At 58.1% G+C, this 55,319-nt stretch carries 56 protein-coding genes, 5 tRNA genes and 1 pseudogene (2 of these 62 only partly in view); 38 read left to right on the forward strand and 24 right to left on the reverse strand.

Going from position 1 to position 55,319, the window contains the following annotated elements; all coding sequences use genetic code 11:
• The 8 genes from WJM78_RS18060 to atcC form a co-directional block, all read left to right on the forward strand.
• Positions 1-106: the end of a protein-disulfide reductase DsbD family protein gene (locus WJM78_RS18060; RefSeq protein WP_339010863.1), read on the forward strand. The gene continues 1,937 nt to the left of window position 1, outside the view; only the last 106 of its 2,043 coding nucleotides appear in the window; its start codon lies off the left edge, out of view; the stop codon is at positions 104-106.
• Positions 103-846: a DsbA family protein gene (locus WJM78_RS18065; RefSeq protein WP_275931229.1), complete on the forward strand. Its 744-nt coding sequence runs from the start codon at positions 103-105 to the stop codon at positions 844-846. Before WJM78_RS18060 ends, WJM78_RS18065 begins: the two co-directional genes overlap by 4 nt.
• A 3-nt stretch (positions 847-849) precedes the next feature.
• Entirely contained in the window at positions 850-1,374 is a 525-nt protein-coding gene (locus tag WJM78_RS18070) for a protein disulfide oxidoreductase (protein ID WP_339010864.1), read from the forward strand.
• A gap of 157 nt (positions 1,375-1,531) precedes the next feature.
• A complete protein-coding gene (locus WJM78_RS18075) occupies positions 1,532-2,008 on the forward strand; it encodes a DoxX family protein (protein ID WP_339010865.1) in 477 nt (158 codons plus the stop codon).
• Positions 2,009-2,286: 278 nt separating this feature from the next.
• A complete protein-coding gene (locus WJM78_RS18080; RefSeq protein ID WP_033135738.1) occupies positions 2,287-2,571 on the forward strand; it encodes a J domain-containing protein in 285 nt (94 codons plus the stop codon).
• Positions 2,572-2,597: 26 nt separating this feature from the next.
• Positions 2,598-3,137 carry a cold adaptation protein AtcA gene (atcA, locus tag WJM78_RS18085; RefSeq protein ID WP_275931227.1) on the forward strand — a complete coding sequence of 180 codons (540 nt, stop codon included), beginning with the start codon at positions 2,598-2,600 and terminating at the stop codon, positions 3,135-3,137.
• Between the two features lie 13 nt (positions 3,138-3,150).
• A complete protein-coding gene (gene atcB / locus WJM78_RS18090) occupies positions 3,151-3,912 on the forward strand; it encodes a cold adaptation protein AtcB (protein ID WP_339010866.1) in 762 nt (253 codons plus the stop codon).
• Positions 3,913-3,923: 11 nt separating this feature from the next.
• A complete protein-coding gene (gene atcC / locus WJM78_RS18095; protein ID WP_108536814.1) occupies positions 3,924-4,829 on the forward strand; it encodes a cold adaptation protein AtcC in 906 nt (301 codons plus the stop codon).
• Between the two features lie 95 nt (positions 4,830-4,924).
• On the opposite strand, the gene WJM78_RS18100 is transcribed toward atcC, so the two are convergent.
• Positions 4,925-6,181, reverse strand: a complete 1,257-nt coding sequence (locus WJM78_RS18100; RefSeq protein ID WP_422388422.1) for an MFS transporter — start codon at positions 6,179-6,181, stop codon at positions 4,925-4,927.
• A gap of 87 nt (positions 6,182-6,268) precedes the next feature.
• Here WJM78_RS18100 and WJM78_RS18105 point away from each other — a divergent pair, with 87 nt between their 5' ends.
• Entirely contained in the window at positions 6,269-7,177 is a 909-nt protein-coding gene (locus tag WJM78_RS18105) for a LysR family transcriptional regulator (RefSeq protein WP_339010868.1), read from the forward strand.
• Positions 7,178-7,543: 366 nt separating this feature from the next.
• On the opposite strand, the gene WJM78_RS18110 is transcribed toward WJM78_RS18105, so the two are convergent.
• On the reverse strand, positions 7,544-8,494 hold the full coding sequence (locus tag WJM78_RS18110; RefSeq protein ID WP_339010869.1) for a transposase: 951 nt from the start codon (positions 8,492-8,494) through the stop codon (positions 7,544-7,546).
• A gap of 331 nt (positions 8,495-8,825) precedes the next feature.
• Here WJM78_RS18110 and WJM78_RS18115 point away from each other — a divergent pair, with 331 nt between their 5' ends.
• Both WJM78_RS18115 and WJM78_RS18120 read left to right on the forward strand, forming a co-directional pair.
• On the forward strand, positions 8,826-10,154 hold the full coding sequence (locus WJM78_RS18115) for an AAA family ATPase (RefSeq protein ID WP_339010870.1): 1,329 nt from the start codon (positions 8,826-8,828) through the stop codon (positions 10,152-10,154).
• On the forward strand, positions 10,151-11,071 hold the full coding sequence (locus tag WJM78_RS18120) for a DUF4435 domain-containing protein (protein WP_339010871.1): 921 nt from the start codon (positions 10,151-10,153) through the stop codon (positions 11,069-11,071). Before WJM78_RS18115 ends, WJM78_RS18120 begins: the two co-directional genes overlap by 4 nt.
• A gap of 75 nt (positions 11,072-11,146) precedes the next feature.
• On the opposite strand, the gene parC is transcribed toward WJM78_RS18120, so the two are convergent.
• The 7 genes from parC to nudF form a co-directional block, all read right to left on the reverse strand.
• Complete coding sequence (parC, locus tag WJM78_RS18125; protein ID WP_339010872.1) at positions 11,147-13,441, reverse strand: DNA topoisomerase IV subunit A; 2,295 nt, start codon at positions 13,439-13,441, stop codon at positions 11,147-11,149.
• Between the two features lie 83 nt (positions 13,442-13,524).
• Entirely contained in the window at positions 13,525-15,420 is a 1,896-nt protein-coding gene (gene parE / locus WJM78_RS18130; RefSeq protein WP_339010873.1) for a DNA topoisomerase IV subunit B, read from the reverse strand.
• Between the two features lie 136 nt (positions 15,421-15,556).
• Positions 15,557-15,955, reverse strand: a complete 399-nt coding sequence (locus WJM78_RS18135; RefSeq protein WP_339010874.1) for a GFA family protein — start codon at positions 15,953-15,955, stop codon at positions 15,557-15,559.
• A gap of 34 nt (positions 15,956-15,989) precedes the next feature.
• The gene (locus WJM78_RS18140) at positions 15,990-16,577 is read right to left on the reverse strand and encodes a YqiA/YcfP family alpha/beta fold hydrolase (RefSeq protein WP_339010875.1); all 588 of its coding nucleotides are present in this window, start codon (positions 16,575-16,577) and stop codon (positions 15,990-15,992) included.
• A 13-nt stretch (positions 16,578-16,590) separates the two neighbouring features.
• The gene (gene cpdA, locus WJM78_RS18145) at positions 16,591-17,409 is read right to left on the reverse strand and encodes a 3',5'-cyclic-AMP phosphodiesterase (protein WP_339010876.1); all 819 of its coding nucleotides are present in this window, start codon (positions 17,407-17,409) and stop codon (positions 16,591-16,593) included.
• Positions 17,410-17,432: 23 nt separating this feature from the next.
• Entirely contained in the window at positions 17,433-17,879 is a 447-nt protein-coding gene (locus tag WJM78_RS18150) for a DUF1249 domain-containing protein (RefSeq protein WP_339010877.1), read from the reverse strand.
• Between the two features lie 216 nt (positions 17,880-18,095).
• Positions 18,096-18,737: an ADP-ribose diphosphatase gene (gene nudF, locus WJM78_RS18155; RefSeq protein WP_339010878.1), complete on the reverse strand. Its 642-nt coding sequence runs from the start codon at positions 18,735-18,737 to the stop codon at positions 18,096-18,098.
• A 306-nt stretch (positions 18,738-19,043) separates the two neighbouring features.
• Between nudF and tolC the strand changes: the two genes are divergently transcribed.
• Positions 19,044-20,372, forward strand: coding sequence for an outer membrane channel protein TolC (gene tolC, locus WJM78_RS18160; protein WP_212514837.1), 1,329 nt, complete (start codon positions 19,044-19,046; stop codon positions 20,370-20,372).
• 118 nt (positions 20,373-20,490) lie between these two features.
• On the opposite strand, the gene hldE is transcribed toward tolC, so the two are convergent.
• A complete protein-coding gene (gene hldE / locus WJM78_RS18165; protein WP_339010879.1) occupies positions 20,491-21,918 on the reverse strand; it encodes a bifunctional D-glycero-beta-D-manno-heptose-7-phosphate kinase/D-glycero-beta-D-manno-heptose 1-phosphate adenylyltransferase HldE in 1,428 nt (475 codons plus the stop codon).
• A 236-nt stretch (positions 21,919-22,154) separates the two neighbouring features.
• Between hldE and lpxL the strand changes: the two genes are divergently transcribed.
• Both lpxL and WJM78_RS18175 read left to right on the forward strand, forming a co-directional pair.
• Positions 22,155-23,078 carry an LpxL/LpxP family Kdo(2)-lipid IV(A) lauroyl/palmitoleoyl acyltransferase gene (gene lpxL, locus WJM78_RS18170; protein ID WP_339010880.1) on the forward strand — a complete coding sequence of 308 codons (924 nt, stop codon included), beginning with the start codon at positions 22,155-22,157 and terminating at the stop codon, positions 23,076-23,078.
• 155 nt (positions 23,079-23,233) lie between these two features.
• Positions 23,234-23,701, forward strand: coding sequence for an energy transducer TonB (locus tag WJM78_RS18175; protein WP_339010881.1), 468 nt, complete (start codon positions 23,234-23,236; stop codon positions 23,699-23,701).
• Between the two features lie 106 nt (positions 23,702-23,807).
• Here WJM78_RS18175 and WJM78_RS18180 read toward each other — a convergent pair whose 3' ends face one another.
• Positions 23,808-24,773, reverse strand: coding sequence for a CYTH domain-containing protein (locus WJM78_RS18180; RefSeq protein WP_339010882.1), 966 nt, complete (start codon positions 24,771-24,773; stop codon positions 23,808-23,810).
• A gap of 169 nt (positions 24,774-24,942) precedes the next feature.
• On the opposite strand from WJM78_RS18180, the gene WJM78_RS18185 reads away from it, so the two are divergent.
• From WJM78_RS18185 to ybaK, 3 genes are all read left to right on the forward strand, one after another.
• Complete coding sequence (locus WJM78_RS18185) at positions 24,943-25,623, forward strand: TIGR00153 family protein (RefSeq protein WP_042035354.1); 681 nt, start codon at positions 24,943-24,945, stop codon at positions 25,621-25,623.
• A 25-nt stretch (positions 25,624-25,648) separates the two neighbouring features.
• Entirely contained in the window at positions 25,649-26,914 is a 1,266-nt protein-coding gene (locus WJM78_RS18190; protein ID WP_287146149.1) for an inorganic phosphate transporter, read from the forward strand.
• 146 nt (positions 26,915-27,060) lie between these two features.
• Complete coding sequence (gene ybaK, locus WJM78_RS18195; protein WP_042035351.1) at positions 27,061-27,531, forward strand: Cys-tRNA(Pro) deacylase; 471 nt, start codon at positions 27,061-27,063, stop codon at positions 27,529-27,531.
• Positions 27,532-27,586: 55 nt separating this feature from the next.
• Here the strand turns inward: ybaK and WJM78_RS18200 are convergent, their stop codons facing one another.
• Complete coding sequence (locus tag WJM78_RS18200) at positions 27,587-28,315, reverse strand: GNAT family protein (protein WP_339010883.1); 729 nt, start codon at positions 28,313-28,315, stop codon at positions 27,587-27,589.
• A complete protein-coding gene (locus tag WJM78_RS18205; RefSeq protein ID WP_339010884.1) occupies positions 28,305-28,463 on the reverse strand; it encodes a hypothetical protein in 159 nt (52 codons plus the stop codon). Before WJM78_RS18205 ends, WJM78_RS18200 begins: the two co-directional genes overlap by 11 nt.
• 165 nt (positions 28,464-28,628) lie before the next feature.
• On the opposite strand from WJM78_RS18205, the gene WJM78_RS18215 reads away from it, so the two are divergent.
• A complete protein-coding gene (locus WJM78_RS18215) occupies positions 28,629-29,507 on the forward strand; it encodes a hypothetical protein (RefSeq protein WP_339010885.1) in 879 nt (292 codons plus the stop codon).
• A gap of 6 nt (positions 29,508-29,513) precedes the next feature.
• Here the strand turns inward: WJM78_RS18215 and WJM78_RS18220 are convergent, their stop codons facing one another.
• Entirely contained in the window at positions 29,514-30,389 is an 876-nt protein-coding gene (locus WJM78_RS18220; protein ID WP_108537368.1) for a LysR family transcriptional regulator, read from the reverse strand.
• Positions 30,390-30,515: 126 nt separating this feature from the next.
• On the opposite strand from WJM78_RS18220, the gene WJM78_RS18225 reads away from it, so the two are divergent.
• Complete coding sequence (locus WJM78_RS18225; RefSeq protein WP_108537367.1) at positions 30,516-30,917, forward strand: CidA/LrgA family protein; 402 nt, start codon at positions 30,516-30,518, stop codon at positions 30,915-30,917.
• Entirely contained in the window at positions 30,910-31,599 is a 690-nt protein-coding gene (locus WJM78_RS18230) for an LrgB family protein (RefSeq protein ID WP_339010886.1), read from the forward strand. The genes WJM78_RS18225 and WJM78_RS18230 overlap by 8 nt, the downstream gene beginning before the upstream one ends.
• A 136-nt stretch (positions 31,600-31,735) precedes the next feature.
• Here the strand turns inward: WJM78_RS18230 and WJM78_RS18235 are convergent, their stop codons facing one another.
• Positions 31,736-32,974, reverse strand: coding sequence for a multifunctional CCA addition/repair protein (locus tag WJM78_RS18235; RefSeq protein WP_042035338.1), 1,239 nt, complete (start codon positions 32,972-32,974; stop codon positions 31,736-31,738).
• A 268-nt stretch (positions 32,975-33,242) separates the two neighbouring features.
• Between WJM78_RS18235 and WJM78_RS18240 the strand changes: the two genes are divergently transcribed.
• The 5 genes from WJM78_RS18240 (at position 33,243) to mltC (ending at position 38,280) form a co-directional block, all read left to right on the forward strand.
• A complete protein-coding gene (locus WJM78_RS18240; RefSeq protein WP_042035336.1) occupies positions 33,243-34,886 on the forward strand; it encodes an ExeA family protein in 1,644 nt (547 codons plus the stop codon).
• A complete protein-coding gene (gene exeB, locus WJM78_RS18245; protein ID WP_339010887.1) occupies positions 34,886-35,566 on the forward strand; it encodes a GspB family T2SS assembly factor variant ExeB in 681 nt (226 codons plus the stop codon). Before WJM78_RS18240 ends, exeB begins: the two co-directional genes overlap by 1 nt.
• Positions 35,567-35,667: 101 nt before the next feature.
• A complete protein-coding gene (gene mutY, locus WJM78_RS18250; RefSeq protein WP_339010888.1) occupies positions 35,668-36,729 on the forward strand; it encodes an A/G-specific adenine glycosylase in 1,062 nt (353 codons plus the stop codon).
• 8 nt (positions 36,730-36,737) lie between these two features.
• Entirely contained in the window at positions 36,738-37,010 is a 273-nt protein-coding gene (locus tag WJM78_RS18255; RefSeq protein ID WP_005313967.1) for an oxidative damage protection protein, read from the forward strand.
• A 169-nt stretch (positions 37,011-37,179) separates the two neighbouring features.
• The gene (mltC, locus tag WJM78_RS18260) at positions 37,180-38,280 is read left to right on the forward strand and encodes a membrane-bound lytic murein transglycosylase MltC (protein ID WP_042035601.1); all 1,101 of its coding nucleotides are present in this window, start codon (positions 37,180-37,182) and stop codon (positions 38,278-38,280) included.
• Positions 38,281-38,349: 69 nt separating this feature from the next.
• Here the strand turns inward: mltC and WJM78_RS18265 are convergent, their stop codons facing one another.
• A complete protein-coding gene (locus tag WJM78_RS18265; RefSeq protein ID WP_339010889.1) occupies positions 38,350-38,730 on the reverse strand; it encodes a NirD/YgiW/YdeI family stress tolerance protein in 381 nt (126 codons plus the stop codon).
• Positions 38,731-38,968: 238 nt separating this feature from the next.
• On the opposite strand from WJM78_RS18265, the gene WJM78_RS18270 reads away from it, so the two are divergent.
• Complete coding sequence (locus tag WJM78_RS18270; protein WP_108535489.1) at positions 38,969-39,976, forward strand: SGNH/GDSL hydrolase family protein; 1,008 nt, start codon at positions 38,969-38,971, stop codon at positions 39,974-39,976.
• A 114-nt stretch (positions 39,977-40,090) separates the two neighbouring features.
• Here WJM78_RS18270 and WJM78_RS18275 read toward each other — a convergent pair whose 3' ends face one another.
• Genes WJM78_RS18275 through WJM78_RS18285 form a run of 3 tightly spaced genes read right to left on the reverse strand, consistent with a single transcriptional unit; the run spans position 40,091 to position 43,570 of the window.
• On the reverse strand, positions 40,091-40,660 hold the full coding sequence (locus tag WJM78_RS18275; protein ID WP_287146153.1) for a PqiC family protein: 570 nt from the start codon (positions 40,658-40,660) through the stop codon (positions 40,091-40,093).
• Positions 40,660-42,306, reverse strand: a complete 1,647-nt coding sequence (pqiB, locus tag WJM78_RS18280; RefSeq protein ID WP_042035590.1) for an intermembrane transport protein PqiB — start codon at positions 42,304-42,306, stop codon at positions 40,660-40,662. The genes WJM78_RS18275 and pqiB overlap by 1 nt, the downstream gene beginning before the upstream one ends.
• The gene (locus WJM78_RS18285; protein WP_287146138.1) at positions 42,299-43,570 is read right to left on the reverse strand and encodes a paraquat-inducible protein A; all 1,272 of its coding nucleotides are present in this window, start codon (positions 43,568-43,570) and stop codon (positions 42,299-42,301) included. The genes pqiB and WJM78_RS18285 overlap by 8 nt, the downstream gene beginning before the upstream one ends.
• Before the next feature lie 178 nt (positions 43,571-43,748).
• Between WJM78_RS18285 and hfq the strand changes: the two genes are divergently transcribed.
• Entirely contained in the window at positions 43,749-44,111 is a 363-nt protein-coding gene (gene hfq / locus WJM78_RS18290) for an RNA chaperone Hfq (RefSeq protein ID WP_011707507.1), read from the forward strand.
• Positions 44,112-44,250: 139 nt separating this feature from the next.
• Here hfq and WJM78_RS18295 read toward each other — a convergent pair whose 3' ends face one another.
• From WJM78_RS18295 to dapA, 4 genes are all read right to left on the reverse strand, one after another.
• Positions 44,251-44,841 carry a beta-phosphoglucomutase family hydrolase gene (locus WJM78_RS18295; RefSeq protein WP_339015918.1) on the reverse strand — a complete coding sequence of 197 codons (591 nt, stop codon included), beginning with the start codon at positions 44,839-44,841 and terminating at the stop codon, positions 44,251-44,253.
• Positions 44,842-44,876: 35 nt separating this feature from the next.
• On the reverse strand, positions 44,877-45,083 hold the full coding sequence (locus tag WJM78_RS18300) for a hypothetical protein (protein WP_339010890.1): 207 nt from the start codon (positions 45,081-45,083) through the stop codon (positions 44,877-44,879).
• Between the two features lie 237 nt (positions 45,084-45,320).
• Entirely contained in the window at positions 45,321-46,961 is a 1,641-nt protein-coding gene (locus WJM78_RS18305; RefSeq protein WP_339010891.1) for a GGDEF domain-containing protein, read from the reverse strand.
• 93 nt (positions 46,962-47,054) lie between these two features.
• Entirely contained in the window at positions 47,055-47,927 is an 873-nt protein-coding gene (gene dapA, locus WJM78_RS18310; RefSeq protein ID WP_339010892.1) for a 4-hydroxy-tetrahydrodipicolinate synthase, read from the reverse strand.
• Positions 47,928-48,207: 280 nt separating this feature from the next.
• On the opposite strand from dapA, the gene rsmC reads away from it, so the two are divergent.
• The 9 genes from rsmC to WJM78_RS18355 all read left to right on the forward strand — a co-directional run bounded on the left by rsmC (position 48,208) and on the right by WJM78_RS18355 (position 53,208).
• Positions 48,208-49,236, forward strand: a complete 1,029-nt coding sequence (gene rsmC / locus WJM78_RS18315) for a 16S rRNA (guanine(1207)-N(2))-methyltransferase RsmC (RefSeq protein WP_339010893.1) — start codon at positions 48,208-48,210, stop codon at positions 49,234-49,236.
• Between the two features lie 152 nt (positions 49,237-49,388).
• Positions 49,389-50,606, forward strand: coding sequence for a glucose-1-phosphate adenylyltransferase (gene glgC, locus WJM78_RS18320; RefSeq protein ID WP_339010894.1), 1,218 nt, complete (start codon positions 49,389-49,391; stop codon positions 50,604-50,606).
• Positions 50,596-52,056, forward strand: coding sequence for a glycogen synthase GlgA (glgA, locus tag WJM78_RS18325; RefSeq protein WP_339010895.1), 1,461 nt, complete (start codon positions 50,596-50,598; stop codon positions 52,054-52,056). The genes glgC and glgA overlap by 11 nt, the downstream gene beginning before the upstream one ends.
• A gap of 128 nt (positions 52,057-52,184) precedes the next feature.
• A tRNA-Leu gene (locus WJM78_RS18330) sits at positions 52,185-52,270 on the forward strand.
• Between the two features lie 53 nt (positions 52,271-52,323).
• Positions 52,324-52,409: transfer RNA gene (locus tag WJM78_RS18335), tRNA-Leu, on the forward strand.
• A gap of 44 nt (positions 52,410-52,453) precedes the next feature.
• Positions 52,454-52,539: transfer RNA gene (locus WJM78_RS18340), tRNA-Leu, on the forward strand.
• Between the two features lie 44 nt (positions 52,540-52,583).
• Positions 52,584-52,669 (forward strand) — tRNA-Leu (locus WJM78_RS18345).
• 71 nt (positions 52,670-52,740) lie between these two features.
• Positions 52,741-52,826 (forward strand) — tRNA-Leu (locus WJM78_RS18350).
• Positions 52,827-52,935: 109 nt separating this feature from the next.
• On the forward strand, positions 52,936-53,208 hold the full coding sequence (locus tag WJM78_RS18355) for a late competence development ComFB family protein (protein ID WP_181364681.1): 273 nt from the start codon (positions 52,936-52,938) through the stop codon (positions 53,206-53,208).
• On the opposite strand, the gene WJM78_RS18360 is transcribed toward WJM78_RS18355, so the two are convergent.
• Entirely contained in the window at positions 53,203-53,412 is a 210-nt protein-coding gene (locus tag WJM78_RS18360; RefSeq protein WP_108536209.1) for a hypothetical protein, read from the reverse strand. The two genes, WJM78_RS18355 and WJM78_RS18360, sit on opposite strands and share 6 nt — an antisense overlap.
• A 298-nt stretch (positions 53,413-53,710) precedes the next feature.
• Here WJM78_RS18360 and nhaC point away from each other — a divergent pair, with 298 nt between their 5' ends.
• Both nhaC and WJM78_RS18370 read left to right on the forward strand, forming a co-directional pair.
• Positions 53,711-55,120: a Na+/H+ antiporter NhaC gene (gene nhaC / locus WJM78_RS18365; RefSeq protein WP_042038947.1), complete on the forward strand. Its 1,410-nt coding sequence runs from the start codon at positions 53,711-53,713 to the stop codon at positions 55,118-55,120.
• A 169-nt stretch (positions 55,121-55,289) separates the two neighbouring features.
• Positions 55,290-55,319, forward strand: a pseudogene (locus WJM78_RS18370) (aldehyde dehydrogenase family protein); its annotated part runs 296 nt beyond the window's last position; the annotation flags it as partial.

Raw genomic sequence — 55,319 nt, forward strand, 5'->3', positions numbered from 1 at the left:
CGGCCTGCAGGGTGGCGAGATCCTCTCGCCCCTGCTGGACCGACCGACTCTGCTTGCCACCCTGGCGCAAGCAGGCATTGCCACTTCTCAAGGAGACACGAAATGAAACCGACCCTGTATACCCTGACCCTGCTGGCCTCCCTCTCTGCCGCCCTGCTGGCTCCGGCCCTGCACGCGGCCCCCTTCACCCCGGAACAGGAGGCGCGTATCAAGGAGCTCATTCGCGAGACTCTGGTGGCCAACCCCAAGATCCTCGACGAGGCAGCCGAATCCTGGGAGAAGCAGAATGCAGCGGCCCAACAGGCGCAGCTCGGCAACTTCATCAAGGGCAATCAGGATGTGCTGTTCAACAGCGCGACCAGCCCGCGCCTCGGTGCCAAGAACCCCAAGCTGACGCTGGTGCTGTTCACCGACTACAACTGCCCCTACTGCAAACAGTTCGATCCTCATCTGACCCAGCTGCTCAAGGCCCATCCGGACGATCTGGGGCTGGTGATCAAGCTGCTGCCGTTCAAGGGGCAGACCTCTGCCAAGGCGGCCCAGTACAGCCTGACGCTGTGGCAGCAAGATCCTGCCCGCTTCCTCACCCTGCACGACAAGCTGATGAGCAAGCAGGGAATGCTGACCGAGGCGGATATCAACAAGGCGCTGGCGGCCACCGGCAATACCGCGCTCAAGCCCGACGCCAAGGCCACCGAGGAGCTGCGCAACAGCCTTCGCATCGGCACGCTTCTGGGGGTGCAGGGCACACCGGCGACCCTTGTCGGCAACCAGCTGGTGTCGGGCGCCATCCCCTATGAGGAGCTGGAGCAAATCGTGCAAGCCGAACTGGCCAAACAGGGGTAAACCATGACAGAGACAATCGCCCCCCAACCCCGCTGGCGACGCTGGGGTAAAGAGGCACTCTGGCTGCTGCTGATGGCGCTGGTCATCTCGACGGCACTGGACTTCTGGCGCAGCCCGGCACTACCAGAAGACGGCCCGCTGCCCACCCTCATCCTGCAAGATGGCACCACCGCCGACCTGCAGGCCATGAGCCGGGACAAGCCGCTGCTGGTCTACTACTGGGCCAGCTGGTGCGGCGTCTGCCGCTTCACCACCCCGACTGTGGAGCAGCTCTGGCAAGAGGGTGAAAACGTGCTGACGGTCGCGCTGCGCTCTGGCAACTCTATCCAGTTGCAGCAAGGGATGACCAGGAAGGGGCTGACCTTTCCGACCTATAACGATGAACAGGGCAACCTCGCCGCCCGCTGGCGGGTGAGCGTCACTCCCAGCTTCCTCATCGTCAAGGACGGCAAGGTGGTCAGCACGACGACAGGCTGGAGTTCGGGACTGGGGCTCAAAATGCGCCTGGCATGGGCCCGCTTTAGCTGAATCGACCCGACTGGCGACAACGCTGGCGCCCTGTCCCTTGGGAAAAGGGCGCCAAACATTATCGAGATAGCCGTGACTTTTGCCCAAGCGAGCGGGACAACGCCCGCCGCCGCATCAGCGCTCAAGTTCACATGCTTATAAAAGAACAGGAGTGGTAATGAAATCCCTCATCACATGTTTGCTGTCGACCCGAAGCGGTCGCTATTTCTGGCCGCTGGCACTGATCCGGATCTCCTTTGGTCTGTTTTTCTTTGCATCTGGCCTGAATAAATTGATTCAACCCGCTAACCAAGAGGCCATGTTGCATACCATGATCGCAGCAGGTCTCCCCTACCCGGCCTTGATGGCAATCTTGGTTGCGACCTGTGAAACCCTGTTTGGCGTGCTGCTGACTCTCGGTCTGTTAACCCGGTTGTCTGCGCTGGCACTGCTGGTCATCAACACGGTTGCCCTGGTGACCATAGGTCTGCACCAGATCCCCGCCAACGTGACCGGGCTCGAATGGTATAGCTGGCTGCTCTATCTGCCCGAGTCTGTCTATATATTGCTGTGCATCTTGCTGGTGGTGCAGGGTTGTGGCCCCTGGGGGATCGACCGCCCGCTGGGCCGCAAGCTGGCAGCGCCGGGGCATTGACCGCGACTGACGGAGTCACCCGGTTCACATGACCCAACGCCCGGCCTGCCGGGCGTTTTTTAACCTTCATCACACATCTCACTCCCTCTTCTTGCCAAAATGGCAGCGATCGGAACTTAACTCGCATTAGCAACTTGCTTGCCATATCGCCTCCTATTCATGGCGGAGTTGGCCTGTTTCCGTTAAAATGACGGGTTTTTGCCGTGCCTGGTTTCTTACGCTCCACCATCAGGCACCCGCAGTGTGAATCCGATGATGCCAGTGATGCAGGATCTGCCATGAACAACTACTTTCGGGTGCTGGGCGTCAAGTCCAATGCCAACGAAAATGACATCAAAAAAGCCTATCGCCGGCTGTCGAACCAGTACCACCCAGACAAGCTGTTGGGAGCGAGCGAAGAAGAGCGAGAGCTGGCAGCCATCAAGCTGCACCAGGTAAAGCAGGCCTATGAAGTGCTGTCAGACCCGAAACAGCGGGCCGCCTTTATCAAAGATTTCAACAACGTTATCGTGACCGATCCCGCTGCTGCCATGCAGGAGATGTGGGATCAGTTCTACCCCTGATGCCAACGCAAGAAAGAAGAGCCACTATGCAAAAAAAATGGGATCAGGCGCGCATCAAAGCGCTGATGAGTGATGCCAGCGAAAACATCGAATCCTACCGGGATCAGGATCAGCCCAAGGCACTGGAGCAGTTCACCAGCCAGATGAAGACCCTGCTGCTGGCCGACATGAGCATGCTGGAGTTCATGCCGGAATACTTGCCGCTGGCCCTCTATGGCCGGGTGCAGTTTCCGGCCAAGGCCAAGCCCGAGTGGAACAAATGGCTCACCAGCGGCGTACAACCCTCATGGGACGAGTTCAAGGTGTCGGTGGCGTTCAATAATGCCGACCTGCCGCTGGTGAAAGCGGTGCGGGCCCAGAGCGAAGATCAGCTGATCGAAGCCTGCGCCGTGCTGTTCCAGCTCTGCCATCCAAAAGAGAGCCCGCAGCCGCGCGGTGGCCGCCGTGCCGATGACGACTACGAGCTTAGCGACGACGATGACGACGGGGAAAACGCTGACGCCGACTATAACGGTGATGGTGACGACGACGGCGATCAAGACATGTACGACGAAGTACGTTTCTAACTTGAGGCACAGCATGCACAGTCTGATAGAAATTACCGCCATCGAGATCAAAGAGCTGGCCGTGATCGAGCCGAAGCAGGCCAGCGAAAAATTTGAGCTGATCGCCAAGACCATGTCCGACGATCAATTGGCCGAAGTCATTGAACAGATTGATATTGTCACCCTGACCCAGATCAACGGCCAGCACGACATGTCATTCCCGTCGATCATCTCCGAGCTGATGACCCCGGAGCGGATCCGCGACATCGTCTGCCAGCAGCCCCTCTACTGGGAAGAGGCGATCAAGAACAACGCCGAAGAGCTGCAGCAGCACACCTTCGACTTCCTCAACTACCTGATCCGCACCCAGGAGAGCGACGCCAAGCAGGCGGAGATCCTGGAGTGCATCGCCGAGGATCCGGCCGGTCTCTTCTACCTCGCCATCCCCTTTATCGAGTTCTATCGCGGTGAGCGCTTCGACGATGAAGAGGGCTATCAGGATCCGCTGCACGCCGAAGAGGAAGATCTGGAAGAGGCGCTCTCCTACAGCGACCGCCAGCAGAGCGAAAATGCCCACGACTACCCGCTGGATGACCCGCGCAGCCTGTTGATGCTGATCCGCGAGCTGACCCCCGAGGTGGAAAAATCGATCAAGGCACTGCTGCGCAATGAGCACTCCAGCTGGGAAGGGATCATCAGCAAGTTCGCCAGCGAGCTGGTGATGCAGGCCAAAGAGAAGAACGAGGCCTCCGACGAGTACGCCGAAGTCGACGACATGTTCAGCTTCCTGGATTGAGGAACCCCGTCATGCAACTAGTCATACGCGATGTCAATCAGGGCCCCTTTCTCTCTCAGGTGCTGCGCTTTGGCCGCGAGAGCGAACACTTGAGCGATCAGCAGCTGGGCCAGATCAAGGGCAAGGCGATGCTGATGAGCCTCAAATTCGCCGACAAGTACTACAACAAGTACAAGATGCATCTGCTGGAACAGGCCGCCCACGACGTCATCGGTGTGGTGAGCCTGGGCCTGCTGGAGCTGTCGCAGCGGGACCTTGCCCGGGCACTGGCCCTGCTGCAGGCGCCGGAGGGGCCCATCAAGCCGTTCCAGAAGGGTTGGTCCATGCTGATCTCGGTCAGCGCCAAGCAGCCCGGTAGCAACAGCCTCTATGGCGACGTGGACGCGCGGCTCTTGGACAAGATCTCCAGCCCGCCGGATGTGGAAGAGTGGCAAGGCTGGCAGGAGTACGAGAAGGCGCTGGCCGAACATAACAAGGCCCGCCTGATGAGCCTGATCGATCAGCACTTCTTCGCCTGCGAGAACGACCACCCCACCATGGAGGACAAGCTGGCCGAGGCCCTGCTCTACCGCATCCTCTGCGGCAATGGCAGCGGCGCCGCCAAATTGAAGGTGAAGCAGGATCTCAAGCGCAAACTGGCGCGGGAGATTGAGCTCAATGAAGAGTGGTACGACACCGACTATCTGGCCGCCCAGCTGGAGCGGCTGCTGGCAGAGCTGCCGGGCGAGCTGATCGCCGGTCTGCGTCAGGAGCTCAGCAAGGGGTTTATCCCCAACCTGCTGCATACCCTCGGCTTTGTGCGCCAGTACCAGCAGCTGCAACAAGAGAACGCCTCGCCGGAGAAGCTCGACAACATCGAAATGCGCGCCGGTCTCAAGCACCCGCTGCTCGGCTGGCCGCTCTACCACGACTTCTAGGGGCTTTCGCCGCCCATTCAGTCGCACCACAACGCCCGGCTTGCCGGGCGTTGTTATATCCGGCGATGAGCCCCCCCCACTACACACGCCGTTACTTAAATATTCGGTGATTTGGTCACCAACCATAAACGTGTGAGTAACTGATATAGAAAGAGTGGTTGAATAATCGTCAGCGCTATGGTCAACCAAGCCAATATAGTCATGTTACCAAGGTGACCATCAACATTAGTTAACATCATCGAAGAAACTACGGCAGCCAAGCCACTGAATATATGTTGGAAAACATTCTGCAATGACATGAATCCCGCTCTTTCCCAAGGCGCGGCCACTTGACTGTTCACAGCAGCAACGGTGATCGTCCGTGTCGACGTAACCACCATGAATAACGTGAAAATCACTATGGTCGGCAACCGGGGTTCACGCAAGAAGCCGTCCCAAACAACGGCAATCGTCAATACCCCCATCAAAACCGTCACTCTCATTGCGCCAAAACGGTCAATAAAATATCCACCAAACTGCATCGCAAGCAAGCTAAAAATACCGCCCATGAGATAGTAATGACTCATATCACCACGCGGTACATCAAGGTTGAATTGAAAATAAGCTGCAATATTTGGCACAATAAGAAAGGTACTGAAAATTGCCAATCCAATTGCCATAAACGCATTCCACACCACAGGTCGTTTCAACATTTGAATGGATGAAAAAACCTTCTGGCTCCGTCCCAAGTGGGCAGTCATCCCGGGCAGCCTTATATATACCGCCACGCAAACACACAACCCCAAACCACCAACGACATAGAAAGGTGCACTCCATCCTTTTAACATGGCCAGCTCCAATCCCAAGGGGACACCGGCAATCGCTGACAACGAGAAAGCCCCCATCACTATAGCCATCGCTCGACCACGTTGCTGTAGTGGCGTGGCATCCACAACGATCGCCAGAGCGATGGATGTTGCCGGACCTGCAAACACACCGGCCAGCAAGCGGGTAAAGAACAAACTTTCCATATTCCATGCTAACGCGCACGCCCAGGTGGATAGCGCGATGCCCAACAATGAGATCAGTGCAACATGTTTTCTATCAAATCGATCGAGATATCTGGCACACAGTAATGATGATAATGCGGCTGCCAATGCATACCCACTCCCTAAATACCCTATATAGGTTGAACTTATATTTAGCGCACGAGATAAATCCGGCCCAAGAGGCATAATCATCATGAAATCAAGAGCACTGACAAATTGAATCAATGCGGCTAGCCAGACGGCGTTAATATCCATAGGCGAACTATTAACGTGAGTTGTATCATCCACATTATTTTTATCTAACATCATAGTGTTTACTCTCAATCTTTAGAGGTAAACAGTATATCCACTATCACAATTTAATTTTATCCGTTAAAATGGCACAGATTGTTATCATATTAGGGATAATCAATGCGTACAGGCATGGAATTGAATGCGCTGAGAATTTTCATTGCAGTGGTTGAAAATAGCAGTTTTGTCGGGGCATCTAAAACCCTTCAAATACCCACGTCAAATGTGAGCCGCAGTATCTCTCAATTGGAAGAAGCCTTGGACCTTCAACTGATTGAACGCACTACCCGCCATATGAAGCTCACACAGGCAGGGCAACTGCTCTATACCCGAGTAAAGCCATTACTGGAGTCACTGGAGCAAACCGAGGCTGAACTGACATCACAGCAGATTCAGCTGAAAGGGCCATTACGCATCTGCATCCCCAATGAAGCCGGGCCAAAACTGCTCGGTACAGCCATCGCTGACTTTGCCTGTCAACATCCCGAGATAAAAATCAGCTGTATTACCAACCTGTCCGGACTTGAATCATTAAGAGAGGATTTGGACATGGCAATCATCATTCACAGAGGCAAGATGGATGATTGCGATTACATAGCCAACCATCTGACCACCATTCCCTGCACTGTTGTTGGCTCCCCCTCATTGATCCAGAAGTGGGGTCTTCCCAACCACACGTCACAACTAAAAGATCTCCCCTGTATCACTACGGTGAGCGCCCTGAAAGGGATGCCTTGGCAATTTACTCGCACAAACAGTGAATTTTCCACCATACAGGTGAATGAACACTACCGGGTCAACAGTGGCGAACTGGCGTTAAAAGCAGCAATAGCCGGTGTAGGATTTGCCATTCTTGCCAAAGTCGCTTGCCAAGAGTTTATTGATGATGGCAGCTTGATTGAAATTGAACTTGAGTTACCCGCCGCCCCATTGCAGTTGTTTGCTGTTTATGCAAACCGTCAATATCTACCGGCAAAAACGCGCGTATTTATTGAGTTCGTACGGCAAAATATTATGAATTATCAGTAGCTAAAACCAGTAAAGTCTCAACAGAACAGGCTGACCTTTCAAGATATCAAAAGGTACGCCCCAGTTTTTATCGTTCGAGAACGTCTGATTACGCTCCGCTAGTCGGATCTACGGCCCCCTCACCCTAGCCCTCTCCCAAAGGGAGAGGGAACAAATCAATGCCAACCTCAGGCCGTGGTCGGGCGACAACTAGGACACCCACCTTTTGGACAGGCCATCACGAGGTCAATTACTCGACACTTCATAGACGTGGCTGCAGCAACAATATCTCTACTCTGCCTCCTGTTTAGGAAGTACGAGTAAAAAACAGGCTCAGCGGCGCTATGACAAGCGGGGACGTGGTGAAGGTGAGGAACAGCAGGCTGTCTAGTCGCTAGGCTGGTAACAACGCAGCTGACCACAATGCAGGGCAAACTGTTTGCGATGCTGATGATCACCTACCGCTCTGATGCCCTGCCGCCGGAACAAAGTCACCTGTCGAAGCCAGACGGTTTTATCAAGTCCTAGTCGTTCCATAATGGGAGTAAGATGAACCGGGATGTAGCCGCGCTTGTCTGCCCTGATTGCTCGCCCTGTCCAATCGACCAGCATCAGATAATCGGTGAAGGCATAGGGCAAGCAGCCGGACTTCTCCTTATCGGTAAACGGTAGCAATAGCGGGGGTAAGGCTTCAGATAGGGGCGCGTTATCAAGGCGTTGTTTGATACTTGTGTAGTCACTCTGCTCTGGTCGATCGGCAAGGGCCGCCCGCACCGGATTGAGATCTACATAAGTCATGCAAGCCAGCAAAGCTGATTCGGTGAGCAGCGCCTGACTTTTAAAGCGCCCTTCCCAGAAATGGCCCTTGCAGCCATCTTCCAGATTGGCCTGGCGAGCCAGAGTTTCATTGAGCAGCCGCACAAACCAGCTGATGGAGTAAAGCCGCTCGCGCCACTGCCCTATCAGTTGTTTAACCACTGCAATCTCAGGTTCAATCAGGGATTCCCCCTGATACCAGCGCCGCACCAACAGTGGCCATTGGAACAATGCAGCCCAACGCTCGGCCACCTCCCGTTCACTCCAGTTGGCGGCAGTATCGGGCTCAACCTTGAGCACCAGGTGGTAATGGTTGCTCATCACTGCATAGGCGCAGATACCGATGGCAAACAGCCTCGACAGCTGGCCCAGCTTGTCGACCACCCACTGGCGCCGATGTTCGTAGCTCTGACCAGAATGGATGTCTTCACCACACAAGAAAGCCCGCCGCACACAGCGACTGACCACGTGGTAGTAAGGCGTATCCTGCAAACTGATTTGACGTGAACGGGCAATGGTCATGGCGCATCCCTCGACAGTAACTCCTCAAGCCAAGTACAGGATTACGCCGCTGTCAAAAAGGTGGGTGTCCTAGTTCTGGCTGTCCTAGTTCTGGCTGGTGTCCTAGTTCTGGCTACTGCTTATGATGGTCAACACCGTATACGACTAAGAGATGGCTAGACATTATAAATTTAGTCCTCCAATTTTCTCTCAGTCAGTTGGACATAACTGATTTACACTTCGCAACATCAGGGCTTCATACCGGCCACATCTTAATGTACACTGTTCATTAAATTTGTAATAATTTCTGACGGCCATTCTTTTTTATTCTTCGATATGCTACGAGGTAACAATGATAAAATTAAAAAAAGTTAAGATTGATGGTTTTAAAACAATAGCAAGAAGCGTTGAAGTTATTTTTTCAGATCATCAAAGTTCTATTATTTATGGTAACAATGGTTCAGGGAAGACTACTTTCCTAAAAATATTAAATGCAATATTCACAAGAAATGAAGCTGTATTGTTATCTGAGGAAGTTAACTCAGTTGCCATAGAGTATAATATCGATGGCATCATTAAAAAAATATTAATCCAAAAGGTTGAACATATATTTGAAGAGACCCGGAGAGTAATGTCACATGGGATTGAGTCAATTAAAAAAGAATTGTTGCAAGAGCAAAACTATAGCTGGAATGAGTATATAAACTCTGAATTATATAAAAGTAAATCTCTTTTTCTTGGTGTTGACAGGGGTAGCCAATCCCAACGGCTAAATGTAAGCCCCAAAGTATTAATGATGCTCATTTCAAAAAATATTAAAATCAGGGAAGCTTTCAGAAGTAACTTTGAAATGCATGAGTTTTGTGCTGAACTGGCTTATTCCTTGCGCAATAGAACTAACTCTTCATATTCGACAACCAAGTCAATTGAGTTCGATGAAGATCATATCTTTTTGAAAGAAATAAACATGAACAATGTCGAGGAAACTTTATTAAGCAGATACAGGAATGCACGAAGGAATGCGGCAAGACAGGTGCAAACAGCATTGTTTGACACCTTGGCATTAGCAATAACTGAACAGGATATAAAAAATAGCAACGATGAAGAATACAACATATATTCTGCGCTTATTTTTAAGAATAGAGAACTTATAATAGAAGCTCTTGATGATAATTTAGAAAACAGTTTTAAAGACACTATTGTTGATAAACTAAAAAAAATAAAGTCAGAAGATGATATAAAGAACCTAAAGAGCAATCCATTGCTAGTAAAATTGCTAGTTAAAATGTCCAGTCAATTAAAAGATAGTGAGCAGGAGTTATCTGCAGTTAATACTGTTATTGAACGTTTTAACTACTTCACCGGTGATGATAAACAATTAGATTTCACGAAAAATCAGATTATGGTAAAAGTTAAGGGGGGAGAGCACTCTATTAATGAGCTATCAAGTGGTGAACGACATATATTAACACTTTTTACCCTCCTACTCGATCAGGGGCGACAAAGAGATTTTATAATAATTGATGAGCCTGAAATATCATTGAATAGTAAATGGCAAGAGGCCCTATTACCGACATTGGAAGAGCTACTCCCCAATAGTCAAATAATTGTTGCATCTCACAGCCCCATAATTGTTAAATCCATTGATAATTTGGCAGAATTAGAGGTAACGGTTAGATGAGCACTGAGAATATGAAGATTTCATTATCCTCAGCAATCACTAATGCCGTCATGAATAAAAAGCCGTTAGTAATTGTTGAAGGTAAAGATGACCTAGGGATTTATTGTGAGTTAATTAACGGCATCGATGAGCATTTTAATATAAAGCCCATAGAATATTTTAAAGATTGTTCTCCAGGTTGCAAGGAAATAGAAAGGCAAATAACTGAAATAAACTCAATCTATCCGACAGGACATAAGGCATATTCATTTTTTAAAGGTATTGTAGATAGAGACACCAAATATTTTAGAGGCGAACTACTTGCTCGAGATGGAATATTATACCTAGATTCCTACTCATTTGAGAGTGAATTTGTAAGTGAAAGCTCTATTATTGACACGGTTAAACTATTAACTGCTGCCTCACATGAACAACTAAATATAAAGCTGTCACAAAAATTACTGGATTTGATAAATGAACAGTTCACAGATTTCTATTACATAGCTTTAGAAGCATTGAAGAATTCTGTCATAGATGGATATCAGGGGCTAGTAGGTTTTTCAGATGGTTATGAACAAATGTTAAACGACCCTAATATGAAGGAAGCCCTGAAGAACAAAAGGACTGACTTAGATATATTTGCATCCTCTATGAATATAGCTCCTAATGGCATTATAAGCATGAAGAGTTACTGTAAAGGAAAGTGGCACCTAAGATATTTTCTATCCTCAGTCCAGAATTTAATTTCAGGTATACATGCTTATTGCGGGAGTGACTTATCATCATGCCCCTACTGTGAGGTAGGTGAACATCAAAAATGTCTTTATAAGCCAGCAATAAAAATTAATATTGAACACGTAATTAAAACCGTTAAAAGCAACTTAAATAACGCCAACCTTGATTATATAAAATTTGAAATTGGTAAAATGAAATCATAGATCAATGGCGTATTATACTTAGTAATTACTTGAACACGATAAAAAAGGGAACGATTAACCGTTCCCTTTTATTAATTACCCTTCCTGATTTTCCTCCGCGACCGGCTCGGCACCGGCGGCGGGTTCTATCTCGATACGATCTACTCGCTGTAAACCGCGGGGCAACTTGGCGCCGCGGCGGCCGCGCTCGCCGCGGTAGTAGTCGAGATCGGCAGGTTTGAGAGTCAGCTTGCGCTTGCCAGCAAACAGGGTGACATATTGCCCCTGCGGGATAATGGCGGCCATCACCATAAACTCTTCCCGCGCCTTGACCCGTGCCGACGGAATGCTGATCAGCTTGTTGCCCTTGCCCTTGCCAAGTACCGGCAGGGTGTTGAGCGGGAACAACAGCATGCGCCCCTCGTTGGAGATGGCCATGCAGAGATCGGTCTCTGGCGAGCCAATCTTCTGGGGTGCCATCACCTGACCCCCTTCCGGCACTGTGAGCAGCGCCTTGCCGTTCTTGTTCTTGCCGATGAGGTCGTCATAGGTGCAGACAAAGCCGTAACCGGCATCGCTCGCGATCAGATACGGCTCGCCTTCATTGCCCATCACCAGATGGCGCACCTCTTCCCCCGCCCCCAACGCAAAGCGGCCGGTGAGCGGCTCGCCCTGACTGCGGGCAGATGGCAGTGTGTGGGCTTCCAGTGCATAGGTGCGCCCCAGGGTGGAGAGGAACACAGCCTGCTGGTTACTGCGGCCACAGGCATGGGCCAGATAGTTATCCCCCGCCTTGTAGGAGAGCCCCGCCACATCGACGTCGTGGCCCTTGGCGGCCCGCACCCAACCTTTATCGGAGAGGATGACGGTGACCGGCTCGCTCGGGGTCAGCTCTTTTTCAGTCAGGGCTACCGCGCTGGCGCGCTCCACCAGCGGGGTGCGGCGATCGTCGCCGTACTTCTCGGCATCCGCCAGCAGCTCTTTCTTGAGCAGGGTATTGAGGCGGCGCTCCGAGCCCAGGATCAGTTGCAGCTTGTCCCGTTCTATCGCCAGTTCATCCTGCTCGGCGCGCAGCTTGAACTCTTCGAGCTTGGCCAGATGGCGCAGTTTGATCTCGAGGATAGCCTCGGCTTGGGTTTCGCTGATATTGAAGCGCTCCACCATCACCTTGCCCGGCTCATCCTCGGTACGGATGATCTCAATCACCTCGTCGATATTGAGGTAGGCCACCAGCAAGCCTTCGAGGATGTGCAGGCGAGCCAGCACCTTGTCGAGGCGATACTGCAAGCGACGACGCACCGTCTCGCGGCGGAAGATGATCCACTCGGAGAGGATCATCTTGAGGGTCTTCACCTGCGGCCGGTTGTCGAGGCCGAGGATGTTGAGGTTGACCCGGTAGTTCTTCTCCAGATCCGTGGTGGCGAACAGGTGGGCCATCAGCCCCTCCACATCCACCCGGTTGGAGCGGGGCACGATCACCAGACGGGTCGGGTTCTCGTGGTCCGATTCATCGCGCAGGTCGGTGACCATGGGCAGCTTCTTGGCCACCATCTGGGCGGCGATCTGCTCCATGATCTTGGCGCCGGAAGCCTGATGGGGCAGCGCCGTGATGACGATGTCACCATCCTCCTCGTTCCACACTGCTCGCTGCTTGATGGAGCCCTTGCCGGTCTCGTAGATTTTGCGGATGTCATCGCGCGGGGTGATGATCTCGGCGCTGGTCGGGTAGTCCGGCCCCTGAATGTGCGCCATCAGCGCATCCAGCCCGGCATCGGGGTTATCGAGCAGCTCGGCACAGGCGTAGGCCACTTCCCGCGCGTTGTGGGGCGGAATGTCGGTCGCCATGCCCACGGCGATGCCGGTAATGCCGTTGAGCAGTATGTGCGGCAGGCGGGCGGGCAGCACCACGGGTTCTTTCATGGTGCCGTCGAAGTTCGGCGTCCACTCCACAGTTCCTTGGCCCAATTCGGAGAGCAGCAGCTCGGAGAAGCGCGACAACCGCGCCTCGGTATAACGCATGGCGGCGAAGGATTTGGGATCGTCCGGCGCCCCCCAGTTGCCCTGACCGTCCACCAGCGGGTAACGGTAAGAGAAGGGCTGGGCCATCAGCACCATGGCTTCATAACAGGCGCTGTCGCCGTGGGGGTGGTATTTACCCAGCACGTCACCCACGGTACGGGCGGATTTCTTGTGCTTGGAGAGGGCAGAGAGCCCCAGCTCGCTCATGGCGTAGATGATGCGCCGCTGCACCGGTTTGAGACCATCGCCGATATGCGGCAAGGCCCGATCCATGATGACGTACATGGAGTAGTTCAAGTAAGCCTGTTCGGTAAAGGTGCGCATTGGCTGGCGCTCTACCCCGTCCAGACTGAGCTCGATAGCATCACTCATGTGATTTTCTCTTTCGGTTCGGGAGCCGCCACAGGGCGACTCCGGCTAAATGCTTGCTGGCCCGCACAGGGCCAGCCGACGGCTTAGATGATGGCGAGATTACCCTTCTCTTCCAGCCACTCACGACGATCGCCGGAGCGTTTCTTGGCCAGCAGCATGTCCATCAGTTGCAGGGTCTCGTCCCCCTCCTCCATCTCGCCCATGGTGAGCTGCACCAGACGGCGGGTGTTGGGATCCATGGTGGTTTCCCGCAGCTGTTTCGGGTTCATCTCACCCAGCCCCTTGAATCGGGTCACCATCACCTTGCCTTTCTTCTTCTCGGCCTCGACCCGCTGCAGCACGCCGTTCTTCTCGTCCTCGTCGAGGGCGTAGAACACCTCCTTGCCGATGTCGATCCGGTAGAGCGGCGGCATAGCCACATAGACGTGGCCCTTGTTGACCAGGGTGCGGAAGTGCCTCACGAACAGGGCGCAGAGCAGGGTGGCGATATGCAGACCGTCCGAGTCCGCATCCGCGAGGATGCACACCTTGCCGTAGCGCAGGCCGCTGAGATCCTCGGAGTCGGGATCCAGGCCGATGGCCACCGAGATATCGTGCACCTCTTGGGAGGCGAGCACCTGACCGGCCTCCACTTCCCAGGTGTTCAGGATCTTGCCGCGCAGCGGCATGATGGCCTGAAATTCGCGATCCCGCGCCTGCTTGGCGCTGCCGCCCGCGGAGTCACCCTCCACCAGGAACAATTCTCCCTGCATGGGGTCAGCGCAGTTGCAGTCGGTGAGCTTGCCGGGCAGCGCCGGGCCCTGGGTTATCTTCTTGCGCACCACCGTCTTGGCGGCGCGCAGCCGGCGCTGGGCGCTACTGATACAGATCTCGGCGATCTGCTCCGCCAGCTCGGTGTTGCTGTTGAGGAACAGGCTGAAGGCATCCTTCACCACCCCCGACACGAAGGCCGAGCTCTGGCGCGATGACAGCCGCTCCTTGGTCTGACCGGCGAACTGGGGATCCTGCATCTTGATGGAGAGGATGTAGGCGCAGCGATCCCAGATATCTTCCGGGGTCAGCTTGACCCCGCGCGGCAACAGGTTGCGGAACTCGCAGAACTCGCGCATGGCGTCGAGCAGCCCCTGACGCAGGCCATTGACGTGAGTACCGCCCTGGGGCGTCGGGATCAGGTTCACATAGGATTCGGCGAGGCACTCGCCCCCTTCCGGCAACCAGCAGAGTGCCCAGTCCACGGCGGACTGTTCGGTGCTGAAGGCGCCGACGAAGGGCTGCTCCGGCAGGCAGGTGAACTGCTTGACCGCATCGACCAGATAATCCTTGAGGCCATCTTCGTAGCACCACTCCAGCTTGATGCCGGTGTTCTTGTCGAGGAACTTGATGGTGAGGCCGGGGCAGAGCACGGCCTTGGCCTTGAGCAGGTGCTCCAGCTTGGTAACCGAGAAGCGGGGCGAGTCGAAATAGCTCGCCTGCGGCCAGAAGCGCACCCGGGTGCCGGTGTTGCGGCGGCCACAGGTACCGGTAATGGTCAGCTCCTGCACCTTGTCGCCGCGCTCGAAGGCGATGTCATAGACCTGGCCGTCGCGACGCACCGTCACCTCGACCCGATCGGAGAGGGCGTTCACCACCGAAATACCCACCCCGTGCAGACCGCCGGAGAACTGGTAGTTCTTGTTGGAGAACTTGCCCCCCGCGTGCAGCTTGCAGAGGATCAGCTCCACGCCGGATACCCCCTCCTCCGGGTGAATGTCGACCGGCATGCCGCGGCCGTCATCGATCACCTCGAGGGACTGGTCTTCATACAGGGTCACCTCCAGGGTACGGGCGTGGCCCGCTAGCGCTTCGTCGACGCTGTTGTCGATGACCTCCTGGCCGAGGTGATTGGGCCGGGTGGTGTCGGTATACATGCCGGGGCGACGACGCACCGGTTCAAGGCCATTGAGGACCTCAATGGCATCCGCATTGTATTGAGTGGACATGGAGGGCCTTGCGAATTGACGTTTGGGGAGAATCTTAACTGCTACGCGGGGGCAGAACAAACTCCCCGCGCCGAAAGCTTGATCTGAAGGGCCAAGCTTGACTCAACGGCCGACTCTCGGGTCGGCCCATATCTTCTTATTCACGATCCGCGGGATGGTTGATCCCGTCGCGCAGCGGCGCCTCATCCAGCTCAAACGGGTTGACCCCCTCAAGGCAGGCGAGGTTGTAGCCATACTCGGCCGGGTTGGATCGACGTTGATGATGGGTATAGATGCCGCAGATGCTGCAGAAGTAGTGTTTCGCGGTACGGGTGTTGAACTGGTAGCAGCGCAGCGCCGCCTCCCCCTGCAAGATCTGGATCCCTGAGAGCGGCACCGAGGCCACGATGGCACCGCGTCGTCGGCAGAGAGAGCAGTCGCAGCGGCGCGGATCCACCACGCCATCCGGCAGGGTAAGCGCCAGCACCACGGCCCCGCAGTGACAGCTGGCCTTGTGCTTTTCCTCAATCACTGTGTTGCCGATGAGCTTGATCATGTCACCTTCTTGCCTTGTGTATAAGGTGCCTTTGCTACAACCCCAGAAAGCGAACGATCTGGGCGGGGTAGCGTTCAAACGCGACAAAAGCGTGGTTGCCACCGCACTCCAGCGACAGGCGGGCAAAGCGGTATTCATCCAGCGCCTTGCGATAGTCGAGCACCTCATCCTCCTGCTGTTGCAGGATCCAGAGCCGCTCGGGGGCCGTCACCGGCACTGCCAACGCCCGCAGCTCGCCCATATGTGCCGGCAGCAGCTCGTACTGCTCATCGGTATAGGGATTGGTCTGAGGGCCCAGGTAGTCGCACAACAACTCGTGAGGGCGCACCGCCGGGTTGATCAGGGCCGCGCGACAGCCATACAACTCGCTCACCCGGGTGGCCATAAAGCCGCCGAGGGAGCTGCCCACGGCACCAAGCTTGAGGCGGTCACCGTGGCGGGCGATGGCCTCTTCAACGGTCTGCGCTATGGCGGCCCAAGCCGCCGCCGGCGTATTGGGCTGGGCCGGAATAATGAGCTCGATGTCGGGTCTGTATTGCGCCACCCAGGCAGCCATCTGCTGCGCCTTGGCAGAGCCGGGGGAAGAGTTGAAACCGTGCAGATAAAGCAAAACGGAGGTCATGGACGCGGCTTCCTCAATAACCGGTGGCATCGGGGTCGGGCACAAACTGCCCCACCGGCAGACGCCACACCTGGCTCGCTACCCGGCCATCCGGATGCAGGGTGAGATAGCGCCAGCCCGGACCTGATTCGTCCAGCGCAAAGCCATCGCTGAGCGGCTTGAACTGAATGCAGGTGGAGGGGCTGGCAATCAGCCGCACTCCGCGATGCATCTCGTCAAATTCCTGATGGACATGGCCAAACAAGATGGTTTTCTGCTGGGGATGACGAGCCAGCACGGCGAACAGATCGTCGGCGTTCTTGAGATTGTGCTGATCCAGCCAGGCGCAACCCACAGGCACGGCCTGATGGTGCAAGGCTATCAGGACATGACGCTCGGGGTGCTGGCGCAGGGCCTGGTCGAGCGCCGCCAGCTGATGATCGCCGAGTACGCCGTGAGGTTTGCCGCGTACCTGGGTATCCAGCAGTATCACCTGCCAGTAATCCCCCACCAGCTGCTTGGCCTCGCTGATCCCGGCCGCATGCAGGTATTCGGTCATCAGGGGGCCGTCGTCATGGTTGCCGGGCAGCCAGTAGATGGGGCGCGCCAGCTTTGCCATCATGCTGGCAAAGCGCTGGTAGGATTCCGGACTGTGATCCTGCGACAGATCACCGGTCGCCAGGATCAGATCAAACGGATGATCATTGGCCTGCACCCGCTCCAGCACGGCAGCCAGGCTCTCTGCGGTGCGTATAGCCAATAGCCGCCCCTCGGCACTCGCGAAGAGGTGGGTGTCGGTAATTTGTAACAGGCGCACACTGCCGTCCTGCGCCTGGGGTAGCTCTGTTTCCAAAATCACGCTTCTTATAAGTTCAACTAGAGGATATTTATCTGGCTGGCACCATGTCTGAGACAAAATCTTAGCCAATCGGCCAGGAACAGATTTACCTGCTCCTTTTCATCCCGCTGGTGCATTTTTTTATTGGGATAATCATAACGTGGTTGCAACCTCGAAATCTGTTGCGCCGCACACACTTCCGCCATCCGCACGTCATGATACAAACGAATCTCGATGCGAGCCTGCAAGTAGCTCGGCAACTCCGGGTTGTGCTGGGCCAGGATCACCTGACTGGTGAAGCGGCTCTCCTCGCTGACGGTGAGCTGGAACTGCAGGCCATTGCCCACCTGATAGCGGCGTTCGGCCCCGACTGTGCCACCGGGTGGCAACAGTTTCATCAAGGCCATGTAGTTCACCTCGCAGGTACGCTGCAGGGACATTAAGTCAGGTACATAGCGTTTCATCGGGCTCTGGACTAACGGCATCTCACAGCTCCATCAATCAACACCCGTGAGTAGTTCACCTCACAGGTACGCTGCAGGGACATCAAATCAGGCACATAGCGTTTCATCGGGCTCTGGACTAAGGGCATCTCACAGCTCCATCAATCAACACCCGTGAGTAGTTCACCTCGCAGGTACGCTGCAGGGACATCAAATCGGGCACATAGCGCCTGGCCTGGGTGTGAACGAGCGCCACCTTTAGCGCCCCGCCAGCCAGCGCGCCCGCAGCTCGCCGTGATTGAGGGCCAGCCACTGCAAGGCAATGACGGAGGCCGCGTTGTCGATGCGCCCCTCTTTGAGCCAGGCATAGGCCTGCTCGCGGCTCACCACGTGCACCCGGATATCCTCACCCTCTTCCGCCAGACCGTGGATCCCCTCGGCCTTGCTGGCATCCACCTCGCCCACATAGACCTCGATGCGCTCTGTGCTGCCACCCGGGCTCACCAGATAGCTGATGGCATGCTCGCAGCGACCCACTTCGATCCCAGCCTCTTCCACCGCCTCGCGACGCACCACGGCTTCGGCGGTTTCTCCTTCATCTATGATGCCGGCCACCAGCTCCAGCAGCCAGGGCGTGGGGCTGGTCTCGATGGCGCCGATGCGGAACTGCTCCACCAGCACTATCTGGTCGCGCACAGGATCATAGGGCAGCAGGGCGCTGGCATGGCCGCGCTCGAACAGCTCGCGCACTATGGGTTCATTCCAGCCCCCCGCAAATAACCTGTGCTGCAGGCGATAGACGTTTACTTTGAAGAAGCCGTTATATCCCGATGATTTATCGATAATTTTTACATCATCGGCAGAATAGTGACGGGTTTGGGGCAAGGCTTGCTGCGACATACGAGACTCCCGCCAGCTTGACTTGGCTCGGTTTGACCATAAAATCCGAGAACATGAATGAACATTCATTCACTCGTTCCCGACGGAGATGAGGCATGGATTTTAGCAGCCACAGGGTATTTGGCTAGGCACGAGGGGGAGAAAACTCCCCCTCGTGCCTGACGTTCTTGTCGCTGGAAAAGAGCCAGTTATCATAAAATTTTGCTTATAGTGGAGCGATTAAGCTGAAATCAAGCTTGGTCAGTGACAATAACCCTCCTTCATCCAGCGACAGCTTTGGGTTAATACATAAGGTTAAAACGATCAATGAAAAGAACACTCTTGTCAGCCATGGTGTTGCTGGGCGTCAGCGCCGGCGTCCATGCCGAAAACCTGCTCGATATTTACCAACAGGCCCAGATCAAGGACACCCAGCTGCAGGAATCCAAGGCCAGGCGTGACCAAGCCTTCGAGAAAATCAACGAATCCCGTGCCACTCTGCTTCCACAGGTCGATCTGGAAGCAGGTCTGAGCCACCTGCAAAACAAAGGTGATACCCTGACCGGTTCGACTGCCAACGGAAAAGTTGCGCTAACGCAATCTCTCTATCGTCGCAGCAACTGGATCAACCTGGATATCACCGAGAAGAGCGCCACCCAGTCCGACGTGGCCTACAACCTCGAAGCCCAGAACCTGATGCTGCGCACCTCCCAAGCCTATTTCGACGTGCTCAAGGCGATGGACATCCTGGAGTTCGTTCGCGCCAACAAGGCTGCTGTGGAACGCCAGCTGGAACAGACCCAGCAGCGCTTCGAAGTGGGCCTGACCGCCATCACGGACGTGCATGAGGCCGAGGCCGAGCGCGACAAGGCACTGGCCGACGAGATCAATGCCGAAAATACCCTGGACAACAGCTACGAGAGCCTGCGTGAACTGACCGGCATCGATCACCGCAACCTGGCTGTGCTCAACACCGAGCGATTCAGCCCGCAGAAGACCGCTTTTGGCTCCGAAAAGTGGCTGGAGCTGGCACTGGACAAGAATCTGCAACTGCACAACGCGCGTATCGCCAAGGACATTGCCAAGGAGCAGATCGACCTGAAGAAGACCGGTCATGAGCCGACCCTGGATCTGGATGCCGGTCTGAAGACCAGCTATACCGATTACAAAGACGAGATCCGCAACCCCGATAGCAATGCCAATCAGTCCAACATTGGCCTGACCTTCAAGCTGCCTATCTACAGCGGTGGCGCCACCAGCTCCAAAGTGAAGCAGGCCCAGTACGACTACGTGGCTGCCAGCGAGCAGCTGGAGAAGAACTTCCGCTCGGTACAGAGCACTGTGCGCTCCTCTTACAACAACGTGAACGCCAGCATCGGCTCGGTACGCGCCTACAGCCAGTCCGTGGTTTCTGCCGACAGCGCCCTGAAAGCGACTGAAGCCGGTTACGAAGTGGGTACCCGCACCATAGTCGACGTGCTGGACTCCACCCGTAAGCTGTACGATGCCAAGCAGAAGCTCTCTGCCGCTCGTTACAGCTACATCCTCAACATCCTGAGCCTGAAACAGGCTGCCGGCGTGCTGGAAGAGAAAGATCTGGTGGAAGTGAACCAGGGCTTGATGCCTGCCACGGCAAAAACCAAAACCAACGCCTGATAGCCGCTATCGGGAATGAAGAAGGCGACCACAGGGTCGCCTTTTTGTTATCCGGATTGCTGCCGAGCTGAACGTGCAGAAGTGTCGGCCCCGCCATGTTACGGGGCCAATGGAGCAGTTAGCCGCGCTCGCGGATAGTCTTGATGATATCGGAGGTAGAGCAGCCATCCTCGAAGTTGAGCACGCGCACCTCGCCACCATTGGCGGTCACCTCGTCGTAACCGGCAATATCCTCCGGCTTGTAGTCACCCCCCTTGACCAACAGGTCGGGCAACACTTCAGCGATCAGCCGCTGGGGCGTATCTTCGGCGAAAGGCACCACCCAGTCCACGGCGCCCAACGCTGCCAGCACGGCCATGCGGCGATCGGTCGCATTGACCGGGCGACCCGGCCCTTTCAGGCGACGGACGGAGTCATCGGTATTGACCGCCACTATCAGGCGATCCCCCAGCTTGCCGGCATTGGCGAGGTAAGATACGTGACCGGCGTGCAGTATGTCGAAACAGCCGTTGGTCATCACCACCTTCTCCCCACGCAAGCGGGCAGCCTGCACGGCAACCTTGAGCTGAGCCTCGGACATGACACCAAAGCCAGTCTCCTGCTCGGTGTAAAGCGCATTGGCAAGCTCGACCGGGCTGACGGTGGAGGTCCCCAGCTTGCCGACCACTATGCCGGCGGCGGTGTTGGCCAGGGCACACGCCTCTTCCAGGCTCATGCCGGCGGCCAGCGAGGTGGCCAGAGTGGAGATGACAGTATCACCTGCACCGGTCACGTCGTAGACCTCCTGGGCCAAGGCCGGCAGGTGCAGCTCTGGCTGACCTTCGCGGATCAGGGTCATGCCGTTTTCAGAACGGGTGACCAGCAGGGCCTCCAGCTCGAAACGCTTGACCAGCGCCAGTCCCTTGGCAACCAGATCCTCTTCACCTTTCACCTTGCCCACCACAGCCTCGAACTCGGACATGTTGGGAGTCAGCAGGGTGGCGCCGCGATACTTCTCAAACTCGGTCCCCTTGGGGTCGACCAGGACGGGAATACCAGCGGCACGGGCACGCTGGATCATGCCGGGTACATCGTTGAGGGCACCCTTACCGTAGTCGGAGAGGATCATCACGTCGCAGTTAGGTAGCGCCTGCTCCACCTTGTGCATCAGCAGAGTGGAATCGACATCATGGAACGCCTCCTCGAAGTCGAGGCGCAGCAGTTGCTGGTTGCGGGAAAGCACCCGCAGCTTGGTAATGGTCGGATAGTCGGCCAGACGAACGAAATCACAGGCGACCTTGACGCCAGCCATCTGGCCAGCCAGAGCATCGGCGGCCTCATCCTGACCGGTCAAGCCCAGCAGCACGGCGTGAGCGCCCAGTGCGGCAGAGTTGAGGGCCACGTTGGCAGCGCCACCCGGGCGCTCCTCAATGTGTTCAACCTTGACCACGGGCACCGGGGCCTCGGGCGAGATCCGGCCGGTGGGGCCATGCCAATAGCGGTCCAACATGACATCGCCAACGACCAGAACGCGGGCTTTTTCAAACTCGGGCAGGGTGATCTTCATCTGTATCGACTCTCAAAACCTGAAAAATTCAGTCCCGGATTTTATCACACTCTTTTATACGGTGTAGCAAAAGCAAACCTGTGATATCCATTTGAAGCACAAAGGGAACCCATAGTTACAGTTCACGCCACGCGGATCTGACGCAGGCTACCCCTCTGACCAGCACACAGCCATTCGCCCCCGCCCCCCCTTTTCGGCTAGAATCCCCGATTGTGTTTGCGAACAAGAGATTATCCATGGCCCATGACAACGCTCCTCGCCTCGAGCCCCGCCTGTTTCACCCCCGTTACTGGGCAAGCTGGTTCGGCCTTTCCCTGCTCTGGCTGCTGGCCTTGCTGCCGTGGCACAGCCAGATGTGGCTGGGCCGCCAGCTCGGCCGCCTCGCCGCCAAGATACTGAAGTCACGGGTGAAGATTGCCCGTCGTAATCTGGAACTGGCGATGCCGGAACTGACCCGAGATGAACGGGAAAAACTGCTCACAGCAAACTTCGAGAGCGTCGGCTGCGCCATCTTCGAGGTGGGCATCGCCTGGTTCTGGCCAGACTGGCGGATGCGCAACCTGATGAAGGTGGAAGGGGAAGAGCACGTCATCGCCGCCATGGAAAAGGGTCAGGGCATGCTGCTGCTCTCCTGCCATTTTTTGACGCTGGAGCTCAACGCCCGCTGTTTCGGTCTGGTACGCCCCGGCGTGGGGGTCTATCGCCCCAACACCAATCCGGTGCTGGAATATGCCCAGTACCACGGCCGCTGCGCCTCCAACAAATATCTGGTGGACCGGATGGACGTGAAGGGGATGATCAAGGCGCTGCGCAACGGCGACGCCCTCTGGTACGCGCCGGATCACGACTACGGCTCCCACGCCAGCGTGTTCGTGCCCTACTTCGCGGTAGAGCAGGCGGCGACCATCACAGGTACCGCTACGTTGGCGCGGGTGAAAAACACCGTCACCCTGCCCTGCTACAACATCCGCACCAGCGAGGGTTACACCCTGCATATCGGGGCGCCGCTCGCCGACTACCCATGCGGTGACGAGATGGCAGATGCCGCCCGCGCCAACCGCGAGATTGAAGCCGCCGTGCGCAAGGCGCCGGAGCAGTACATGTGGCTCCATCGCCGTTTCAAGACCCGGCCCAATCCGGATGACGCTGGCTACTACTGAGTCAGAAAGGGATGAAAAAACCGCCGCGAGGCGATTTGTGATGGCCTGCAGTCCGGAAAGCGTTTTCATTCGTGGCTGCATATTTAATGAGTGACAGTGCCAAGCCGCGGGTCAGGCCCCGCCAGGAACAATAAAACGAACGAAGGGAAGCGAACATGAAAGCCACTCTTTTAGTGAGCGCCCTGTGCGCATTGACAGGTTGCAGTCACCAGACCCAGAGCGTGCACCTCACCCCTCTCCCCCTGAGCGACATCACGGATGTGAACGCCCACTGGAGCCCTCTCGGCAGGAACGAATCCCGCTACCCCAAGGAGGCCATACTGGCCGAAAAAATGGGGTGTACCTCGCTCGAGTACGTGATCAATGCAGCAGGCCGGGCCGAGCAGATCCGCGTGCTGACACCCAGTGAGGACGCATTCAGCGAGGCCGCCATGGAGGCGCTGCAACAGTGGCAATGGCAGGCAACCGCCGCCAATTCGGGCCATCTCCCCGTCAAGTCCCAAACCCGGTTCGAATTCTGTATCGAGCATAACGGCCAGCCCTGTGACACCCGCGGACTGGCGCAGCGCTGCCCGGGTGAGGACATGGTTCGCAGCACGGGGCACGTCTACACCCAGGTCTGAGCACAACTCCCATGGCGGTACATCCCACATGAAAAAGGTGAGCTAACGCTCACCTTTTTCGTTGTCGCCATTGTTCGTCACCACCGCGTCCTGCAAGGCACAGATGTCATGCCACCGCGTGCAGCCAGGCAGCGATGGCCAATTGCAGCCGCACATAGTCGACGCGATGGAACAGCGTCGACAGGGCAGCTTGCCACCCTGTGTCGGCCGGTTCCTGGGCCCATAAGGCCAGATGAGTCGACAAGTCGGTCAGCGCCGCCAGCCACACTGGCGCCTGCGTAGCGGCAGCATCGACCATGAGCGCAACCCCTTGCCGGATCGCAAGCAGCGCCAGTTGTCTCTGCTCGGGGTCTGCCTGCTCCAGCCAGTACTGCTCGTGATGTTGCCAATGTTGCAGGCCCGAGGTGATGCGCATCACGGCATCGCTCCCATTGGCTACAGGCAAGGATTGCAGCGTCAGCGGCTTGCCGAATCCCGCCAGCCGATAGCCTCGCTGCGCCTTGGATTGCGCCCCCAACCTGACCCCGCCAAGACCGGCCAGCTGCTCTGCCAACCCGAACAGGGCCCGTGCATCGCCAGACTTGAGTTCCAGCTCCAGCTCATCGATGCAGGTCTTGCCCAGCGAACCGACGATCTCGCCCTGATCCCAAGCCAGCTCTATCTCGGCACCCTCGAAGGCTATCAGCCAGTAGCGGCGCAGGAAATCAGTCCTGAACTGGGCAACCAGCCCGGTCTGGATTTCGTCGCGCACCACCAAGCTCGGCCAAAGCTCGGCTGGAAAAGCCGCAAGCAGGGGCACATCACCCTGCACAGGGGCATTATATTCAGGCCTGGCATGCAATCCCCCCACCACCTGACCCCGACATTTAATCGTCTGCTCGGCAAAATCATCGCTGCGACGAATACGCAATCCCATTTCCAGCCGACGTAAATCCAGGGTCGGCGTATCAAAATAGACATTGCCGAGCTCGACTTGGGATCTTGATTTAATTTCTAGTGAATTCAAAAGCTTGGATAGTGAGCGTTGAATATCTTGTGAGACAAAAAACTTTATCTCGATCTCAGTTTGCATAGTCATTCCGGGCTGGCAGGCAACTTGGGGGGGCACAATGTGAAACGCGAGGATATAATGCCTGTGATACATCAGGGTTAATTCACGGTTTTATTGATGACGCAGTTCGGTTACCATGCGCCCCTCATAAAATCGTATCGAGTGTTTTTTCACCGACACAGGTTTGTCCATGCCAGTAAATACTATTTTGGGGCTTTTTGCCAAGTCCCCCATCAAGCCGCTGCAGAAGCATATCATCAAGGTTCACGTGTGCTGCGAGCAGCTCATTCCCTTCTTTGATGCCGTTGCCGAAGACCGTTGGGAAGATGCCGAGAAGATCCGGCAGCAGATAGCCCAGCTGGAAAAAGAGGCGGACATCCTCAAACGTGAAATTCGTCTGAAACTGCCTCGCGGCCTGTTCCTGCCGGTCGCCCGTACCGACCTGCTGGAACTGCTGACCCAGCAAGACAAGATTGCCAACCGTGCCAAGGATATCTCCGGCCGCATGCTTGGCCGTCGAATGGAATTCCCTGCCGAGATGCGTGCCGATTTCATGGCCTATCTCAAACGTTGTATCGATGCGACCGCCCAAGCCGAAAAAGCCATCGGAGAACTCGATGAGCTGCTCGAAACCGGCTTCAAAGGACGTGAAGTTGAAATGGTTGCCGAGATGATCCATCAGCTGGATCTTATCGAGGACGATACTGACACCATGCAGATCGGACTGCGCCAACAGCTGCAAGCTGTTGAGCAGAAATACAATCCGATCGACATTATGTTCCTCTACAAGATCCTCGAATGGGTAGGTGACCTGGCAGATCAGGCCGAGCGCGTTGGCGCCCGTCTGGAACTGATGCTGGCTCGTTCGTAATCGACTGACTGGGTAAACACTATTAATGGACATTATCGCGAATTACGGCACGACTCTGGTGCTCGTGGCGGCCTTGTTCGGCTTTTTGATGGCCTGGGGTATAGGCGCGAATGACGTGGCCAACGCTATGGGCACATCGGTCGGCACCAAATCCCTGACCATACGTCAGGCGATCATCATCGCCATGATCTTCGAATTTGCCGGTGCCTATCTGGCCGGTGGCGAAGTGACAGCGACCATACGTAACGGCATCATAGATACCAACGCCTTTGTCGACACGCCAGATCTGCTGGTGCTCGGCATGATAGCCTCCCTGCTGGCGGCCGGTGCCTGGTTGATCCTGGCCTCCTACTTCGGATGGCCCGTCTCTACCACCCACTCCATTATCGGCGCCATCGTCGGCTTCGCCGTGGTGAGCATAGGTCCGGAAGCGGTTCAGTGGGGCAAGTTCGGCGGTATAGTCGGCTCCTGGATCATCACCCCGGCCATCTCCGGCATCATCGCCTACTTCATGTTCATCAGCGTGCAGAAGCTCATCTTCAACACAGATGATCCCCTGGCCAACGCCAAGCGTTACGTGCCTTTCTACATGTTCCTGACCGCGCTGGTGATCTGCCTGGTGACCATCAAGAAGGGGCTGACCCACGTTGGTCTACACCTGAGCAATGGCGAAGGGATCCTGCTCTCCACCATCATCTCCATCGCGGTGGCATGTGCTGGCTGGCTCTACATTCGCGGCCAGCAATACAACCCGCAGGATGACAGCAAGATGCACTTCGCCAACGTGGAGAAGGTATTCGGCATCCTGATGGTGATCACCGCCTGTGCCATGGCCTTTGCCCACGGCTCCAACGACGTGGCCAACGCCATAGGTCCGCTCTCCGCCGTGGTCTCCATCGTCGAAAGCTCCGGTCAGATCGCCGGTAAGTCCACCATAGCCTGGTGGATCCTGCCGCTCGGCGGCATAGGTATCGTCATCGGCCTCGCCACCATGGGCGAGAAGGTGATGGCCACCGTCGGTACCGGCATCACTCATCTGACCCCGAGCCGTGGCTTCGCCGCCCAGCTGGCCACAGCCGCGACCGTGGTGATCGCCTCCGGCACGGGTCTGCCCATCTCCACCACCCAGACGCTGGTGGGTGCCGTGATGGGTGTCGGTCTGGCCCGTGGCATAGCCGCCCTGAATCTGGGGGTACTGCGCAACATAGTGGTCTCCTGGATCATCACCCTGCCCGCCGGTGCCATCCTGGCCATCGCCATCTTCTACGTGCTGCAAGCCTGTTTCTCCTGATACGCGCAGCCGCAAAAAGCCCGGGTCATTGACCCGGGCTTTTTTATCTCAGCACGCTCATCCACACCTTGGGGGCGCGAGCAACTTGCATCCCCTGCCTTGCAGGCGCAGACTGTTTGGCCTTGTTTTGACTCAAGGCGCTTATCATGACTCCTGCCATCAACCTTCTGAAAAAGCTCAAGATACCGCACAAGCTCTACCCCTATGAGTGCGCAGCTCACGACGATTTCGGTAAACATGCCGCGACCCAGCTCGGCCTGCCGGAAGCCCAGGTGTTCAAGACCCTGGTCGCCCATCACGACAAGCAAGCAGTGGTCGCCATAGTGCCCTCGTCGGGCATGTGCAGTCTCAAGCAGCTGGCCAAGGCCACTGGCCTGAAGAAGGTGGAGATGATGAAACCGGCCGAGGCCGAGAAGCTGACCGGTTACAAAGTGGGGGGCATCAGCCCGCTGGCCCAGAAAAAACGGCTGCTCACCGTACTCGACGACTCTGCCATGGCATTTGACGAGATACTGGTGAGCGGCGGCAAGCGCGGCCTCTCGGTCGGGGTGGCGCCACAGGACATGCTGACCCTGCTGCAGTGGATCGCCGCCCCCATAGGTGAGCACCATGAGTAAGCCCTGATACCGACAAACGAGGCCCCGCTGGCGGGGCCTCTGTCATCTTGCCAGGTCAGTCGTTATTGGTACGACAGGCGGCTGTCAGCTCGGATAATCGCAACCTCTGGCGTCCCTGTTGGTCGAAGTTGGCATCGGCCAGCCAGCGCTCGAAACAGGTTTGCAAGGCGGGCCACTCACCATCGATCACCGAGAACCAGGCGGTATCCCGTGCCCGCCCCTTGTCCACCCGGCTCTGGCGAAAGGTCCCCTCGTAACTGAAACCGAGCCGCAGCGCCGCCCGCCAGGAGGGCTGGTTGAGCGCATTGCACTTCCACTCGTAGCGCCGGTAGCCGAGGGCAAAGGCGTTGGCCATCATCAGCGCCATGGCCGCCGTCGCCAGCCGCGATTGTTGCAGGGCTGGCGAGAAGTGCAGCCAGCCCACTTCCATGCTGCCAGCCTGGGGATCGATGTGCAGGTAGCTGGCGAGCCCCTGCGCCTGACCGCTCTTGGCATCCATGATGGTGTAGAACTGGGGATCCGCCTTGGCGGCGCACTGCTGTAACCAGCTCCCCATGGCCGCCTCATCGGCAAAAGGCCCGCTGGTGAGGTAGGTCCACATAGCCCCGCTGTCGCTGCAGAACGCCTGCCAGAGGCCTGGGCCGTGACGCTCGGGATCCAGCGGCGCCAACTGGCAGCCCCAGCCACTCAGGAGGTGATGGGGAGGAAATGCTGCCCCCCGCCAGTCGGGCAGTGGGGCACCAACCGGCTGGCCGAACTCGTTCAGATAGATGTCAGCTGCCACAGGCAATCCCTCCCGTTTGCAGCGATCCCGTCTCGTTGCCGGTGGCGACGGCAAAGCCGTCCTGGCGCCACCGATAGACCAGCTGAGCCTCGTAGAAGACGCTGACCTCTGCCGCGCTGACCAGCCCGCCGCTCAATACCTGACTCATGATACCCCTCCTTGTGACTAGACCCGGATCCGAGTGGTGACGATGGTTTTGACGGAGTTGGCGATAAAGCACTCCTCATGGGCTTGACAGTGCAGTTGTTCCAGATCGGCCAAAGTGGGCTGCCGGACGATAATGGATGAACCCAAGTCGTAAAGCCTGGCCGAGATGTATAGACTCCTGTTCCTGATCTTCTGCCTTTCTCTCTCCTCCACCCCGATGGCGGCCACCCGCTTCACCTACATCAGTCCGGAGAGCGAACGGGATCCGCGCATGACCTATGACAGGGAGCTGCTGCGTCTCGCCCTCGACAAGACCCGTGACACCTTCGGCGACTATGAGCTGGTGCCCGCCCCGACCATGACCAAGGCCCGGGTGCGGCTCAGCCTGCAGCTCAACAGTTTCACCAACCTGTTTGCCATGGACAGCTACAGCAGCGCACGCGACGGCAAAGGGCTGGCGTATGTCCGCTTCCCCATTCATCTCGGCATCGTCAGCTATCGCGTCTGCTTCGTCAGTCCTCAACAGCAGGCGGCCCTGGCGGAGGTAGATGATCTGGCAGGGTTGCGCCATTTCACGTTTGGTCAGGGCAAGGGCTGGCTGGATGTGGAGATACTGCGCCATGCCGGTCTCAAGGTGGTAGAGGTGGATGGCTACGAGATACTGTTCAAAATGGTGGCGCGCGGCCGGTTCGATCTCTTGTGCCGCGGGGCGAGCGAACTGCGCAGCGAGCTGCTGACCCACAAAGATATAGGGGATCTGAAGATGGATCCCTACCTGCTGCTCTACTACCCGCTGCCCAGAGTCTTCTATACCAATATGGCAAACGGTGAGGCCCTGAAACGGGTAGAGACAGGGCTGCGCCAAGCCTGGCAAGATGGTTCGCTGCAGGCCTTGTGGCGCCAAAGCTTCGGCCCCGCCATCGCCTTTGCCGGGCTCAAGCAGCGGCGTATGCTGCGACTGGAAAACCCCTTCCTCGAGGGGATCAGCTTCGACTACCGCCCCTACTTCTACAACCCCATGACGGATCGCTTCGGCGATCCATGATGGGCCTCAACCCTGTTCGCGGCAGAGCGCCAGCCAGGCCTCGGCGGTGCGGGAGAGATAGCGTTCGCTCGGCCATATCACCCCGAGTCGCCAGCTGAGCTCGGGCAGGAGCGGCCGCAGCACCAGACCGTCCGGGGTCAGCCGACGGCAGATGGGTTCGGGCAAAAAGGCGACTCCCATGCCGCTGCGCACCATGGCGGTGAGAAAGTCCCACTGGCTGCTGCGGGCCGCCACCTGGGGCACGAAGCCCGCCTGCTGGCATGCCTGCTCCAGCCGCTCGCTCAGGGTGAAGGCCTGGGTGTAGAGCAGGAAGGGTTCATCGCGCAAATCCTCCAGCCGGATCTCGCGGCACGCGCGCCAGCGCGGCAAGTCCGGCAGCACCACCTGGATGGGATACTGATCCAGCTCCAGCGCACTCAGGGCGCCCCCCTCCCGGGTCGGCAGCATGGTGATGGCCAGATCCAGCTCCCCCGCCAACACCGCCTGCTCGATGCGCCGACCGCCATATTCGACGATGGAGAGCTCCACCTTGGGATAACGGCTGCGATAGGTGCGGATGAGATCCGCATAGACGTGACCCACCATGGGCGGGATGCCGAGGGCTAACCGGCCAAATTGCAGGCTCTGCAGATCCGCAAGCTCGGCCTCCAGCTGCTGCATCTCGGCCAGTATGGTCTGGGCCCGGTTGAACAGCACCTGACCGCTGTCGGTCAGGGTGAAGCGGCGCCCTTCACGGTTGAGCAGCGGCTGACCCAGCTCCTCCTCGATGTTGCGGATCATCTTGCTGATGGTGGGCTGGGTGACGAACAGCTTCTCGGAGGCGCGGGTGAAGCTCTGCTCGCGTACCAGTTCGACAAAGTAACGCAGGGCTCGGATATCCATAGTGCTCTCTCACAGGCGGTAAGCCTTAATCATGCATCTTTGGCATGAATTTGATAATTTAAATTCATTTTTTGCAGGTTTAGCCTGTCCCTATACTGTGAGCCAGTTCACAGAAAGACGCCCATCATGAAAGCCCTCTGCATTCGCTGGTTACAGACGCCCTTCCAAATCGCCCTGCTGGCCGCCATCTGGCTGCTGGCCGATGCGGCGGTACGCACCTTCCATCTGCCGCTGCCCGCCAACCTCACCGGCATGCTGGCGCTGCTGGTCCTGATCCTGCTCGGCGTGGTCAAGACCCAGTGGTTCAGCGCCGGCGCCCGCTGGCTGCTGGCCGAGATGCTGCTGTTCTTCGTGCCGGCCGTGGTGGCCGTGGTCAACTATCAGGATCTGCTGTTGCAGGAGGGGTGGCGCATCATGCTGGTCTTGCTGATCAGCACCGCCCTGGTGCTGGGCACCACGGCGTTGGTGGTGGACAGGGTCTATCGCCTCGAGCTGAAGCTGGCCCGCCGGAGTCGCCGTCATGTCTGATACCCTGCTTGGCCTGCTCTGCTTCGCCCTGACCCTGCTGTTCTACTACGCCAGCAAGTGGCTCTATGGCCGCAAGCGCATACTGCCGCTGATGCCGCTGCTGCTGGCACCCACCCTGCTGGTGGCCGTGGTGCTGGGGTTCCACATCCCCTATCAGGACTACATGGCCCAGTCCCACTGGCTGCTCTGGCTGCTGGGCCCGGCCACCGTCGCCTTTGCCGTGCCCGTCTATGAGAACCGCCAGCTGATCCACCGTCACTGGCTCTCCCTCTCGGTCGGGGTCGTCGCCTCCGTCATCATGGCGGTGGGCAGTACAGTGCTGCTGGCGCGCTGGCTGCACCTCTCCGACATGTTGCAGCGCAGCCTGGCGATGCGCTCCATCACCACACCGTTCGCGGTGGAGGCGACCCGCGCCATCGGCGGCCAGAGCGATCTCACCGCCCTGTTTGTAGTGCTGACCGGCGTCATCGGCATGGCAGTGGGCGAGAGTGTGCTCACCCTGCTTGCCATCCGCAGCCGCCTAGGCAAGGGGGCCGGCTTCGGCGCCTCGGCCCATGGCGCCGGTACCGCCAAGGCGTACCAGATGGGTAACGAGGAGGGCGTCGTCTCCAGCATGGTGATGATGATTGCCGGCATGGTGACTGTGCTGTTCGCCCCCCTGCTCGGCAAGGTGTTCTGGTAATCCGGCTTGCAGTCAGGCCAGGTCCGTTTTTCCCTGCCAGGGGTGGCAAGCCTGCGCCTCTTGACACACACCTCAGCAAAAAGCCCGGGTCAGTGACTCGGGCTTGTTGATGACGGACAGCTGGCAGACGCCGCGCCTACTCCTCGATAAAGGTCCACTCGTCTCGCACCCGGCTGATGGCATCGAGCCGGCGCTTGGCGAGCTGCTCGCGAATGGCTTCGCCCTTGAAACCGGCGGCCACTATATCCTTCACAGGCACGGCCTGGGCTGCGCCGAGCGCCTGGGCCACATAGTCAGGCTCGGCATAGACCCGCTCCTCGAAGCCGGTACGGCCGTGGAAGTCGGCGCGGCAAGCATCCAGCAGCTGGGCGAAACGCTCGGGTCTGCGCCAGGCATCCGCTTTGTCGAACACCTTGAGCAGGGTCGCAGGCTTGAGTTCGAAGGCAATGTGAATATGGGTGTGCAGATCGCTCACCAGCAGCGCCAGATCACGACAGTCGTTCGGCACCCGAAAGCGTTCGCAAAAGTCGCGGATCAGCGGCAGTCCCTTCTGGCCGTGACCGTGGTGGCTCGGCCAGAAGGCGGGCGGAGTCAGCCCTTTGCCAAAGTCGTGGCACAGGGCAGCAAAACGCACCGCCAGCTCGGGAGAGAGGCGACACGCCTGCTCCAATACCATGAGGGTGTGGATGCCGGTGTCTATCTCCGGGTGCCACTTGGCGGGCGCTGGCACACCAAACAGGGCGTCCAGCTCCGGAAATAGCGCCTTGAGGGCGCCACATTCGCGCAGTACCTCGAAGAAGATCTGGGGTGTCTGTCCCAGCAACACCTTCTCCAGCTCCTTCCAGACTCGCTCCGGGGTGAGGTGGGCCAGCTCGCCGGCGTCGGTCATCTCGCGCATCAGCGCCAACGTCTCGGGGGCCACGACAAAACCCTGGGCGTGGAAACGGGCGGCGAAGCGCGCAACCCGCAGGATGCGCAGCGGATCCTCGGCAAAGGCCGGGGAGACATGACGCAGCAAGCGTTGCTCCAGATCCTGAATGCCGCCATAGGGATCGTGCAGCCGACCCTCGTCATCCTCGGCGATGGCATTGACGGTGAGATCCCGGCGCAGCAGATCCTGCTCCAGCGTCACCTCGGGGGAGGCGTGGCAGACAAACCCTGTGTAACCGCAGCCCTGTTTGCGTTCGGTGCGGGCCAGGGCATACTCCTGCTGGGTCTTTGGATGGAGAAACACAGGGAAGTCGCGGCCCACCTGGGTGAACCCCAGTGCCAGCATCTGCTCCACGGTCGCCCCCACCACCAGGTGATCCCGATCCCCTTGCGGCAATCCCAACAGGCGATCCCGCACTGCGCCCCCAACCAGATAAGTCTGCAATCTCTGTCTCCCTTGATAAACCTGCCTCGATTATACCGGTTTTGCCTGGCGGACACGATGACACCGCCATGCCTCCCGCGATCAGGCTGCCGCGATCACCCGGCCAGCTTGGCCCGACAGCCACAGTGGCCCACCACAACCAGACCACATTCGATAAAAACAGCGGTTTTGGCTGCCAGATGCGCCAGCCCCCCTTATGGCATCCGGGTCTTTGACATCCCAGTGGGGAGGCTTTAACCTGCCGCCCATAACAATGGAATGGATCCTTATGTACACACAGTTCTTCGGTCTGTCGGAGCCCCCGTTCTCCATCTCGCCCAACCCCAAATACCTCTATATGAGTGAACGTCACGGGGAGGCCCTCGCCCACCTCAACTACGGGTTGCAGGATGGGGGAGGCTTCGTGTTGCTAACCGGGGAAGTGGGAACCGGTAAAACCACCGTCTCCCGCTGCCTGTTGCAACAGTTGCCGGCCGAGACCGAGATCGCCTACATCCTCAATCCATCCCTGACCGAGCGTGACCTGCTGGCGGCCATCTGTGACGAGTTCCAGCTGCCGTACGACAAGGACGCCGGTCTCAAGCTGCTGTTCGATCTCATTCGCGATCACCTGCTGGCCAACCTGGCAGCAGGCAAGCGCAGCGTGGTGCTGGTGGATGAGGCCCAGCATCTGCTGCCCGGCGTGCTGGAACAGCTGCGTCTGCTCACCAACCTGGAAACCGACGAGAAGAAACTGCTGCAAGTGGTGCTTATCGGTCAGCCAGAGCTGCAACAGATGCTGCGCCAACCCCTGCTGCGCCAGCTGGCTCAGCGCATCACGGCCCGTTATCACCTGCTGCCGCTTTCACATCAGGACGTGGATGCCTATGTGCGCTTCCGGCTGCAGATCGCAGGCTGCGTCCAGCCCATCTTTACCCCCAAAGCGCTCCAGACCCTGCACCGCCTCTCCGGCGGCATTCCTCGCCTCATCAACCTCATCTGCGACCGCGCCCTGATCGCCGCCTTCGCCCGTGGCAGCCACAAGATAGTCCACGGTGACATCAGCCTGGCGGCCTATGAGGTGAGCGGCATTCGCGACGAAGGCACCTGGCAGTCCGGCCTCATGGTCGCTCTGGCAGGGGCCTTGCTGGTCGCCACCGGCTGGTGGGGCTGGCAATTCTTCGGCTTCTTCCCCGAGCGCCCCGTGATCAAGGTGGAGGTGCCGGTCAAGGTTGACGACACCCCGGAGCAGCAGGAGCAGCTGACCCGCGCCATCAATCAGGCGCTGGAGCCAGAGAGTGCCATGCAGAATCTCTACAAGGTGTGGGGCTACCGGACAGAGCTGGAGGAGGCGACCTGCGACAACGCACCGCGCGCCGGTTTGCGCTGCCAGGAGGGCGATGCCTCGCTGGCAGAGCTGCAAGCCCTGCAGCACCCGGCCCTCATCAGCCTGACCGACGAGACAGGCGGCATCTATTACGCGACCCTGGTCAGCCTGGGGCCGGACAAGGCCAACCTGCTCATCGGCAACCAGAGCTGGCAGGTGGACAGGCAGTGGCTGTCAGACTTCTGGGGTGGCAGCTACACCCTGCTGTGGCGCATGCCCAAGGGCGGCGTCGCCCTGATTGGCAACAATGCCGGGGCGACCCAGGTGCAGTGGCTGGACAACACCCTCAGCCGCGCCTTGCAGCAGCCGGATCGCAAGGTGCGTCGCTTCGACGCCGAGCTCAAGAGCAAGTTGCAACAGTTCCAGCGCGAACAGGGGCTGAACCCGGACGGCATCGCCGGCAGCAATACCCTGCTGCGCCTCAACGTGATGGCCGGCGAACCCATGCCGAGGCTGGAAGATGAGTCCCAACGCACCAGCACACCGGCCACGCTGGATACCATGAACGATGAGACCATGGCCACATTGTCGGAGGAGGCTTCCTGATGTCTACCCTGCTCAAGGCACTGCGCCGGGCCGAACAGCCCCAGTTCACCCCCCATATTCCGGCGATGGGGCTGCCCGTCACCCAGGAAGAGGAGCAGAACCGGCGCTGGATCTGGTGGCTGCTGGCCCCGCTTGCCCTGCTGATGGGAGCTGGCGCCAACTATGGCTGGCACCTGTTCAACAACCGCCCCATCGAGAAGACGGTGGAGGTGAAAGAGGTGGTCACGCCGCCGTTCGTGCGGGTCGAACCCAGGCCCATGATCACCCGCCCGCTGCCCCCGCCCCTGCCGGAACCCGTGGTGCGCCCCAGAGTCGCCCCCGACAACAGCGCCCCTGCCGCCAACGGCAGCCAGGGGCTGGCCGAGCGCATCATGAATGCACTTAATAACACGCCGCTGATGGATGAGACGGCACCCCAGGCCCAAAACGAGTCTCAATCCATGCCGATCAGCGCCCTGCCGCTGGAACTGAAGCAGCGGGTGCCGCCCCTGGCCTACGGCTCCCACGTCTTCTCCTCCAACCCGGCCAAGCGTGCCGTGATGCTGAACGGACGTGAGTTTCATGAGGGCAGCGAGGTTGCCCCAGGAGTGACCCTGATCGCCATCGCCCAGGATTACATCATCCTGCAGGTGGCGGGCCAGAACGTCAGCCTCAAGGCGCTGCAGGATTGGCGCGGCTGAGTCCATCACGACCACCAAGCCAGCTCAGCCCCGCTGATCTGGCGTCCATTTCAAGAGGGAGCCTGAGAGCTCCCCTTTTTAATCAATAACATGAGAGCCATGTGAGCAATTCAGACAACACCACCTTCGCCACCAGGATCCTGGACTGGTACCAGATCCACGGCCGCAAGACCCTGCCCTGGCAACAGAACAAGACGCCCTATCGGGTCTGGGTCTCCGAGATCATGCTGCAGCAGACCCAGGTCGCCACCGTGATCCCGTATTATCAACGCTTCATGACTCGCTTCCCCGACGTGCAAGCCCTGGCCCATGCTCCCATCGATGAAGTGCTGCACCACTGGACCGGGCTCGGCTATTACGCCCGCGCCCGCAACCTGCACAAGGCGGCCCAGCAGATCTGCGAGCTGCACGGTGGCCTGTTCCCGGAGCGGCTGGAAGAGGTCATGGCCCTGCCCGGCATAGGCCGCTCCACCGCGGGCGCCGTGCTCTCCCTGTCGCTTGGCCAGCCCCACGCCATTCTGGACGGCAACGTGAAGCGGGTACTCACCCGCTGGCTGGCACTGCCGGGCTGGCCCGGTCAGAAACAGGTGGAGAACGATCTGTGGGAGCTTGCCATCCGCCTCACGCCCAAGCTCGGTGTGGCCCACTACAACCAGGCCATGATGGACATGGGCGCCACCGTCTGCACCCGCAGCAAACCCGCCTGCGAGCGCTGTCCGGTGCAGGCCGATTGCCAGGGGCTGTCGCAGGGCAAGCCCACCGCCTACCCCAACAGCAAGCCCAAGAAGAGCATTCCGGCCCGCACCGGCATCATGCTGCTCATTCGTCACGGCGATGAGCTGTTGCTGGAGAAGCGGCCGCCACAGGGGATCTGGGGCGGGCTCTACTGCTTCCCGCAGGTGGAGTCGCTGTCTGAGGTCAAGGGGCTGATGCAGCAGCTGGGGCTGAGCGGCCACGATTATCGGGAACTGAGCGGATTTCGGCATACATTCAGCCACTTCCACCTCGATATTCAGCCTTTCCTGATTGAAATCGATGCGCCACCGGCCCCCCAGCTCATGGAAGCGGATAACCGACTCTGGTATAACTTACGCCATCCTGCAGAGGTGGGTCTGGCGGCCGCCACGGCCCGCCTGCTCGCCTACCCGGACTTACAACCATAGAGGTCAACATGAGCCGTACTGTATTTTGCCAACGCCTGAAAAAAGAGGGCCCGGGCCTGGATTTCCAACTCTACCCCGGTGAACTCGGCAAGCGGATTTTTGACAACATCAGCAAGGAAGCCTGGACCGAATGGCAGAAAAAACAGGTGATGTTGATCAACGAAAAGAAGCTGAACATGATGAACCTCGAGCATCGTCAGCTGCTGGAAAAAGAGATGGTGAGCTACCTGTTTGAAGCGGGTGAAGTGGCCATAGACGGTTATACCCCTCCCAGCCAATAAGCTGGTAAGTTGTACTTGCAAGCCAGTGACGGCTATACATTTCCCAGTTCACAGCCAATGACCGGCCTATGGACCAATGGGTTGTATTTGCGAGCCAGCGACGGCTGTACATCTTAAGGTTCACTGCCAATGAATGACGGGCGGCTCTGCCGCCCAGCTTGAGGATCCTATGGGCCGAATTTTTTGGCTGCTTTGCACCCTGCTGTTTCTCTCTGCCTGCTCATCCTCCCCCAAGCCCAACGGGAGTGAGGATGACGATCTCGTCAACGGCAAGGACATTCGCGGTTTCGAACACATGATCAGCGCGCTCTCCCATAACGTGAACGAGATATGGGGGCGTGAGGCGCTGTTCGCGGGCAAATTTGACTACGTCAAATACACGGATCAGTACAAGAGCCGGGCTCACATTAACTTCTCCAGCGGCCACATCATGGTGGAGACCGTCTCCGGGGTTGACCCTCGTGCCCACCTGCGCCGCGCCATCATAGAGACCCTGCTGACCCCGGATGATCCGGCTGAAGTGGATCTGTACTCCGACCGTGAAATTCTGCCCGGTGGCGAGCCCTTCCTCTATGGTCAGGTGCTGGACAACCAGGGCCAGCCGATCCGCTTCGACTGGCGTGCCGAGCGTTACGCCGATTACCTGCTCAGCACGGCGATGAAGAAGCGTACCCTGGGGATCCGCACCATTTTCTTCGTCGACATCCCCATGGTGGCCAACCACGAGGACAAACGGGGTTACAAGTATGCCGGCATCATACGGGAAGCCTCCCGTAAGTATGGGGTCGCCGAAAGCCTCATCTACGCGGTGATCAAGACAGAGAGCAGCTTCAACCCCTATGCGGTCAGCCACGCCAATGCCTATGGCCTGATGCAGGTGATCCCGGCTACCGCCGGGCGGGACGTCTACGTGCGGGTCAAGGGCAAAAACGGCCAGCCGACCCGGGAAGATCTGTTCAATCCGGCTTACAACATCGACGTGGGCACCGCCTACCTGCACCTGTTGCAGACCGTCTATCTGGTGAATATCCAGGATCCGCTCTCCCGCCGCTATGCCGTCATCTCGGCCTACAACGGTGGCGCCGGTGGGGTGCTGAACACCTTCTCCAGCGACCGCAAGGCGGCGCCCGGCATGATCAATCAGCTCTCCCCCGAGGCGGTGTACCAGATCCTGACCGAGCAGCATCCCAAGGCGGAGGCCAGACGCTATCTCTACAAGGTCAATCAAGCCGAGAAGGGGTTCAAGCGCACGCTGCCCCGCACCGGCTAAGCAGACCAACAGCAAATGGGCGCCTCCATGGAGGCGCCCTTGTTGCATCTGGCGTACGGCTATCCGGCCTTACTTGACGACAAACCCGCCCTTGCTCTGCGGAGCGGCCCCGACCCTCTCCAGACTCTTCACCTCTACCTCTGTCTTGTTCCAGCTGTGGTCCACTTCACCACGGATGCGGATCAGATCGTCCGGACCCACTTCGGTGCCACGCCACACATCCTGATCCACTTCGACTTCCACCTCGCCACTGGCGTCACGGAACACGTAGTTCTCGCCGCCCAGATGCTTGACCAGCTTGCCTTCCAGGGTGGCCCAGCTGTCATCGGCCAGATCCTTCAACTGAGCGACAGAGACCTTGTTCTGCTCCTGCGGACCTGTATAGGCCGCCATGGCGGAAGAAGAGATGGACATCAGGGTCAACAGACCGATTACGCTCGCCTTGTTCATTTCATGCTCCTGTTATTGGGTACAGGAGCAGTGTGCAAGTCGGGGCGTGAAATAAACGTGAAGGCTCCCCATTTGGGTGAAGGGGATGTGACCGTAATCGACTTAATCAGCCTCGCCTGCTGCGAAATTTAATTTGGCTGGATACCTTACAAAATGGCAAAACAGCTTCCCAGCCCGTTTGCCTATCGAGGAAAAGCCCGCAGGCACCACCTGCTTTCAAATCAATGAGAACAACAATATGAAAAAATGGTTTGTGTGTTTATTGGGACTGGTCGCGCTGACAGTTCAGGCAGCCGACAGCCGTCCCGCCTTTTCCCGGATCGTGATGTTTGGCGACAGCCTCTCCGATACCGGCAAGATGTACCGCAAGATGCTCGGTTTCCTCCCTTCCAGCCCCCCCTACTATGAGGGTCGCTTCTCCAACGGGCCCCTCTGGCTGGAGCAGTTGACCACGCAGTTCCCGGGTCTGACCATAGCCAACGAAGCGGAAGGCGGTGCTACCGCCGTGGCTTACAACAAGATCTCCTGGAACCCCAAGTATCAGGTCATCAACAACCTGGACTACGAGGTCACCCAGTTCCTGGAAAAAGACCGCTTCAAGCCAGACGATCTGGTGATCCTCTGGTTCGGTGCCAACGACTATCTGGCCTATGGCTGGAATACGGAGCAAGATGCCAAGCGGGTACGCGATGCCATCAGCGACGCAGCCAACCGCATGGTGTTAAACGGGGCCAAGCAGATATTGCTTTTCAACCTGCCGGATCTGGGTCAGACCCCGAATGCACGCAGCCAGAAGGTGGTCGACAAGGTCAGCCATATCTCCGCCTATCACAATCAGCTAATGTTGAACCTGACACGCCAGCTGGCCCCCGTCGGGCTGGTGAAGCTGTTCGAGATCGACAAGCAGTTCGCCGAAATGCTGAGTGACCCGCAAAACTTCGGCCTGAGCGACACAGAGAATGCCTGCTATGGCGGAGACTATTTGGGGAAACCCTTTTCTTTGCTCAGTGCCAGCACCGACAGTCGTCTCTCCGCCTTCAACCTGCAGGATCGCCTCGCCATCGCTGGCAACCCGCTGCTGGCACAGGCCGTAGCCAACCCTATGGCTCGCCGCAGCGCCAGCCCCCTCAACTGTGAGGGCAAGATGTTCTTTGATGATGTACACCCGACCAAGGTCGTACACGCCGCCCTGAGCGAACGCGCCGCCACCTTCATCGAGAGCCAGTACGAGTTCCTCGCCCACTGATGACAAGGGGTATCTGACGTTCAGCCGTCATTTCCAGGGTCTTGGCGCCGTGTCTGTGGTGTCTGGATAAAAAAACGGGAGGCCTCTGGCCTCCCGTTTTCATTCATGACCGCCTCAGGCGCCCTTGCGCACCTCTGCCGCAATCTGGTCGAGCAGCTGTTGCCAGCCCAGTCCCAGCTCGCTGACGAGGGAACCGTAGCCATCCTCTGGCAACACCCGCACCTGCTGGAAGGGGACGTCACGCAGGACGGTGCCCTCCTCCGTCAGCAGTCGCCAGCGGCCACTGAGCACGGCGCGCCCGTCATGGCGCCCCTGGAAGCGCTCGACCGAGATGGTCAACACTGACCCCTTGCGGGCACCATCCTGACGCACCACCCAACCCGGCAGCCGGCTGGAGAGACCGTTCAGGGTCAGCTGATCGAGCTGGGCATCGAGGGAACCCGCCCAGCGATGGTACTCGGCGAAGTGCAACTCCTTGCCTTCCAGCTGATAGACCAGGCTCATCCTGTCCAGCTGGCCGGACAGAGAGACCGGCTTCAGCACCAGCTGGTGCAGCGGTTGCGCCGTCATTATGGTCGGCTGCTGCGCCTCGGCATCGAGGGAGTAGTAGTGCAGCGTCGTCGGCGCAGAGCTGCATCCCGCCAACAGGCCCAGCAAGGCCAGGGTCATCATCTGTTTTTTCATCATTGGCCTCGTTTGGGCTCAGGATCACGGGGGCGGGCGCGATCGAAGATCAACGAACTCGGCTGCTCGTTGAGCGAATGCACCAGTGGCTGCAACTCACGCATCAGCTGATTGAGCGACTGTACCGACTGACGCAGATCCTGATTGGTCTGGGAGTTGGCATCGTACTCTTGCAGCGTGCTCTGCAACTGCTTCAGGCTGTCGTTCAGGGACGCCGGCAACTGCTGGGTCGCACTCTGGCCGGTAAACTTGTCCAGATTGGCGCTCACCGCGCTGACGCTCTTGAGGGTCTGCTCCAGGGTGGCCAGGGTATGGTTGACCTGGTTCAAGGTCTTGGCCGTGTCCATGTCGACGAACTTGTCGAGGATCTGGTTCACCTTGCGCTCAATCTGGTCCAGCCCGGCCTGCACGGTCGGGAACACCTGATAACCGGCCAGCTCGGTGGGCTTGAACTTGGGTGCATCCGGATAGAAGTTCAGATCCACCACCTTGCCCCCGGTCAGCAGACTGGAGGTCTTGAGCGTGGCCCGCAGTCCTTCCTTGAACTGCTTGCCGAACAAGGCACGCCACTGCTCCTTCTCCGCGTTGGCATAGCGATGAGAGAGACGCTGCACCTCGATGCGCGCCAGTACCGGGATCTGCCGGTTCTGGAACATCTGTACCCCTTTCTCGTCAATGAGATAGGGGGCCGAGATGACGGTGCCGACCCGAATGCCGCGATACTCTACCGCCGCGCCAGGATGCAGGCCGCCGACGCTGTCCTCGAACAGGAACACATAGTCGATGAACTGATCCAGACTACCGGCCAGCACGCTGGCCTGATCCTGGAACAGGGTAAACTCATCCATCGGCTTGACCGGCTCGCCAGGCGCCCAGCCGGGGGGCAGGCCCATGGTGATGCCACCGTCGAGCAGGCTCTCGAGCGAATCCATCTTCACCTTCATCCCCTCGCTGCTCATGGAGACCTCGAAGCCCGGGGTCATCCAGAAGCGGGAGTTGCCGCTCACCAGCACGTCATAGGGGGCGTTGATGAAGATCTGGTACTGCATTTCGCTCTTTTCAGGCAGGAATCTCGCCTCTTCCACCTGACCTATGGTGAAGCCCTGGTAGTTAATGGGCGAGCCCACCCCGAGTGCACGGGTATCCCGGCTACTCAAGGAGAGCCGCAGCCCCTTGGCGTCCTGAGATGCCAGCGGTGGCTTGTCCAGCATGGCGTACTCGTCCAGCGGCCTGCCCTTCTTGCCGGGGGCCAGCTCGATATAGGCACCGGAGAGCAGGGTGCCAAGACCCGAGACCCCGTCACGGCCGACCCTGGGCTTAACCACCCAGAACTGGCTGTCTTTCTTGAGCATGCCGGCGGCGGCATTGGTCAGGCGAGCCTTCAGCACCGCATGGCTGTAATCCTCGCTAAGCTCCACCGCCTCAATGCGGCCCACTTCCACCTCGCGGGAACGGATCACCGTCTTGCCCGCCACTATGCCTTCGGCGGTGGCCACTGTCAGGGTGAAGCTGGGACCTTGCGAATACCAGTGCTGGAACAACATCCAGATGCCGATGAACAGCGCCAGCAGCGGCACCATCCAGATTGCGGCCGCCGAGCTCAGAAAATCAGAGCCGGGTTTCCACCTTTTCTTACGCTCACTCACGTTCGCGCTCTCCTTGTTGTAAATCCCAGATCAGGCGGGAATCGAAACTCATGGCTGCCACCATAGTAATCAGCACCACACCCGCAAATGCGACGGCCGCAGGGCCCGGATATATGGTCATCAGGTTGTCGAGCCGGATCAGGCCCGCCAGAATGGCCACCACGAAGACGTCGATCATTGACCAGCGTCCCACGAATTCAGTCATGCGATAGAGCTTGAGCTTGCCAAGGGGCGAGGCACCGTGGCCGCGCTGTACCATATAGCAAAGCCACAACAGTGCCATGATTTTCACCAGCGGCACCACCACGCTGGCGATGAAGATCACCGCGGCGATGGGATAGGAGCCCAGGGCCCACAGCAAGACCACGCCGCCAAGGATGGTAGAGGGGCTGTCATCGCCGAGAAATACCGTATCCATAATGGGATAGATGTTGGCGGGCACATAGAGGATCACCGAGGTCAAAAGCAGCGCCCAGGTCCGGCTCAAACCACCCGGCTTGCGGCTGTGCAGCTTGCCGCCGCAGCGCGGACAACTGTGTTCGCCCACCTCGCTCAGGGCGCCGCAGATGTGACAACCCACCAGCCCGGACGCCATGGCAGTGGCCTCGGCATCCAGCTCTCGGGCCCCGGTCGGGCCGAACAGCCGTTGCCACAGCCACATCCGGTCCAGTGACGAGATCGTCTTGATGAGCAACACCGTGTAGCCGACAAAGGCCCAGAACGACAGCCCCATCTTGATGTCTGCCATCCCCATCAGCTTGACCAGCGAGATGAGCACCCCGATCAAGAACACATCCACCATCAGCCAGGGCTTGATCCGGCACAGCAGGCGACCGAGGGAGCGCAGGGCATTGCTGTGCAAGTCCTTGTCGACCCGCCACAGCACCAGCATGATAGAGCCAACGTAGACCAGTGGCAGACCGATCAGGGTCAGGCTCAGCACAGCGCCCAAAAACAGATAGCCCTGATCCACCAGGGTGGTGATGCACTGCAGAAACGTCATCTCCTGCCCTATCCCTTTGGCCGAGAACGACATAAAGGTGAAGGAGTTGGAGAGCACGAACATGATGATGGCCGCAAAGCCGTAAGCAATGGGCCTGCGCTCCTGGTCCGGTAAATGACGGCTCAGGGTATGGCCGCAACGCGGACAGCTGCTCGTCTCCCCGACGGCCAGCGCGGTGGCCGGCACCAGCAGGTCACACTCTTCGCACGCGGTCGCGTCATGGGTATAGGTGGATAGGTGTTGGTTTGAAACCGGATGCAAGATAAAACCCCAGCATGAGGCCCGCCACTGGGCCTGAGCTGCCAATTATTACCGCAGCAGCCCCCTGCCGACCAGCTCTGTCGTTGCCCCATCCGGGATGGGAGTGAGAATGACTTTGACAAGCCAGTGACCATTTAGCACAATCAAACGCCACTTTTTTTCCGCGGGACAATAATTTATGACAACTGAATCCCCAAGCTACTCCACGATCGAGCAAGCCTTCTCCCTCGGGAACGGGCAAGATTCTGCCCTCAACTGGTTGCGCAAGAATCGCAGCCAGGTCGCCATCTTCCTGGTGAGCGGCATCAAGCTGGAGGGGACCATCAGCGGTTTCGACCAGTACAGCGTGCTGTTGACCGATGCCCATGGCAACCAGCAGCTGGTCTACAAGGCCAAGATCTCCACCATCGCCATGCACTCCGGCCGCCCCCAGGTCAGCATACAGCGCGCCCGCAAGCCGCGCGTCTCCATGGCGCCGCGTCCCCATGGCGCCCCCGGTCGTTACGATGACAATCAGGGCGGCGGTAGCAGCGAGCAGTAATATGCTTGCCTGAGTCACTCCCACGCCATTGCTGCGTCAAAGGGTGACCGAGTCCATTCTCATTTATCATGCCTGTCCCGTATGAGAATGGACTCCACTCTTGCTCTGAGTGGCGTCGCCTGTTTCACCTCCCCTCGCTTCAATACTGCAAGTCGACTGGTTTTCCATCCCTGACCATGCAGGTCTGCATGCCCGCCGCCTGACCGGCTTGTACGCCAATTCCCGTATCCTCGAACACCAGACTAGCTGCAGGTTCGATACCCAGCCGATGTGCAACCAGCAGAAACGTATCGGGATGGGGTTTGTGCAGCGCCACATCGTCAGCGGTCACCACCACGGGGAAGTAACGATCCAGCCCGGTATTGCGCAGCACGGCCTCAGCATTGATACGGGGCGAACCTGTGCCTATTCCCATGGGAAGCAGGCCGTGATAGCGCTGTACCAGTGCCAGCATGGCCGGAAAGACGGTGACCTTGTGCAGGTTGGCCACGTAGTGATCCGTCTTGCAACGGGTTACCACCAGCGGATCCAGGGCGATCTGCTGCTGCTCGGCAACCAGCAGGGCGATTTTGCGGCTCGGCATGCCACCTAGCTCATAGAACCAGTCGGCATCGAAGTGAAAGCCAAACTCCCGGGCAGTGTGTGCCCAGGCGGCAAGGTGCAGTGGCATGGAGTCCACCAGGGTGCCATCGAGGTCAAATACCAGGCCTTGAAATCCGGAGAGGGTCATGGTGCGGGATCTGTGTCTGAACATGGGCCCCCATTCTAGCCAGAGCCGCGCCCCGTCGCCATGACCTGGGTGGCGAGAAACGCTTGCCCCCACATTTTTGCCTGAAAAGAGATGAGGTCAGCTTGGCGGGAGCCAGCGGGTAGCTGGGCTGCCAGCTGGGCTCGCAGCGGCCAGTCACCCTGTTCATAGGTTTTCCCCAGCGCAAACAGATAAAAGAGCGGCCCCTCACAGGGCTCAAACACCCGCTTCATATCCTTGGGCTTTGGGCTGCTCGAAGAGTAACGCCCCATCCAATACCAAGCTCACCAAACAACGCCCAGCTGGCGGCGGCCTTGCCGAGCGCAGTCGCGGCGATCAGCTCGCAGCATTGCATCGCGAGAAGAGTCCATTCGGCGGGGTCGGCAAGCGGAGAGTCCATGCCATAGGTAACGGGGGCAAGACGACAATGGAAGAGGGGATAGCAACGTCACACCATGGGCTCACCGATAGGCTAGCGTACACGCCCTCCCCTGGGATTTGGCATGATAGAGCGCCTGATCGGCCTGTTCGGTCAAGCTCTGCCATGTGCAATCCAGCGAGGGAACCAGATAGCTAAAACCTATGCTAACCGTAATGAAATCAGTAACTCGGGAAGCCGGATGAGGGATCTTTAATTCACTGAGCCCTTCGTGAATCCGCTCCGCCAACCGCTCGGCCTCTCCGGGTTGTGGGCCGCACAGCAGGATCACGAACTCCTCCCCGCCATAGCGGGCCACCAGGTTGGTGCGCCGCCGCTCCGCCTCCTGCAGCAAACTGGCCACCTGTTGCAAACATTGATCCCCTTTGGCATGACCGAAGTGATCGTTGTAGGACTTGAAGTCGTCCACGTCGATCATCAGCACCGCCAGCAGGCCCTGGTGACGACGGGCCCACTCCCACTCCCGCTGCATGGTGAGGTCCCAGTGACGACGATTGGCTATGCCGGTCAGGGGATCCTCCAGCGACAGCAGCGACAGTCGCTTGTTGGCCTCCTCCAGCGCCCGGTTGGTCTCCGCCAATTGCATGGTGCGCTCGCTGACCCTCAGCTCCAGCTCCCGATTGAAGCGCTCCAGTGCGGCCTGGGTGCGCTGGCGGATCAACAACTGGGAGAGCATGGCCGCATACTGCTTGAAGATCTCGCTCTGGTACGCCTTGAGCGGCCGCCGCCACAACAGGTTGTCGGCTGCGATCCAGCCGATGGGAGTGGCACCGTCCCACAGTGAAACCATGGCATTCCAGCCACGCCCCACCTCCTGCTTCTCGTAGTAGAGCGGCGCATCTTCCAGCACCAGCACATAGTCCTTGCGGCGCAGGGCCTCCTGCACCGCGGGATGCTCAGGAATGGCGCTGATGAAGTGGCGCTCGTCAATGAGTTCACCCGCTTCGTTGGTGCCCCAGGTGCCGTGCATGGTCTTGAACTCGGCGTCGACCAGGAAGATGGCGATGCGGTCGAACTGCAGATCCTGACGGGCCAGCGCCACCGCATCGTGCAGCAGTTGATGCTCGCTGTCGCAACGGGAAAGTTTGACCCCCACCTGATGCAACGCCTGCAACATGCTGAGGAAAGAGTCTTGCAGCGCCTGGCTGCGGATGAGATCGGCCTGGGTGTGCCTGCGTTGATCCCGCTCCTGATCGATCTGGTTGGCGAGCAACCGGCTCTCCAGCTCGGCGGCCAGATAGTGCATCAGCAGTTGGATGCTCTGCTGCTGGCGTCGGGAGAGGCGATCGAGACGACGGCGGGTCTCCAGATAGACCACGGCCTTCAACCCCTTCTGGCGTTTGAGCGGGAAGCAGGCACGCAGGCGCGGAATTTCGGGTTCGACCGTCTCCCAGACATCGGTCGTCGGGGCTATCTGCTCCACCACCAGCTGGCCCTTGTCGAAGGCCTGTTCGATGAAAATGACGGGGAGTTTGAGGGGGGCAGCAATGTCTGCATTCAGGCAGACCAGCCCCTGATCGAGCTGAAAACTGTAAAGTTGGGACTCGGGAGCCCGCAACCAAAGGTAAATTTGTTCGGCTTCTGTCTTTTCCCTGACCGTTGCCAGCGTCACTTCACAGAGGTGTTCAAAACTGGTGAAGTGCTCTGGATCCCATTCCTGCATACCTGCCATCCTTGGTTGTATCCAAGCGAGTATATCGGCAAACTTTGCCATTAATTGACCAGGCAGTCAAAAGCGCGATCCAGAGCCCAATTTTTATAACAGATTCAATGCCTGCATCGCACTGCGGATGCGTTCACGGGTCGCCTCGGACAGCGGCATCACCGGCAGGCGGCACTCCTCACTGCAGAAACCGAGCAGGGAAACCGCATATTTGGCACCGGCCGGGCTCAGCTCGGCAAACATCGCCTGATGGAGCGGTATGAGCTGGTCTTGCAGTTCACGCGCGGCTTGCCACTTGCCAGCCAGCGTCAGGTTCTGCACCTCTGCCACCAGCTTGGGAGCCACGTTGGCAGTTACCGAGATACAACCCTGGCCACCACCAATGTTGTAGGCCACGGCGGTGGCATCTTCACCGGAGAGCCAGGCAAACGGCGTTTTGATCAGCTGGCGCTCGGTCCAGGGGCGGGCCAGGTCGCCGGTGGCATCCTTCACGCCAGCGATACGCGGCAGTTCGGCCAAGCGGGCCAGGGTAGCCGGTTGCACATCAACGATGGCGCGCGGCGGAATGTTGTAAACGATGATGGGCTTGGTCGTCGCGTCGTGCACCGCCTTGAAGTGGTGATAGAGCCCCTCCTGATTGGGGCGGTTGTAGTAACCGGCCACATGCAGGGTTGCATCGGCCCCCGCCTGCTCGGCGTGGCGGGTGTACTCAATGGCTTCGACCGGGTTGTTGGAACCAGCGCCGGCAATCACCGGGATGCGCCCTGCCACCTGCTTGACCACCAGCTCGACCACCCGGCAGTGCTCGTCATGAGTCAGGGTCGGACTCTCGCCCGTGGTGCCCACAGGTACAATGCCGTGGGTACCCTGCTCGATGTGCCACTCTACCAGACGCAGCAGCGCCTCTTCATCCAGCTTGCCCTGTCGAAACGGGGTGATCAACGCAACGATTGAACCTTGAAACATGGGCTTTCCTTCTCCTAAATAACGCGCATATGGCAATAAAAAACCCCGGTACGATGCGCGCAACCGGGGTTTTAAGTTTCTCAGCGATGAGAGGTTACGCGCGAACGTCGGCAGGCCCGAATATCAGGCTTTTTTTGTGCTTTCGTTTCAACCCGTTGAACCGCATTTCATCATCTCTGGTCAAAAAATGGTGTCTGGGCATATTTCGGGAACACGGCATAAATGTCAAGGCGAAAGGGGCTATGTATAATGGCCGCCCAAAATTGAGCGGAGAGACCCGATGAGCAGCCCTATCAGTGCCGTCAGCCAGATGCTGGAACGAAACCAAGCCCTCTTTGTCGGCAAGCGGCTACTTGTCTGTGGCGCGCTGGAGGATGACTATCCGCGCCAGCTGGCCGCTCTGGCCCAGACCCTGACCGTCTTTACCACCGATTACTGCTACTACCGCAGCCAGCAGGCGGCCCTGGGCGAAGGGATCCTGTTCGACCACCAGCTCGGTGGTGCCCCCCGCTTCGACGCCCTGCTGCTGCTGATGCCAAAGGCCAAAGCCGAGGCGCAATATCTGCTGGCCATGATGACTCCCCTGCTGGAAGCCGGCGCCGACCTGTTCCTGGCTGGTGAAAACCGCAGTGGCATCAATGGCGCCGACAAGCTGCTGGCCCCCTATGGCGAGAAGCCGATCAAGCGTGATTCGGCGCGCCGCTGCTCCCTCTACCACGGCGAGCTCTGCAAGCCGGTCGCCCCGTTCGAACTGGAAAGCTGGTTTGGCCGCTACCAGTGCAAGGCGGGTGACACCGAACTGACCGTGCTGGCGCTGCCCGGGGTATTCAGCGCCGCCGAGCTGGATCTCGGCACCCAGATGCTGCTGGCGGCGGTGCCACCGATGCAGGGCGAGCTGCTCGATTTCGGCTGTGGCGCAGGGGTGATTGGTTCAGTGCTGGCCAAGCGCAATCCTGACCTCAAGGTCAACATGGTGGATATCAGCGCGCTGGCGCTCGAATCGAGCCGCCGCACCCTGGCGATCAATGGTCTGCAGGGCAAGGTGTATCCCTCTGATGTCTATTCGGATGTCTCCACCCCTTTCCAGCACATCGTCTCCAATCCACCATTCCATGCGGGTCTCAAGACCTTCTATGCCGCGACCGAAACCTTCCTCGCCAGGGCACCGGAGTTTTTGCTGCCAAATGGCTCGCTGACCATTGTTGCCAACGCCTTCTTGCGCTACCAGCCTATACTGGAAACACATTTCAAACGGGTGGACGTGATCAGCAGTGATGCCAAATTCAAGGTCTATCTGAGCAAAGTGTAAATAAGTCTAAGCAGCACAATCAAACCGCTAGAGAGCGCCATCCGGTATCTGATAAGGTACTAATAGCACGATAAAAAACACCCCTTTAGGGGTGTTTTTTATACCTAGCATTGAAAACCTTTTCATCTTGTTCATTCAGGGAGAGAAATACGATGGCAGGCATCTTGACCATGATCCTGGCTGGTGGCGAAGGTACTCGCCTGCAGCCTTTGACCACCACCCGCAGCAAGCCTTCCGTCCCCTTCGGTGGCAGCTACAGGCTGATCGACTTTGTCCTCAATAACTTCGTCAACGCAGACTTTCTGCGCATCTACGTGCTGACCCAATTCAAATCCCAGTCCCTCTATCTGCACATGAAGAAGGGCTGGAATATCGTCGGGATCACCGACCGCTTCATCGACCCCATCCCGGCCCAGATGCGGATGGGCAAACGCTGGTATGACGGCACCGCAGACGCCATCTACCAGAACCTCGGCTTTATCGAGCGGGCCGAACCGGATCACGTCTGCATCTTTGGCTCCGACCACATCTACAAAATGGATGTGAGCCAGATGGTGACCTTCCACAAGCAGAAGAGTGCCGCCATGACAGTCGCCGCCCTGCGCATGCCCATCGAAGAGGCGAGCGCATTCGGGGTGATCGAGGTGGATACCGAAGGGAAGATGATCGGCTTTCAGGAAAAGCCCAAGCACCCCAAACACATCCCCGGCGATCCAACCCAGGCGCTGGTCTCAATGGGCAACTACATCTTCGAGACCGATGCCCTCTGCCGCGAGCTGAAGCGGGATGCTGCCGAGGAGAACTCCAGCCACGACTTTGGCAAGGATGTGATCCCGAGCCTCTACCCGCGCGCTCCCGTCTATGTCTATGACTACAGCACCAACGTCATCCCAGGCGAAAGACCGAGCGTCTACTGGCGGGATGTGGGCACCCTTGACTCCTACTGGCAAGCGCACATGGATTTGGTGGCCGACAACCCTCCCTTCTCCCTCTATAACCGCAAGTGGCCGCTGCACACCCACTATCCGGCACTGCCGCCTGCCACCTTCATCGACAGCGACGAGTGCAAAGTGAAGATCGCCAACTCCCTCATCTCCGCCGGTTGCTTCATTCAGGGCAGCCAGATCCAGCGTTCCATCCTCGGTTTCCGTTGCAATATCGGCGCTTGCAGCCATGTCAGTGAGTCCGTGCTGCTGGGGGATGTGAAGATTGGTGAAGGCTGCTCCATCCGGCGCGCGATCATAGATAAAAATGTTGAAATTGCGCCCGGCACCGTTATCGGTGAAAATCTGGACCACGATCGAGAGCGATTTACCGTATCCGAAGGCGGTATCGTGGTGGTACCTAAGGGAGCAAGAGTTGGCTATTAACCCACTGAAAATCCTGTTTGTTGCCTCGGAAGTTGAGGGGCTGGCCAAGACCGGAGGTCTGGCAGACGTCGCCAGAGCCCTGCCGATGTACCTGGCCCAGAAGGGACATGATGTCAGGATCATGCTGCCCTTCTACAAGACGATAAAGCGACGGGATGAGGCCAGACTGGTCGCTTCACACTGGTTGCCAACCCATCCAGGGCTGCCAGACATCGGTTATCGCATCTACCAGATGGCACTGGATAGCGTCTGCGTCTACCTGCTCGACTGCCCGCAATATTTCGATCGTCCCCAGCTCTACGCCGAGAACAATCAGGCCTATCCGGATAATGGCGAACGTTTTGCCTTCTTCTCGGCCGCGGCCCTCCATGCCTGCGAGCAGCTCGGCTTTGCCCCGGATATCGCCCACTGCAACGACTGGCATACCGGCCTGCTGCCGCTGCTGCTGAAAACCCGCCATGCCCACAACCCCTTCTTCCAGCAGACCCGCAGTGTGATCAGCATTCACAACGCGGCGTTTCAGGGGGTGTTCGGCCGCGAGCAGTTCTGGGCCATGCCCGAGATCGCGGATTACGAACACCGCCTCAACTATGACTACGGCCACGTCAACCTGCTCAAATGCGGGGTGCTCTACGCCGACAAAATCAATGCGGTCAGCCCCAACTATGCCCAGGAGCTGCTGACTCACCTTGGCGCCCACGGCATGGCGCATATCTTCCAGCAGCGGGCCGCCGATCTCTGCGGCATCCTAAACGGTTGCGACTACAAGGACTGGGATCCGGAGTTCGACGAGTTCCTGCCTGCGACCTATAGCATCGACAACATGGCAGGCAAGCAGATTTGCAAAGAGCACCTGCAAGAGGAAGCCGGGCTTGCCGTTGCGGATCTGCCCATCTACGGCATGGTTTGTCGCCTGACCGAGCAGAAGGGCGTCCCCCTGCTGCTCCCTGCACTGGAGAAATTCCTCCACCATCAGGTGCAAGTGGTGATCGTCGGCTCTGGCGATCCTGCGCTCGCCACACAACTGCAAACCATGGCCCAGCAGTATCCGGGCAAACTCGCTTTCATCAACACCTATGACGATCGTCTGGCCCATCTGGTCGAAGCCGGTGCCGACTTCTTCCTGATGCCCTCGCTGTTCGAGCCTTGCGGCCTCAACCAGATGTACAGCCTCGCCTATGGCACCCTGCCACTGGTGCGTGCAGTGGGAGGTCTGAAAGATACCGTGGTGGATTGGGATGCCGATCCCGAGCATACCACCGGCTTCTGCTTCAACGATCCGACGGCCTCCATCCTGCTCGATACGATGCGCCGCAGTCTGCTCTACTTCCTGCAGGACAAAGAGCGCTTGGCCAGGGTGCAGCACAACGCCATGAGCACCCGCTTCAACTGGCCTGATTCGGTCACCCAGTACGAGCTGATGTATCAGAGTGCATTGGGCCGTTACTGAGCCGTAAACGTCGGCTAATTGCTGAAGTTTTGTCCCCTTGGTTTCACCTTGGACGTCAACAGCGAAAAAAGTCCCCTTTGGCTGTTGACGCTCCCCCAAAACTCTATAGAATCCCCCTCCGCAGTGATGCGAAGGTGGCGGAATTGGTAGACGCGCTAGCTTCAGGTGTTAGTGTCCCACGGATGTGAGGGTTCGAGTCCCTCTCTTCGCACCAATACTGCCATGCTGATTCAGCAGCATGTAAATCCAACTAGAAAACCCGAATGTGCGAAGGTGGCGGAATTGGTAGACGCGCTAGCTTCAGGTGTTAGTGCCCCCCGGGTGTGAGGGTTCGAGTCCCTCTCTTCGCACCATGCTTCTCCAGACAGCATGTAAATCAAAACTGGTAACACAATGTGCGAAGGTGGCGGAATTGGTAGACGCGCTAGCTTCAGGTGTTAGTGTCCCACGGATGTGAGGGTTCGAGTCCCTCTCTTCGCACCATGCTTCTCCAGACAGCATGTAAATCAAAACTGGTAACACAATGTGCGAAGGTGGCGGAATTGGTAGACGCGCTAGCTTCAGGTGTTAGTGCCCCCCGGGTGTGAGGGTTCGAGTCCCTCTCTTCGCACCATGACTCTGACATGTAAAAACAGAGCAATGCGCTCCAACCGCATTTAAAAACCAGCTGGAGAAAATCAGTGTGCGAAGGTGGCGGAATTGGTAGACGCGCTAGCTTCAGGTGTTAGTGTCCCACGGATGTGAGGGTTCGAGTCCCTCTCTTCGCACCATTCATTACATAAAAGGCCCATCACGCAAGTGATGGGCCTTTTGTTTTCACTCCTTGTTATGACTATGCTTTTGACGACTTACCGCCCATCGTCATGCCAAGGAACGCATATGCTACCGGATACCGATATTCACAACTTTTACGAACATCTGGTGCTCAAGGAGATTGAGCAACAGGGACTGCAACAGACGCTCACCAGCGACCAGATGGCCGATCTCTGCTGTCTCACCCTCAACCAGCTCCCGGCCCACTATATTCGCCACAGTGTCGATATGCTCTACTTCCTGACCGATGCCAAGCGCACCGAAATGGAGAGGCTGGTTGTCGACTCACTCACACTGGCACAGCAAAAGATCAAGCAGGATCCCGTCAAAACCTCATAACCAAGGCTGCTGCCAGAGCAAAGTGACAATACCGGTCAGCCCTGCCACTGGCAGCAGGATCAAGGCTGGCCTCAATCTGGGTTCAAGCATGACCCAGGCGGCCAGCACAAAGCCAAGACTCCAGATGCCGTACTCCTTATCCTGACCCCAGCCCAGCACAGCCAGCAGCCCGCCCAACAGCATGACTCTCACAATCCAGATCATGGTGATGCCTCCCCTACCAATCAATAACAATTATCATTTGTATTTTAGGCGTATGCAATCGGACTTTTCTATCAGATTCAAATGTCCATCGGGGCAAACAGAGCACTCAAAAACGGGTTATGAGATCAACTAATTGGTAAGTTTTCCAATCAAAAGTGCATTTTTGCTAAATCTGTTGGGATTCTCCCCCCCAGGTTTGTGGTAGATTGCGGCCTCTTTTTGGGTTGGCCCCTCGGGATACGTGTATCCACAGGACGAGAGGGACTGACCTTGGCGAGCAAGAGTTTAGGAAGTATCTATGCAAAACCAACAAAACCACATCCGACTACCGAACATGGCGCAGGTGTTTGCCTGTCTGGCCATTTTCCTGGCACTGGCATTTTCGTTCACCAGCGTGCTCGATTTGCCCATCCAACTGGCGCTGTTCATCGCCTGGTTCATCATCATGGGGCTCGGCATCAAGCTTGGCCACGATTACAAATCTCTGGAGCAGGCGGCCGTTGACGGCGTAGCCAAGGGGATGGGGGCCATCCTTATCCTGGTCTCCGTCGGTGCGCTGGTTGGCACCTGGATTGCTGGCGGCATAGTGCCCAGCATCATCTACTTCGGCCTCAAGGTGATCCACCCGTCCATCTTCCTGCTGGCAACCCTGATCATCTGCTCCCTGACCTCACTGGCCACTGGCACCTCATGGGGATCTGCCGCCACGGCCGGTATTGCCATGATGGGGATCGGCCACAGTCTCGGCGTGCCTGCGCCGCTGGTGGCAGGTGCCGTACTCTCCGGCGTCTACTTCGGTGACAAGCTCTCTCCGCTCTCCGACTCCGTGGTGCTGGCCTCGACCATGTCCAACGTCGACGTGGTGGAGCACATCAAAGGGATGCTGCCCATCAGCCTGCTCTCTTATGTCATCACCGCCGTGCTGTTCACCGTGGTGGGCATGCAATATTCAGGCAATGTCAGTCTGGAGCAGGTCAATCTGGTAATGGAGGCGCTCGACAACCAGTTCAACATCACCCCGCTGGCCATAGTCCCCGTGGTGCTGGTGCTGGGCCTGCTGGCCAACCGCAAACCCGCCTTCCCGGTGATCAGCTTCGGCGCCCTGCTGGGCCTGATCTGGGCCATCGCATTTCAGGACATGGATCCGGTCAAGGCGATGCACTCCGCCTACAGCCCGTTTGCCATCAGCTCTGGCATCGACTTTATCGACAACATTCTCGGTCGCGGCGGCATGGAGTCCATGCTGGGCTCGGTCGCAGTCATCATCTTCGGCCTGGGCTTTGGTGGCCTGCTGGAGAAGGTCGGTATTCTCTCCGTCATTGCCAGTGCCTTCGAAAAACGCATCAACAGTGTCGGCAGCCTGACCAGCCACACCATTGGTACCGCTTTTCTGGCCAACGTGTTCGGCTCGGCCATGTATGTATCACTGATCCTGACCCCCAAGATCATGGCCAAGAACTACGACCGGCTGGGACTGGCACGCAAGAACCTCTCCCGCAACGCCGAGTTCGGCGGCACCCTCACCTGCGGCATGGTGCCCTGGAGCGACAACGGCATCTTCATGGCCGGGGTGCTCGGAGTCGCCACCCTCGACTACCTGCCCTACATGTGGCTCAGCTTCACCTGCATCATAGTGACCGTCACCCTCGCCTACATGGGCAAAGGGGTGAACCGGGTTCCGCTGGTGGCCGCAGCCAGCTCTCGCTAATCGTTGCGAGATCAATGACAAAGGCGCCATCACGGCGCCTTTTGTTTGAGCGGGATTCGAGGTTAAGCTGACAGCCACCCCAGTCGCGAGTGGCCCGATGAACTTTACCTTTCGCCAGATCCGTTATTTTGTGGCTGTGGCTGACAGCTTTTGAGTGAGCCGCGCCGCCGCCGAGCTGGGCAGCGAGATCTTCCCGCCC

Origin of the sequence: Aeromonas popoffii (genome assembly GCF_037818705.1) — a bacterium.
Taxonomy (GTDB): domain Bacteria; phylum Pseudomonadota; class Gammaproteobacteria; order Enterobacterales; family Aeromonadaceae; genus Aeromonas; species Aeromonas popoffii.

Excerpts from the sequence above, each read along its gene's own strand:
- WJM78_RS18270 (WP_108535489.1), top strand. The coding sequence starts at position 38,969 with ATGAAAAAATGGTTTGTGTGTTTATTGGGACTGGTCGCGCTGACAGTT.
- WJM78_RS18180 (WP_339010882.1), bottom strand. The coding sequence starts at position 24,773 with ATGCAAACTGAGATCGAGATAAAGTTTTTTGTCTCACAAGATATTCAA.
- WJM78_RS18295 (WP_339015918.1), bottom strand. The coding sequence starts at position 44,841 with ATGACCCTCTCCGGATTTCAAGGCCTGGTATTTGACCTCGATGGCACC.
- WJM78_RS18150 (WP_339010877.1), bottom strand. The coding sequence starts at position 17,879 with ATGCCGTTAGTCCAGAGCCCGATGAAACGCTATGTACCTGACTTAATG.
- atcC (WP_108536814.1), top strand. The coding sequence starts at position 3,924 with ATGCAACTAGTCATACGCGATGTCAATCAGGGCCCCTTTCTCTCTCAG.
- ybaK (WP_042035351.1), top strand. The coding sequence starts at position 27,061 with ATGACTCCTGCCATCAACCTTCTGAAAAAGCTCAAGATACCGCACAAG.
- hldE (WP_339010879.1), bottom strand. The coding sequence starts at position 21,918 with ATGAAGATCACCCTGCCCGAGTTTGAAAAAGCCCGCGTTCTGGTCGTT.
- WJM78_RS18070 (WP_339010864.1), top strand. The coding sequence starts at position 850 with ATGACAGAGACAATCGCCCCCCAACCCCGCTGGCGACGCTGGGGTAAA.
- WJM78_RS18110 (WP_339010869.1), bottom strand. The coding sequence starts at position 8,494 with ATGACCATTGCCCGTTCACGTCAAATCAGTTTGCAGGATACGCCTTAC.
- WJM78_RS18190 (WP_287146149.1), top strand. The coding sequence starts at position 25,649 with ATGGACATTATCGCGAATTACGGCACGACTCTGGTGCTCGTGGCGGCC.
- WJM78_RS18360 (WP_108536209.1), bottom strand. The coding sequence starts at position 53,412 with ATGATCTGGATTGTGAGAGTCATGCTGTTGGGCGGGCTGCTGGCTGTG.
- WJM78_RS18185 (WP_042035354.1), top strand. The coding sequence starts at position 24,943 with ATGCCAGTAAATACTATTTTGGGGCTTTTTGCCAAGTCCCCCATCAAG.
- WJM78_RS18255 (WP_005313967.1), top strand. The coding sequence starts at position 36,738 with ATGAGCCGTACTGTATTTTGCCAACGCCTGAAAAAAGAGGGCCCGGGC.
- atcB (WP_339010866.1), top strand. The coding sequence starts at position 3,151 with ATGCACAGTCTGATAGAAATTACCGCCATCGAGATCAAAGAGCTGGCC.
- parE (WP_339010873.1), bottom strand. The coding sequence starts at position 15,420 with ATGTCCACTCAATACAATGCGGATGCCATTGAGGTCCTCAATGGCCTT.
- WJM78_RS18205 (WP_339010884.1), bottom strand. The coding sequence starts at position 28,463 with ATGAGTCAGGTATTGAGCGGCGGGCTGGTCAGCGCGGCAGAGGTCAGC.
- WJM78_RS18120 (WP_339010871.1), top strand. The coding sequence starts at position 10,151 with ATGAGCACTGAGAATATGAAGATTTCATTATCCTCAGCAATCACTAAT.
- mltC (WP_042035601.1), top strand. The coding sequence starts at position 37,180 with ATGGGCCGAATTTTTTGGCTGCTTTGCACCCTGCTGTTTCTCTCTGCC.
- WJM78_RS18215 (WP_339010885.1), top strand. The coding sequence starts at position 28,629 with ATGTATAGACTCCTGTTCCTGATCTTCTGCCTTTCTCTCTCCTCCACC.
- atcA (WP_275931227.1), top strand. The coding sequence starts at position 2,598 with ATGCAAAAAAAATGGGATCAGGCGCGCATCAAAGCGCTGATGAGTGAT.
- rsmC (WP_339010893.1), top strand. The coding sequence starts at position 48,208 with ATGAGCAGCCCTATCAGTGCCGTCAGCCAGATGCTGGAACGAAACCAA.
- WJM78_RS18225 (WP_108537367.1), top strand. The coding sequence starts at position 30,516 with ATGAAAGCCCTCTGCATTCGCTGGTTACAGACGCCCTTCCAAATCGCC.
- WJM78_RS18065 (WP_275931229.1), top strand. The coding sequence starts at position 103 with ATGAAACCGACCCTGTATACCCTGACCCTGCTGGCCTCCCTCTCTGCC.
- hfq (WP_011707507.1), top strand. The coding sequence starts at position 43,749 with ATGACAACTGAATCCCCAAGCTACTCCACGATCGAGCAAGCCTTCTCC.
- WJM78_RS18135 (WP_339010874.1), bottom strand. The coding sequence starts at position 15,955 with ATGATCAAGCTCATCGGCAACACAGTGATTGAGGAAAAGCACAAGGCC.
- WJM78_RS18175 (WP_339010881.1), top strand. The coding sequence starts at position 23,234 with ATGAAAGCCACTCTTTTAGTGAGCGCCCTGTGCGCATTGACAGGTTGC.
- WJM78_RS18275 (WP_287146153.1), bottom strand. The coding sequence starts at position 40,660 with ATGAAAAAACAGATGATGACCCTGGCCTTGCTGGGCCTGTTGGCGGGA.
- WJM78_RS18220 (WP_108537368.1), bottom strand. The coding sequence starts at position 30,389 with ATGGATATCCGAGCCCTGCGTTACTTTGTCGAACTGGTACGCGAGCAG.
- exeB (WP_339010887.1), top strand. The coding sequence starts at position 34,886 with ATGTCTACCCTGCTCAAGGCACTGCGCCGGGCCGAACAGCCCCAGTTC.
- WJM78_RS18115 (WP_339010870.1), top strand. The coding sequence starts at position 8,826 with ATGATAAAATTAAAAAAAGTTAAGATTGATGGTTTTAAAACAATAGCA.
- WJM78_RS18265 (WP_339010889.1), bottom strand. The coding sequence starts at position 38,730 with ATGAACAAGGCGAGCGTAATCGGTCTGTTGACCCTGATGTCCATCTCT.
- WJM78_RS18240 (WP_042035336.1), top strand. The coding sequence starts at position 33,243 with ATGTACACACAGTTCTTCGGTCTGTCGGAGCCCCCGTTCTCCATCTCG.
- WJM78_RS18305 (WP_339010891.1), bottom strand. The coding sequence starts at position 46,961 with ATGCAGGAATGGGATCCAGAGCACTTCACCAGTTTTGAACACCTCTGT.
- nudF (WP_339010878.1), bottom strand. The coding sequence starts at position 18,737 with ATGTCGCAGCAAGCCTTGCCCCAAACCCGTCACTATTCTGCCGATGAT.
- parC (WP_339010872.1), bottom strand. The coding sequence starts at position 13,441 with ATGAGTGATGCTATCGAGCTCAGTCTGGACGGGGTAGAGCGCCAGCCA.
- WJM78_RS18075 (WP_339010865.1), top strand. The coding sequence starts at position 1,532 with ATGAAATCCCTCATCACATGTTTGCTGTCGACCCGAAGCGGTCGCTAT.
- dapA (WP_339010892.1), bottom strand. The coding sequence starts at position 47,927 with ATGTTTCAAGGTTCAATCGTTGCGTTGATCACCCCGTTTCGACAGGGC.
- tolC (WP_212514837.1), top strand. The coding sequence starts at position 19,044 with ATGAAAAGAACACTCTTGTCAGCCATGGTGTTGCTGGGCGTCAGCGCC.
- WJM78_RS18140 (WP_339010875.1), bottom strand. The coding sequence starts at position 16,577 with ATGACCTCCGTTTTGCTTTATCTGCACGGTTTCAACTCTTCCCCCGGC.
- glgC (WP_339010894.1), top strand. The coding sequence starts at position 49,389 with ATGGCAGGCATCTTGACCATGATCCTGGCTGGTGGCGAAGGTACTCGC.
- WJM78_RS18080 (WP_033135738.1), top strand. The coding sequence starts at position 2,287 with ATGAACAACTACTTTCGGGTGCTGGGCGTCAAGTCCAATGCCAACGAA.
- WJM78_RS18355 (WP_181364681.1), top strand. The coding sequence starts at position 52,936 with ATGCTACCGGATACCGATATTCACAACTTTTACGAACATCTGGTGCTC.
- nhaC (WP_042038947.1), top strand. The coding sequence starts at position 53,711 with ATGCAAAACCAACAAAACCACATCCGACTACCGAACATGGCGCAGGTG.
- lpxL (WP_339010880.1), top strand. The coding sequence starts at position 22,155 with ATGGCCCATGACAACGCTCCTCGCCTCGAGCCCCGCCTGTTTCACCCC.
- WJM78_RS18230 (WP_339010886.1), top strand. The coding sequence starts at position 30,910 with ATGTCTGATACCCTGCTTGGCCTGCTCTGCTTCGCCCTGACCCTGCTG.
- WJM78_RS18105 (WP_339010868.1), top strand. The coding sequence starts at position 6,269 with ATGCGTACAGGCATGGAATTGAATGCGCTGAGAATTTTCATTGCAGTG.